We start from the raw sequence: 57,013 nt of genomic DNA, 5'->3' as shown, positions 1-57,013 counted from the left end.
AGCAGGGTCATCACCCGCGCCGACCATGCGGTTACGCGCCACCCACCGCGCCGACCATGGGCACGCCCACATTTTCGAGCCCAGACATGCGTCCAAGCGCATGGTCGGCGGCGCGCGAGTGGACAACGACATGCTCGGCAGGACCAATGCTGGCTACCCGCATGCTCGGCGCCACGACACGGAACATCGGCAGGCTCGACGCGGCAACCCGCTGCACCCACCCGACCACGCGCCGTCGTCGGGCCACGAAGGGCGACCCGGAACGCGGAGGCGGGTGGGGCGGGGATATCGCGCGCGACCGTGGTGGGTCTGGCGGGAGCCGAGCGAGGAACGAGCGAGGCGGATGGTAGGTCGCGCGCGATATCCCCGCCCCACCCGCCGGACCGACCGACGATGCCCTACGCGAACGCGGAGACCCCCGTGATCGCCCGCCCCACGATGAGGGCCTGGACGCTCTCGGTGCCCTCGTAGGTGTGCAGCGCCTCGATGTCGGTGAAGTGCCGGGCGACGCGGTTCTGCAGGAGGATGCCGTTCCCGCCGAGCAGGTCGCGCGCGGTGGAGGCGATCTGCCGGGCGCCGCGGGTGCACGTGTACTTGGCGAGGGACGCCTGCGGGCCGGTGAGCGTCCCGGCGGCCTCCTGCCGGGTCATGGCGGCGGCCACGAGCTGCAGCTGGGTGAGCGTGGACGCCATCTGGGTGAGCCGCTCCTGGACCATCTGGTGCTTGGCGAGGGGCTTGCCGAACTGGACGCGCTGCTGGGAGTAGGCGACGGCGGCCTCGTAGCAGGCGGTGGCCTGTCCGACGGCGCCCCACGCGACCCCGAGCCGGGTCGCCTCGAGCACGCGGGAGGTGTCCTTGAAGGACCGTGCGCCAGGGAGGACATTCTCGGCGGGGACGTAGACGTCGTCGAGCACGATGTGCGCCTGGAAGATGGCGCGCAGGGAGATCTTGCCGGTGATGGTGCGGGCCTCGTAGCCGGGCGAGTCCTGGGGGACGATGAAGCCGTGGACCTGGCCGTCCTCGCCGCGCGCCCACACGACGGACACGTCGCCGACGGACCCGTTCCCGATCCACTTCTTCTCGCCGCGCAGGACGAATCCGCCGTCCTTGGCGCGGGCGGTGGTCTCGAGGGAGACGGAGTCGGAGCCGTGGGTGGGCTCGGTGAGCGCGAAGGCGGCGAGCTTGGTGCCGCGCGAGATGGGCTCGGCCCACTCGGCGATCTGCTCGTCGGAGCCGAGCATCATGATGGAGCGGAGGGCGAGGCCGCCCTGGACGCCGGAGATCGTGGCGACGGAGCCGTCGCCGCGGGACATCTCCATGGCGGCGAGGCCGGCGCCGAGGTTGCTGGTGTCGGGGAAGCCAGGGACGGCGACGCCGTCGCGCAGGAGGTCGAGCTCGCCCATGCGCCGGGCGAGCTCGATCGGGAACTCGGCGCGCTCCCAGTAGCCGTCGATGACGGGGAGGACCTCGTCCTGGACGAACGCGCGGACGCGGAGCTGGTGGGCGCGGTCGGCGTCGGTGGCGTCGTGGAAGGCGTCGCCGAAGTCGGGCGCGAGGGGCTGGGCGAGGTCGTAGTGGGGCTCGGTGACGCCGACGCCCGTGGGGGCCGTGGTGGTGCTGGACATGTGCTGCTCCGTGGTCGCGCCGTTGCTTCTCGCGGGGTCGACACCGGCGCCGGCCCCTTCCTTCAGGATGACTGACCAGAACTGCCGGTATCAGGTACTCGCCGGAGCGCGCCCGTGAACGTGCTCACGCCGTGCAGCTTCGCCCACACGATCTTCCCGGTGCGCGTCGGGCGCCAGCCCCAGTCCGCGAGCCGCTCGACGATCTGCATGCCGTAGCCGCCGCCCCGGTTGACGTGTCCGTCGGTCGGCACGGGCGGGGACGGGTTGGCGTCCTCGACCTCGATCCGGAGCGTGCGCCCGGTGTCGAACAGGCGCAGCGCGACGTGCCCCCAGCCGTGCATCACGGCGTTCGCGACCAGCTCCGACGCGACCAGCTCGGCCTGCGAGGCGCCCTCGACCTGCCACGCCTGGCACGTCCGCACGACGGCGTGCCGCGCGCGGGCGATCGACGTCGGCTCGCTCGGCAGCAACCACCGGCGGCTGCGCGGACCCCCGTCGGTGGGGACGGCGTCGCTCTGCACGTCGGGCACGCGGACCACCACGACCGCGATGTCGTCCTCCGGCGTCGACCCGACCCGCGAGAGGAGCTGCTCGCCCACGCCCGCGGCGTCGACGGCGCTCACGGCCCCTGCCTCGGCGGCGAGCGCCTCGAGCCCGGCCCGCAGGTCGCGGTCACGCCGCTCGATCAACCCGTCGGTGTAGAACACGAGCACGTCACCGGGCAGGAGCCGCAGGCTCGCGGTCGCACGCACGCTCGGCCCGTAGCCGATGAGCGTGCCGGCCGCGCCGTCGAGCAGCCGTGCCGCGCCCGAGCGCACCAGCACCGGCGGGAGGTGACCGGCACGCGAGTACGCCAGCTCCCACAGCGGCTCGCCCTGCGCCGGCTCGACGGGCATCCGCTCCAGCCGCGCGTATACGAGGCTCGACGCGCGCGGCAGCCGCATCCCCGAGGCCAGCTCGTCGACCCGCTCGAGCACGTCGCCCGGGAGCGTCATCTCGAACGCGTACGAGCGCACCACGGACCGCATCTGCCCCATGGTCGCGGCGGCCTCGACGTCGTGCCCGACGACGTCCCCGATCACGACGCCCACGTCGCGCTCGGTGAGCTGCAGGACGTCGTACCAGTCGCCGCCGACCTGCGCGTGGTCCGAGTTGGGGGCGTAGTACGTCCACACGTCGAGGCCCGTGACGTCGGCCTGCTCGGGCAGCATGGCGCGCTGCAGCGTCTCGGCGAGCCGGTGCTCCCGCGCGTAGAGCCGCGCGGTGTCGATGAGCATGCCCGCGCGGCGGGCGATCGAGCGGAGCGTCGTCCCGGGCGTCAGGGACGGCATGAACTCGCGCCCCGGCTCGAGGACGACCACGAGCAGCCCCAGCACCCGACGACGCCCCGGCACCGGGTAGACCGTCACGCCCCCGCCTCGGCGTTGAGGTCCGCCGCCAGACGGGACCGCACGTCGCGCTGCAGGACGTCGCTCGCGCTGCCCGGCGGGTACGCGTCGCCCAGGTCCACCTGCACCGGGCCGAGATCCTCGCCGTCGAGCACGTCCTGCACGACGTCGCGTGCCCACGCCCGGCCGTCGGGCGGCGCGGACTGGGCGGCGTGGCGGGGGTGGTGGCGGGTGCGGATCCGGGAGCTCGGGGGCGTGTTCACGTCGACGCTCTCCGCGTACACGAGGCCCTTGTCGTTCATGTAGAACGCGATCCGGCAGCCGACGGCGCGACCCAGCACGTCCGCGATCTCGCGCAGCACCTGCGGGTGGTCGAGGTCCGTGAGGAGCGACGACACCTGCGTCATGAGGTCGAGCCGCGCCATCCGGCGACGCGACAGCTCGAACGTCGCGAACTCCACGGACGGCTCGGCGATCTGCTCGGAGACGTCGGCCTGGAACCCCAGCCAGTGCTCGATCGACCCGTCGGCCCCCGGCACGGGGCTGAACGAGACCTGGTACCAGCGCAGCTCGCCGTCGCGCGCGGCGTCGTGGATGCTCACCTGGACGGGGCGGCCCGCGTCGAGCGCCGCCCGGACGGGACCGACGTCGGCTCCGTCCGCGAGCTGGCCGCGGAACACCGACATCGGCTGGCCGACCAGCACCTCCGGCGCGGACCCGGCCAGCGCACGGAACGCGCCGTTCATCCACTCGAGCCGCAGCCCCTGAGCGCGCGGGCCGGTGAGGAACATGGGCACCGTGGACGCCTCGAGGGCCGCGAGCAGGGCCCCGGGCAGCGCGCCGACGGAGGGCGCCGGAGCGGCTCCAGGCACGGCGACCGAGGGGTCCGGCGCACCGGCCGGACGCGGGTCTCGTCCCTCCATGACCCCTCCTCCGCGCTGCTCGTGCAGGTCAGCGCATGTGCGGCACGCGTCGAGGGTACTGTCCCCAGACGCCGATCGACCGTAGATTGGGCACGTGCACGAGCAGAACAACCGTACCGATCCCGCCGGGGAACCCGACGGCACGTCCGTCGACGTCGCCGACGAGCTCGCCGACGCCTCGATCGACGAGGTTGCCGGCGCCGAGCGCGACCCCGGTGATGTCGGCGTCATCGTCGGCAGCCAGCGCGTCCGCATCGTCCTGGCGGGTGAAATCGACATCGACCTCGAGCACGACCTGCGCGACGCGATCGGCGACGCCGAGGGCACGGGTCTGCCCATCGAGATCGACGCGCACCACGTGACCTTCATCGACTCGTCGGGCGTGTCGTTCCTGGCCGAGCTGGCGAGCCGCGCCAACCCGCCCGTGCGCGTCCTGCGCGCCCCCGAGCATGAAGTTCCTGCTCACCGTGACCCGCCTCGACGAGCTCGTGGAGCTCGTCGACGTGGACCCCGGCCTCGACTAGCTGTGATGTCCAGGGAGTTGGTCAGCCGGGTGATCGGTGGCTGGTTGCCGATCGCGGAGTGGGGTCTGTGGTGATTGTAGAAGTGGAGCCATCCGGGCAGGGCGGCCCGGCGTTCGGTCTCTGAGGCATAAAAGCGGGCGTAGGCCCAACCGTCGCCGAGCGTGCGGTGGAAGCGTTCGATCTTCCCGTTGGTCTGCGGACGGTAGGGGCGGGTGCGCTTGTGAGTGATCCCGAGCTGGTTGCAGGCATCGCGCCAGGCGTGGGAGCGGTAGGCCGATCCGTTGTCCGAGAGCACTCGCTCGACGTTCACTCCGCGTTCGGCGAACCAGGCCACGGCGCGCTCGAGCACGCCCACCGCGGTCGTGCCCTTCTCATCGGAGCAGATCTCGGCATAGGCCAGACGGGAATGGTCATCGATGACCGTGTGGACGTAGGCGCGCCCGATCAACGGGTTGTGCCAGCGGTTGCGGGGACCACCGGTCCGCTCGGTGGTAGCGATCCGGTTGCGGTCTCCTTGCTGACGCCCGACGTAGCGGTGTCCGCCCCCGTCGGGGATGTTGCCGAACTTCGTGACATCGACGTGGATCAGCGAGCCAGGGTGGTCGTGCTCGTAACGGCGCAGCGGTTCGCCGGTGACCCGGTCGATCCAGGCCAGCCGGTTGATCCGGCACCGCACCAGCACCGCGTGGACCGTGGAGGCAGGCATGCCAAGGCGTCCAGCGATCTGGACCGGGCCCAGGCGGTGACGCCACCGCAACCGCACGACCTGCTTGACCACGTGCTGCGGGGTGCGGGTCGGGCTGCGACGCGGACGCGAGCTGCGGTCGCCCATCCCGCGGCGCCCTCGGCCCGGTACCGATCGGCCCACTTCTTCGCGGTGCGCGCCGAGACCATGAACATCTTCGCCGCGGCCGAGTAGGTCCAGCCGCTGTCCACGACCACGCGTGCGAGTCTCAGCCGCGTCTTCGAGGTCAGCAGGGCGTTAGCGTGGGACATGAAGGCCTCCGGTTGGTGCGAAGTGGTTCCTCGACAGCTCCACTTCACAACCGGAGGCCTTCGTCATCCGGTAACCCGAGCCCGTGTCGCCATCACGAGATCGGAACAACGTCCCTGGACATCACAACTAGCCGCCCCTCGCAGGGCGGACCCGGACAGAGCACGAGGGCCCGGCGGTCGTCCGACCGCCGGGCCCTCGTCACGTCGACGTGACGGTCAGAGCTTGTGACCGGCCGAGCGGAGCTGCTGCGCCGCCTCGACGATGCGCTGGGCCATGCCGGCCTCGGCGAGCTTGCCCCAGGCGCGCGGGTCGTACGCCTTCTTGTTGCCGACCTCGCCGTCGACCTTCAGGACGCCGTCGTAGTTGCTGAACACGTGACCGGCGACCGGACGCGTGAACGCGTACTGGGTGTCCGTGTCGATGTTCATCTTGATGACGCCGTTGTCGACGGCCTCCGAGATCTCCTCGGCCGTCGAGCCCGAGCCGCCGTGGAAGACGAGGTCGAACGGGTTCTCCTTGCCGACCTCCTTGCCGACGACGTCCTGGATCTCCTTGAGGAGGGCCGGGCGGAGCTTGACCGCGCCGGGCTTGTAGACGCCGTGCACGTTGCCGAACGTGAGGGCCGTCAGGTAGCGGCCCTTCTCGCCCAGGCCGAGCGCGCGGACCGTGGCGAGGCCGTCCTCGGGGGTCGTGTAGAGCTTCTCGTTGATCGCGGCCTCGTGGCCGTCCTCCTCGCCGCCGACGACGCCGATCTCGATCTCGAGGATCGTGCGGGCCGCGACGGAGAGCTCGAGGAGCTCCTGCGCGATGACGAGGTTCTCGTCGAGCGGCACGGTCGAGCCGTCCCACATGTGCGACTGGAACGTCGGCAGGCCGCCGTTCTTGACCTGCTCGGCCTCGAGCTGGAGCAGCGGGCGGACCCACGAGTCGATGTTCTGCTTGGCGCAGTGGTCGGTGTGGATCGCGATGTTCACCGGGTAGTTCTTCGCGACCTCGGTCGCGTACGCGGCGAGGGCGAGCGAGCCGGACACCCGGTCCTTGATCGTGGAGCCCGCGGCGTACTCGGCGCCGCCGACGGAGACCTGGATGATGCCGTCCGACTCCGCCTCGGCGAAGCCCTGGAGGGCCGCGGTGATCGTCTGCGAGGAGGTGATGTTGACGGCCGGGTAGGCGAACGAGCCCGCCTTGGCGCGGTCGATCATCTCGGCGTAGATCTCGGGAGTTGCGATGGGCATCTGAGTGGTCTCCTGTGTGATGCGGAGGGTGGGCTTCCCCGATTGTTCCACGGATCCCTCACGAGCCCTGCGGGTGTCACAGATGCTGGACGGCCCACGCCCACATCGCGATCGCGGCGGCCGCCCCGGCGTTGAGCGAGCGCGTCGAGCCGTGCTGCGTCACGTGCACGACGACGTCGCACACGGCCTGCGCCTCCGCGCTCAGCCCGGCGCTCTCCTGGCCGAGGAGCAGCACGCACGACGCCGGGAGCGCCGTCCCCTCGAGCGGCACCGAGCCCGGCACGTTGTCCACGCCGACGACGGGCAGCCGCGTGGGCGCACCGGCGTCGTCGGGCAGGCCGGCCGTCGCCGCCCACGACGCGAGCGCCCCCGCGTCGGGGTGGTGCGCGACGTGGAGGTAGCGGTCCGTGACCATCGCGCCGCGCCGGTTCCAGCGCCGCCGCCCGACGATCCGGACGCTCGCCGCGTTGAACGCGTTGGCGGTGCGGACCACGGACCCGATGTTGAGGTCGTGGGCCCAGTTCTCGACGGCGACGTGGAGCTGCGCGGCGGGACGCTCAGCGCGGCATCGGTCGAGGTCGTTGACGATCGCCTCGACCGTCAGGTAGCGGTAGTCGTCGATGACGTTCCGGGTGTCCCCGCCGGTGAGGAGCTCGGGGTCGTAGCGCGGGTCGGGCTCCCCGGACGACAGGCGCGGCCACGCGTCGGGGCCGCCCGGCCAGGGCCCGACACCGACGACGCGCCCGGCCGCGTCCTCGCTCCGGTCGCGCGGCTCCTGGATCTTCACGGGCTCATCCTCTCGTGTCGACAGGCGACGAGGGCTGTCCGCATAGTGTCCGGCGGCGCCGGACCGTCGCCCAGCAAGCACCTTCCCCACCGAGCAAGCAGCACGGCACCGCTTGGTGGGCGGGAGAGCCGCTTGCTCGACGCACGCCTCAGGGGCACCGCGCCGCCCTCGCTGCGCTCAGGTGTCGCCGCCGGCGAGCGTACGAGCCGCCGGGGCACTCACTTCCGCGCGAGCCACTCGTCGTAGGTGACCGTGCCGTACCGCGCGTCGGGCACGAGGTTGAGGCCCTCCCGGAAGAACGCGCCGATCCCGCCCGGCAGCGGGACGGCGACCACCGGCCGGCGCGAACCGTGGGCGCGTCGCCAGCGCTGCGCCATGTCCCGGGCGTCGAGCACCTCGGGGCCGCCGATCGTCCACGTGCGCGACGGACCTTCCTCGAGGGCCGCGTCGACGAGCGCCCGGGCGACGTCGGTGAGGTCGATGGACTGGAACTGCGTGCCCCGTGGCACGGGAGAAGCCCGAGCCGCGCCCACCGGCCCAGCCGGCCGTCGCGCCCGAAGAAGAGCTCAAGGAAGTCGTGGAACTGGGTCGCCCGCACGACGGTCACCGGTGCGCCCCCGGCGTCCGCCGCGCGACGGTACGCCTGCTCCTGGGCGACGTGCGCCTGGTAGTAGCCGTAGTCGGCGCGGTCGACGTTCGCGATCGAGAGGACCGCGACGCGGTGGACGCGCGCCCGCCAGGCGACCGCACCCACGCGCTCGGCGCCCGTCGTGAAGACCTTCATCGAGGACGGCCCCATGCCGTTGCTCGTGTCGATCACGGCGTGCGCGCCCGCGAGCGCCTCGTCCAGCGCCTCGAGCACAGGGGTCGCCTCGCCCAGGAGGTCGAGCGCGACGTAGCTGGCGCCGTCGACCCGGCGTGCGTCGTCGGGCGCGGGGACGTGCCGGGACAGGACCCGGACCGCGAGCCCGCGGCCCAGCGCCTCGCGGACGACGGCGCGGCCCGCGTTCCCCGTCCCGCCCAGCACCACGACCGTCGTCACGTCCTGTCCCCTCGCCATCCGCCGATCGTAGGGGTGCGCGTCTGCACAGGCCGTCCCCAACCCGCCCGCAGGCCGCTCCGAACCCGGCCACTACGCTGATCCCATGACCGCCCTCGCCCTGTCCGGAGAGCTGGTCGGCCACCTGTCCGCACAGCTCGCCGCGAGCCCCTCGACCTCATCGACCCGAACAACCTGATCGACCGGTTCGGGTCGCTCGCGCTCGCCGGCATCGTGTTCATCGTCTTCATCGAGACCGGGCTCGTGTTCCCGTTCCTGCCCGGCGACTCGCTCCTGTTCACCGCCGGCATGCTCGTCGCCGCGACCGACGGGGCCCGGACCCTCGACATCTCGTTGCCCGTGCTGATCGCGATCCTGTTCGCGGCCGCGTTCTGCGGCAACCAGTGCGGGTACGCCATCGGAAAGTTCGCGGGGCCACGGATCTTCAGCCGCCCGGACTCGAAGATCCTGCGCAAGGACTACGTCGACAAGACGAACGAGTACTTCGACCGGTACGGCGGCCGCACCATCCTGCTCGCGCAGTTCGTCCCCATCGTGCGGACGTTCGCGCCGATCGCGGCGGGCGTCGGGCGGATGCGGTACCGGTCGTTCTGGCCGTACAGCCTGGTCGGGACGTTCGTGTGGACGACCGTCGTGACGACGCTCGGCTACTACCTGGGGCGGATCTCGTTCATCCGCGACAACATCGAGCCGATCTTCATCGGCATCGTCCTGCTGTCCGTCGTCCCGATCGTCATCGAGGCCCGGCGCAAGACCAAGGCGTCGCGTGCGACCGCACCCACGACGCCCGGCCCCCGGCACGGGCGCGCGGCCGGCGTCCCGGCCCCGACGACCCCACGCACCCGCAACGAGCACGAGGAGGCCTGACCGTGACACAGGAAGCGCACCACGAGCCGGCCCGCGAGATCGACTGCTGGCTGACGGACATGGACGGCGTGCTCGTCCACGAGGAGCGTGCGCTGCCCGGCGCACCCGAGTTCATCGCGCGGCTCCGCGCGAAGGAGCGGCCGTTCCTCGTCCTCACGAACAACTCGATCTACACGCCGCGCGACCTGCGGGCCCGGCTCGCGGCCACCGGCATCGAGGTCCCTGAGGAGTCGATCTGGACGTCGGCCCTCGCGACCGCGACGTTCGCGTCGCAGCAGCTCCCCGGCGGCAGCGCGTACGTGATCGGGGAGGCGGGGCTCACGACGGCGCTCTACGAGGCCGGCTACACGCTCACCGACGCGGACCCCGACTACGTGATCCTGGGCGAGACGCGCACGTACTCGTTCGAGGGGATCACGCGCGCCATCCGGCTCGTCCGCGACGGCGCGCGGTTCCTGTGCACCAACCCCGACTCGACCGGCCCGAGCGCCGACGGGCCGGTGCCCGCCACGGGCGCGGTCGCCGCGATGATCACCAAGGCCACGGGCCGGCAGCCCTACTTCGTGGGCAAGCCGAACCCGATGATGTTCCGGTCCGCGCTCAACCGGATCGACGCGCACTCCGAGCGGACCGCGATGATCGGCGACCGCATGGACACCGACGTCGTCGCGGGCATCGAGGCCGGCCTCTACACGTACCTGGTGCTCACCGGGTCGACGCGCCGCGACGAGGTGGAGGGGTGGCCGTTCCGGCCGAACGAGGTCGTCGACGGGATCGCGGACCTGGTCGACCGGGTCTGACCGCCTCGCGCTGTCACGGCAGATCCGCCAGGCCTCTGGCCCACTCCCGCATCCCACGGGGACCCGCGCCGTCGGCGTAGCGGGCGAACAGTTCCTGCGAACGATGCCGCAGGATGCCCCCGCGAAGCTCGGCCGGCTTGGCGAAGAAGGGCTGCTCGACTGGAGGAGTCCACGAACTGACCAGCTCGATCCCACCATCGTTCGGGGACTCCAGGGCGTACCACACCCGACTGATGCCCAGCGTGACCGCAGCACCCAAGCACATCAGGCACGGTTCCAGGTTGACTGCGAGCGTCAGGTCGTCCCGCACCCGCGAGAATCCGAGCGCCTCGTCCGCCTGGAGCAGGGCCAGCAGGTCCGCATGGACGATCCGGCGACCCAGCCGCTGCTCAGCGGTATGGGCCCGCCCGAGGACCTGCCCATCGCCGATGACCACCGCGCCGATGGGCATCTCACCCGCGGCCAGCCCCTCCTCGGCAAGCTCGATAGCCAGCCCGACCGCCGTCTCCGCATTCATGACCACAGTCAACAGCGTCCGTGAGGTGCCTCAGGCTTCCTGCCGCTTCCGTACCCGGTTCGAGGTGCCCGCCTCAGGACCGGGTGTCACGCCAGGTCGAGGTCGGCGAGGTCGAAGAGGTAGTGGTAGGGCACGCCGAGGGCCTCGATCTTCTCGCCGGCGCCCGTGGCCCGGTCGACGATCGTTGCGACGGCCACCACCTCGGCACCCGCCGCGCGGCACGCCTCGACGGCCGTGATGGGCGAGCCGCCCGTCGTCGTCGTGTCCTCGAGGACCACGACGCGGCGGCCCGCGATGTCCGGGCCCTCGATCTGACGCTGCATGCCGTGGGCCTTCGCGGCCTTCCGGACGACGAACGCGTCGAGGTCCTGCCCGCGCGACGCCGCCGCGTGCAGCAGGGCGGTCGCGATCGGGTCCGCACCGAGCGTCAGGCCGCCGACGGCGTCCACCTCCGCCGTCCCGAAGCCCAGCTCCTCGAGCTGGTCCAGGAGGACGTGCCCGATCAGCGGCGCGGCACGGTGGTGCAGCGTCACGCGGCGCAGGTCGACGTAGTAGTCGGCCTCCTTGCCCGACGACAGCGTCACCCGGCCGTGCACGACGGCGAGCTCCTTGATGAGGTCGCGCAGCTGCTCGCGCGGGGTCGGAGAGAACGAGGCGGCGGTCGTGTCGGTCACAAGGCTCAAGCGTAGCGTCGCGGGTCAGTCCTTCTTCCAACGGCTCCGCATGCCCGTGAGCCCCGTCGAGTCGAGCGCGCGCACCGCGGAGCGCGGGATCGCCCGCAGGAACCCGGACGCGACCTGGTAGCGCAGGGACGGCGTCGAGATCACCGCACCCCGGCGGACGTCGGCGAGCGCCGTCGCGACGACCTGGTCGGCCTCGAGCCACGCGATGTCGGGCAGGCCCGACACGTCGATGTCCGCCCGGTCGTGGAACTCGGTGTGCGTGAGGCCCGGGCACAGGGCGGTCGCCGTGACGCCGGTGCCCTTGAGCTGGACGGCGAGGACCTCGGTGAACGTGCGGACCCAGGCCTTGTGCGCGGAGTACGTGCTGCTCGTGGTGAGCGCGGCGACCGACGCGACGTTGAGGATCGCACCGCGTCCCCGCTCGACCATCGCCGGTGCCGCCGCGTGCGAGAGCACGAGGACGGCCTTGACGAGCACGTCGAGGGCACGCAGCTCGACGTCGAGGTCCCCGCCGACGAACGACTGGTTCACGGGGAAGCCCGCGTTGTTGACGAGGAGGAGACCGGGCGCTCCCGGTCCGCGACCCGCGCCGCCACCCGGTCGAGGCCCTCCTGCTCGGAGAGGTCCGCCGCGAGCACCTCCGCCTGCACGCCGGCCGCCACGTGGAGCTGGCCCGCGAGGTCGGTGAGACGCTCCTCGTCCCGGGCGACCAGGACGACGTCGTGCCTGTTGGTGGCCAGCTGCCACGCGAACTCGAGACCCAGACCCGAGCTCGCGCCGGTGATGAGTGCGGTCGCCATGCCCGCCACTGTAGGCGGTGGGTGAGGCGTTGGGGAGGGGTCCGGCGAACCCGCCCGGGCGGCGTCGCCGGCCGCCGGTAGGCTGCGCGCATGCGTCTGGCCACCTGGAACGTCAACTCGATCCGCAGCCGGGCCGACCGGGTCCTCGCGTTCCTCGAGCGGTCGGGCACCGACGTGCTCGCGATCCAGGAGACCAAGTGCCGGGACGACCAGTTCCCGGCGCTGCCGTTCGAGCTCGCCGGGTACGAGGTGGCGCACGTCGGTCTGTCGCAGTGGAACGGGGTCGCGATCCTGTCGCGCGTCGGGATCGAGGACGTCGAGATCGGTTTCACCGACCAGCCCGGTTTCGGGGACCCGAGCGTGCGCGAGGCCCGCGCGATAGGCGCGACGTGCGACGGGGTGCGTGTCTGGTCGCTCTACGTGCCGAACGGGCGCGACCTCGACGACCCGCACTACCGCTACAAGCTCGAGTGGCTCGCCCGGCTGCGCGACGCCGCCGAGGGCTGGCTCGACCACGACGCCGCCGCACAGGTCGCGCTGTTGGGCGACTGGAACATCGCCCCCTCGACACCGACGTCTGGGACCCCGCGCTCTTCGCCGGCAAGACCCACGTCTCCCCGGCCGAGCGAGAGGCGTTCGCCTCGTTCGCGCGCGCGGGCTGGACCGAGGTGACCCGCGAGCACCTGCCCGAGCCCGGGAGATACACGTACTGGGACTACACCCAGCTCCGGTTCCCCCGGAACGAGGGCATGCGCATCGACCTCGCCTACGCCACGCCCGCGCTCGCTGCACGCGTCACCGGCGTCGAGATCGACCGGAACGAGCGCAAGGGCAAGGGCGCCTCCGACCACGTCCCGGTGATCCTCGACCTCGAGTGACGCCCCGCCCTCTCCCCTCCCCGCTGAGTGCGTAACTTTTGTGCGACACACCCGGCGAGTCGCACGAAAGTTACGCACTCAGGGGCTGGCGGGGCGGTGGCGACGGGTAGATTTCGGCCATGACGATCCCACCGTCCGACGGCACATCCTCGGACCCGTACGCCACCCCGACCGGTGGCGGGTCCCCGGACCCTCAGCAGCCCCAGCAGCCGGACCCCGCCTACCCGCCGTACCCGCCGTCGTCGTACGGTCAGGCACCGCCGCCCTACGGACAACAGCCGACGTACCCGCAGCAGCCCTACCAGCAGCCCTCGTACCCCTCACCGTCGTACGGCACCGGGTACCCGCAGCAGCCCTACGGCTACGCGCCCGGATACCCCGGTCCGCAACGCCGCAACGGGCTCGCCGTCGCGTCGATGTGGACGTCGATCGGCGGGATCATCACCTGCGGGGTCGGCGGGCTGGTCGGCCTGATCCTCGGGATCGTCGCGCTCACACAGATCAAGCGCGACGGCACCGCCGGGCGCGGCATGGCCATCGCCGGGATCGTCGTCGGCGGCGTGTTCGTCGCGCTGTTCGTGCTCGGCCTCATCGGCGGGATGGTCGACGGCTTCACCGACTACGACTCGACGAGCGGAACCTCCTGGGGCATCGACACGTAAGCGATCGTCCTCGCACGACGACGGCCCAGAGCTCAGCCCAGCGTCACGACGACGCTCACCGTGGACCCGGCGGACGCGGCCGGGATCGGGGTGCCGGGCTCGTGCGCGACGCCGTCGACGGTCACGGACGCGACCCCGTGCGAGACGTGCTCGGGGTTGCGCACCTCGATCTCGTAGACCGCCTCGCGCCACTCGCGCCGCACCTCGAAGCCGTCCCAGTCCGCGGGGATCGACGGGTCGACGACGAGGCCGTCCAGTGCGAGGCGGACGCCCAGGACGTACTTGGTGACGGCGGTGTACATCCAGCCGGCGGTGCCGGTCAGCCAGGGGTTCTGCGCCTTGCCGAACCACTCGTGGTCCCGGCCGTAGAGGAACTGGACGTAGGCGTACGGCTCGGCGCCGCGAACCTCGATGTTGTCGTTCTGGTGGTACGGCAGGATCGCGTCGTAGAACTGGACGGCCTCGTCGCCACGACCGAGCAGCGCCTCGGCGATGATCGGCCACGCGTTCGGGTGGCTGAAGATCGCGGCGTTCTCCTTGATGCCCGGGTACACGCGGGTCACGAACCCGACGGTGTCGTCGACCTTGGTGAACGCGGGCCAGTTGAGGTGGTTGCCGTACTCGGAGCCGAGCAGCTCGCGGACGGCGTCCATCGCCGTCTCGCCGCGCTCCTGCGACGTGATCCCCGCGATCACGGGCCACGCCTGGTGCTCGAGGAAGATCTTGCCCTCGTCGTTGGCCGCGGAGCCGATCTTCACGCCGTCGCGCGTGTAGCCGCGGATCCACCAGCGGCCGTCCCACAGCTCGCGGTCGGCGACGCCGCGGATCCGGTCGAGCTCGGCGGTCCAGCGCTCGACGTCGTCCGACGCTGACGCGTCTCCGGCGGCTCGCCTGTGCTCACAGATCTCCAGGAACGCCCGGATCGCCCAGGCGTGCAGGAACGTCACGAGCGCGGTCTCGCCGCCGCCGAGGTTGAGGCAGTCGTTCCAGTCGGCCCGCAGGCCGAGCGCGACGCCGTTGGGCCCGACCTGCTCGGCCGAGAACTCGAGCGCCCGACGCAGGTGCTCGTAGACGGTCGCGGGCGTGCCCTGCGCGAACGGGATCTCGAGGTCCAGGAACCCGAGGTCCCCGGTCTCCTTGACGTACTCGACGACGGACGGCACGAGCCACAGGTGGTCGTCCGAGCAGGTGTCCTCGAGGCCGTGGATGAGGTCGGCGACGTTCGGGGTCGGGACGATCGTCGGGGACGGCACGTCGGGGAGCTTCTCGGCGTCGGGGTCGAACGCCTTCGGGTCGAACAGGTGCAGCCCGTAGCCTTGCTCGGTCTGCGCACGCAGCAGCTCGACGATGCGCTGGCGCGTCTTGGTCGGGTTGGAGTGGATGACGCTCATGACGTCCTGCGCGGTGTCGCGGTAGCCCAGGCCGTTGCGTCCGCCGACCTCGACGAACGACGCGAACCGCGACCAGACCACGCACGTCTCCGCCTGGAGCAGGGTCCAGGAGTTGATCATCGTGTTCATGCCCTCGTGGGGCGTGCGGATGCGGAGCTTGTCCTGCTTGGCGTGCCAGTAGTCGCGCAGGCGCTGGAACTCGCGGTCGACCGCCGGCACCTCGGCGGACTCGACGTCGGCGTACTTCGCCTGCATCTCTCTGCCCGCTGCGTCGCGCGACCCGTAGCCCAGCAGGTAGACGAGGCGCTTGGTCTCGCCCGGCTGCAGGACGACCTTGTGCTGGAGCGAACCGCAGTGGTTCTGGGTCGTCGCGCTCTTGTTCGTGCCCTCGCCGCGCTCGATCGCGACCGGGTTCGTCTCGGTGCGGTAGGAGCCGATGAAGTTGTCGCGCAGCGAGTCGTACGACGACGGCGTCTCGCTCGACGCGACGTAGTGGAAGGTCCACGGCTCGTAGTAGAAGTCGTACTCGATGATGCCGTCCTCGTACGAGGAGCCCGACGCGTAGAGCGACATCTGCAGGTTCTGGTTGTCGATCGTGATCGTGTGGAAGCTGAACTCCACGTACGACGCGACGGTCAGCTCGCGGACGCGGTCCGAGGTGTTCGTGACGCGGACGTCCCACAGCTCCACGTCGTCGTCGAGCGGGATGAAGACCGTCTGCTCCGTGTCGATGCCGCGGTACTCGGAGCGGAAGCGCGTGTAGCCCATGCCGTGCCGCGTGGTCCACCGTCCCGCGGCACCCGGGCCGGCCTCGGCGTCGGGCTCGGTCCCCGGCTCGACGAACGGCTTGCCCACCGGCTGCCAGGACGCCGACCAGTAGTCGCCGTCGGCGTCGTCGCGCAGGTACACGTAGTGGCCCGGGCGGTCGAGGGGGACGCCGTTCTGGCGGAACCGCGAGATCCGCCCGTACTGCGAGCTCTTGTAGTACGAGTAGCCGCCCCCGTGGTGGGACAGCACGGTGCACATGTTCTTCGTGCCCAGGTAATTCGTCCACGAGACGGGGACGTCGGGGCGGTCGATCACGTACTCGTCGGCGTCGGTGTCGAAGAATCCGTAGCGCATGGGTGGGGCGTCCTTGCTCGTGCGGGGTCGTGCGGGGGGTGGGGAGGCGATAGGACGGGCTCAGACGCCCGCGGTGACGAAACCCTTGAGCCAGTCGAGCAGCTCCTCGGCCTTCTCGGGCGAGTCGGCCTCGACGAACATCCGGAGCACCGGCTCGGTGCCGGAGAACCGCAGGAGCGCCCAGTTGTCGTTCTCGAGGAGGATCTTCGTGCCGTCGAGGTGGGAGACGCTGACGACGGGGTACGGCCCGACGTGCGTGAGCGGCTCGGCCTCGAGCCGGCGCGGGACGGCGATCCGCATCTCGGGCGTCGACGGGACGCCGGCCTCGAGCGTGTACAGGCGGCCCGTGATCGCGTAGATCATCTCGCGCAGCTCGGAGATCCGCTTGCCCGTGCGAGCCAGCATCTCGACGACGAGCGCGCACGCGAAGATGCCGTCCTTGCCGAGGATCCAGCCGCGGATCGTGAGACCGCCCGACGACTCGCCGCCGAGGACCGCGTCGATCTCCTCCATGCCCGCGGTCACGTGCTTGAAGCCGACCTTGACCTCGCGCGACTCCTCGCCGAAGTGCGCGGCGAGGCGGTCGAGCAGGTGGGTGGTCGCGAGGTTGCGGACGACGCCGCCCTTCTCGCCACGCACCTCGTGCAGGTACCAGTACAGGAGCAGGAGCAGGTCGTTGGTGGTGATGTACTCGCCGGTCTCGTCGACGATCCCGATGCGGTCGGAGTCGCCGTCGGTCGCCATGCCGAGCGCGTACCGGCCGCCGCCCGAGCGGATCATCTCGATGAGCGCGGACAGGCGCTGCAGGTCGGGCGCGGGCGCGATGCCGCCGAACAACGGGTTGTGCTGCGCGTGGATGAACTCGGCACGCACGCGCATGTCGCCGAGGATCGTGCCGAGCGTGAGCTGGCTCGTCCCGTACATGGGGTCGACGACGACCTGCAGCTCGGAGCCGCGCACGGCGTCGACGTCGACGATCTTCTCGATCGCGTCGATGTAGGGGTCGGTGAGCGTCCGGTCGACGACGACACCGGCCGCGCGCGCGAGGTCGAGGTCGAGCGTGATGACGTCGTCCACGGACATGGCGTTGGCCTCGTCCTGGTAGCGGTCGGTCTCGTCGTCCAGCGGCAGCGACCCGTCCGCGCGGAACACTTTGATGCCGTTCCACTCGGGCGGGTTGTGGCTCGAGGTCACGATGATCCCGTACGCGGCCCCGAGGTAGGGGGCGGCGAACGTGACCAGGGGGTGGGGACGTCGTCGAGCAGGAGGGTGACGGGGATGTTGTTGCCGGCGAAGACCTCGGCGGCGGCGATCTTCGACTCCTCGGAGAGGAAGCGGCGGTCCCCGCCGATGACGACGCCGCGGGACTCGAGCCCGCGACGAGCGGTCTCGTTCGCGATCGCCTGGGACAGGCGGCGCACGTTGGCGAGGGTGTAGCCCTCGCCGATCACCGCGCGCCAGCCGCCGGTGCCGAAGTGGATGGTCGTGTCGGTGTTCTTCTTCGGCATGAAGAGCCGCTTGAGCAGGATGTCGGCGGCGTCCTGCAGCTCGGCCGGCGAGTTGATGCCGTGGACCTCGTCGGTGTCGTAGATCTGGTACGTCTCGACCCGGCGACCGTCGGCGATCGCGCGGTGGGCCAGGTCCGTGAGCCGGTCCGCGCCCGCGGCGACGAGCTCCTCGAGCACCCCGAACAGCAGCGTGGGCGCCGCGACGTAGGCGCCCACGTTGATCTCGTGCCCGTCGGTGGTCTCCCCGCGGCGGGCTCGGTCCCGGCGCTGACGATCGCAGTGACCCTGCCGTCGACGCGGACCACCCGGTCGTACGCCGGGCGCGGCTCCGCGAGGACGGCCGTGAGGAACGTGAGGTCGGCGTCCTTGAGGGCGTGCCGGGTGAGCAGGCCGAGGAGCGACTCGCTGCGCAGCAGCGGCGTGTCCGCGTAGGCGGTCAGCACGACGTCGGCGCCGGCCGGGAGCGCGGCGCGCGCGGCGAGCGCGGCCGGGCCGGTGCCCGCCGGGCCCGACTGCTCGACGTACGTGAGGTCCGGTCCGAGGAGCTCGCGGACCCGCGTGTCGCCGGCTGCGACGACGACCACGGTGCGGTCACGGTCGACGACCTGGTTCAGCGTCTCGAGCGCGCGCTGGACGACGGTCGAGTCGCCGAGGGGCTGGGTGAGGACGTCGTGGGAGGCGGCGTCGTGCCCGGCTGCGAGCAGGACGGCGGCGCGCCGGGAGAGCTGCTGGCGGGCGGGTGCGGCCTGGGCGCTGGGCATGACCTGGTCCTCCGGTCGGCTGGTGCGCCGGTGGCTCCGGCGACGCGGGTGCCGTTTTGAACGGCTCCCTTCCTTATTCCGCAGCCTACACGGGTCACCGGGGGCGGGCGAGCCTCGCCACACATCCGAGAAACCCGACATCTCGGGCGCCGACACGCCCGTGGGGCGCGACCGGATGTGAAGGTTTGCGGCACGGGCGTACCGACGATCCGGGGGTCATCCGGACGGTTAACGCCCGTTCTGTCATAGCCGCATCCGAGTGTCACCGACCCGGGCCCACTGGGCCCTAGCAGGTCAACTCGGACACGCACAAGCCCTCGTTACATATTTGTGACCCGCCGGGTCTGTTGCCTAGCCTCGATCAGCCGACGGACGCACGACCTGCCGTCTGCCCCGACCCGGAACGCCGAGCGCTGCCACCGGGAAGGGCCCATGACCCGTGGCAGCGACGGGGGACCCACCTTCGGGGGCCCGGGCCATGTCGGACCGGACCTCCTCGGGGTGAAGCCGCGCAAGCGGCCGGGCACGTACCTCCCGCCCGAACCCGACAGCTCACCTCGCAGGCGTGAGAGGTACAACACCATGCTCCGAACCCGTGAGCAGGGCGCAGTGCGCCCTGAGGGTGGTCGTCCGCGCCGATTCGGCCGAGTCGCGACCACCGCCGGCCTCCTCGTGGGCCTCGTCGGCGGCGGTCTCGTGACCACCGCCGCAGCCACCCCCGCCGCTGCCGCCACGACCGCCACCAAGACCGCGACGGCCGCGAAGCCCAAGACCGTCAAGGCGACGGTCTCGCTCAAGATCAGCGACAAGTCGTACTACAAGAACAAGCCGCCCCTCGTCTCCGTGTCGTCGAAGGCCGGCGGCAAGGCCACGACCGGCAAGGTCTGGTTCTGGGTCGCCGGCAAGCACGTCAAGACCGTGACCCTCAAGCACGGCAAGGCGACGTACCGCCTGTCGAAGGGCCTCAAGCCGGGTCACCACCGCGTCCGCGCGACGATCCACCCCTCGAGCAAGTACGTCAAGGGCACCACGAGGTACACGACCGTCCTGACGCACAAGTACTCGTCGCGCGTCGTCGAGAAGGCCGTCAAGTACACCGGCACCCGCTACGTGTACGGCGGCTCGAGCCCCCGCGGCTTCGACTGCTCGGGCTTCACCAAGTACGTGTACTCGCACACCAAGGTGAAGTCCCTCCCCGCACGTCGTCGGGCCAGCGCCACGCGGGCAAGGTCGTGTCCAAGAAGCACGCCAAGCCCGGTGACCTCGTCTACACGCCCGGGCACGTCGGGATCTACGTCGGCGGCAACAAGATCATCGACGCCCCGCGCCCCGGCAAGTCCATCCACGTGCGCAGCATGTGGAAGGCGAGCTGGACCTTCATCCACGTGAAGGCGAAGGCCAACACGATCTGACGCACCGGGCCACGGCCCGCAGCGTCCCGAGAGCGCCGAGGCAGGACGGGTCTCCGTCCTACCTCGGCGCTCTCGCCGTCTCCAGAGACTCCAGGTAGTCGCTGGGTGCCTGCACGAGGTCCCGCAGGACGGCGCGCGCACCCCGGTGAGCGCCGCGTACCCGGACACGGGCGCCGGGCGCACCGCGATCCGCTCCCACGGTGAGGCCAGGACCCGCGTGCGCAGCTCGGCCTCGAGCGTCGGGCGCAGGTCGTCGGCGAGGGTCGCGTAGACGCCGCCGAGGAAGACCGTGTCGAGGTCGAGCAGGTTGACGAGCGTCGAGAGCGCCGTGCCGAGGGCCTTCCCGGCGCGCCCGACGACGGCGCGCGCCCGCTCCCCGCCTCGCCTCCCGCGGCCAGCGCGTCGAGGACCGGGGCGAGGCCGTCGGAGGCTGCGCCGTCGGGCCGGGTGGTGCCGGGCGCGTCGAGGCCGAGGCCGCGCAGGATCGCGTCCTTGCCCGCGAGCTGCTCGAGGCAGCCCGTCGCGCCGCACCGGCAGCGGGGGCCCGACGGGTCGACGACGACGTGGCCGATCTCGCCGGCCCACCCGTGCCGGCCGAGGTAGAGCTGGCCGTCGAGCACGATCGCGGCGCCGATGCCCACGTCGCCGGAGACGTGCACGAACGTGGTGCCGTCGTGGCCGGAGGCCGCGAACTGGCCGAACGGGAGCTGGGCGAGGCCGGCGAGGTTGGCCTCGTTGGCGATCTCGACGCCCGCGGGCAGCGGTCCGAGCAGCGGCACGGGCGCGAGCGACTCCCAGCCGAGGTTCGGGGCGACCTGGAGGAAGCCGGCGCGCGCGTCGACGAGGCCGGGCAGCGCGAGCCGGGTGCCCGCGACCCGCATGCCCTCCGCCTCGATCTCGGCGACGACGTCGCGCGCGAGGTCGCCCACGCGGGCGAGCACGCGGACGGGGTCGCTGCCCGAGAAGTCGGCAGGTGCGCCGCCCGGCGCACCCTCGATGCGCTCGGCCACGGTCGCGCCGGACAGGTCGAGCGCGCGCACGCCGACGTAGTCGACGTTGACCTCGAGACCGAGCCCGACGACGGTCCGCGGGGCGGGCACGAGCGGCACGGCGGGGCGTCCGACCTGGCCGGGCGCGGGCGCGAGCTCGGCGACGACGCGCCCGGCGACGAGCTGGTCGACGAGCGAGCCGACGGTCGCGCGGGTGAGCCCGGTGGCGACGGCGACGGCCGCGCGCGACGGTGGCTCGGCCGCGCCGAACACGCTGCGGGCGACGAGCGCGAGGTTGTGCTCGCGCAGCGAGGCCTGCCGGGCCTTGGGGGTGCCGACGCCGGGGAGCTCCATGAGCCTTGACCCTACCCGCGTCGCGCGTTAAGTTCATCCATACAACAAAGGGCTCGACCATCGCTGCGGCGCGGGCGACCCACCCACCGACGCGGCCCCTGACCCCCAGGGACCACCCACTCGACGAGGAGCACCCCGGATGAGCACCCCCGCGGCCACCCCTGACTTCAAGTTCTCGTTCGGTCTCTGGACCGTGGGCTGGCAGGCCCAGGACCCGTTCGGCGACCCGACGCGCGCCGCGCTCGACCCGGCCGAGTCCGTCCGCAAGCTCGCCGACATCGGCGCATGGGGCTTCACGTTCCACGACAACGACGTCTTCCCGTTCGACGCCGACGACGCCGACCGCCGTGCCCGCGTCGACGCCGTCAAGAAGGCCGCCGACGAGACCGGCCTCGTGATCGAGATGGTCACGACCAACACGTTCACGCACCCCGTCTTCAAGGACGGCGCGTTCACGTCGAACGACCGCGGCGTCCGCCGCTTCGGCCTGCGCAAGATCCTCCGCAACGTGGACCTCGCCGCCGAGCTCGGTGCTCAGACGTTCGTCATGTGGGGCGGCCGCGAGGGCGTCGAGTACGACAACTCCAAGGACCTGCACGCCGCGCACGCCCGCTACGCCGAGGGCATCGACACCGTCGCCGCGTACATCAAGGACCGCGGCTACGACCTGCGCATCGGCCTCGAGCCCAAGCCGAACGAGCCCCGCGGCGACATCTTCCTGCCGTCCATCGGCCACGCGCTCGCCCTGATCGCGACGCTCGACAACGGCGACATCGTCGGCCTCAACCCCGAGACCGGCCACGAGCAGATGGCCACGCTCAACTACACGCACGGCCTCGCGCTCGCCCTCTACGCGGGCAAGCTCTTCCACATCGACCTCAACGGCCAGCACGGCCCGAAGTTCGACCAGGACCTCGTCTTCGGCCACGGCGACCTGCTGTCCGCGTTCTTCACCGTCGACCTGCTCGAGAACGGCTTCCCCAACGGCGGCCCCCGCTACGAGGGCGCTCGCCACTTCGACTACAAGCCGTCGCGCACCGAGGGCCCCGACGGCGTGTGGGACTCCGCGCGCGCCAACATCGAGACGTACACGCTCCTCGCCGCGAAGGCCAAGCAGTACCGCGAGGACCCCGAGGTCCAGAAGGCGTTCGAGCACGCCGGCATCTTCGAGCTCGGCCAGTCCACGCTGGCCGAGGGCGAGACCTTCGACCAGTTCCTCGCCGACCCGACGACGCGCGAGACGTTCGACCTCGACGCCGCCGCCGAGCGCGAGTACGGGCTCGTCGCGCTGCACCAGCTCGCGCTCAAGCACCTCGTCGGCTGATGAGCGGCACCCTTGTCGCCGGCGTCGACTCCTCGACGCAGTCGTGCAAGGTCGTCGTCCGGGACGCGGAGACCGGAGCGCTCGTGCGCTCCGGCTCCGCGTCGCACCCGGACGGCACCGAGGTCCACCCCGACGCCTGGTGGGACGCGTTCCGTTCGGCGGCCGAGGCCGCCGGCGGCCTCGCTGACGTCGCCGCGATCGCCGTCGGTGGGCAGCAGCACGGCATGGTCCTGCTCGACGCCGAGGGCGAGGTCCTGCGGCCGGCGCTCCTGTGGAACGACACCCGCTCGGCGCCGTCCGCCGCCGACCTGGTCGACGAGCTCGGCGCGGCCGCGTGGGCCGAGGCCGTCGGGTCGGTGCCCGTCGCGTCGCTCACCGTGACCAAGCTGCGGTGGGTCGCCGACCACGAGCCCGACCTCGTCGGCCGGATCGCCGCCGTCGCGCTCCCCCACGACTGGCTGACCTGGCGCATCGCCGGGTACGGGCCGCGGTCGCAGGGGCTCGAGCCCGACCTCACGGCTCTCACGACGGACCGGTCCGACGCGTCCGGCACCGGCTACTGGGGGCTCGACGCGTACCGGCGCGACCTGCTCGCGCGGGCGCTCCGCCTCGACGAGGCGGCGGCCGAGGGATCGCCCTGCCGCGCGTCGTCGGGCCGGGCGAAGCCGCCGGCACCACGCGCGGTTCGGAGACCGTGCCCGCAGGCCTCGGGCTCGGGGCCGGGGCCGGTGACAACGCCGGCGCCGCGCTCGGGCTCGGCATGAGCGCGGGCGACGTGGCGATCTCGATCGGGACGTCCGGCGTCGTGTCCGCGGTCGCGGACCGGCCCAGCGCCGACGCGTCCGGGCTCGTCAACGGCTTCGCCGACGCCACCGGGCAATACCTGCTGCTCGGCGTCACCCTCAACGCGAGCCGCGTCCTCGACGCCGCCCGCAGCATCCTCGGCGTCGATCACGTCGGGCTGTCCAAGCTCGCACTGGCGGCGCCCCCGGGGCCGACGGCCTCGTCCTCGTGCCCTACCTCGAGGGCGAGCGCACGCCCAACCGGCCCGACGCGACCGGCTCGTTCCACGGCCTGCGCCTCGTGACCGCGACCCCGCAGCACGTGGCGCGGGCCGCCGTCGAAGGCATGCTGTGCGGGCTCGCCGACGGGCTCGACGCGCTCGTCGCGCAGGGCGCCGAGGTCGGGCGCCTGCTGCTCATCGGCGGCGGGGCACGCTCGGAGGCCGTGCGGCAGCTCGCGCCGACCGTCTTCGGACGGCCGGTCGAGGTCCCGCCGCCGGGTGAGTACGTGGCCGACGGCGCCGCCCGCCAGGCCGCGTGGGCGCTCGCCGGGAGCACCGAGCCGCCCGCATGGACCGGAGGCGACGGCGGGGAGACGCTCACCGTCGACGGCGCGCCCGCGCCCGTGGTGCGCGAGCAGTACGCCGCGGTCCGCGACCTCGGCTGACGCCCACCGCCGACGGTGACGTTGTCCGGGGTAACGTCACCGTCGGCGCCGCGGCCATCACCGTCGGCGAACTCGAACGAGAACGAGAGAGCGATGCCCCTGACCGACCTGCCCCTCGAGGCCCTCCGCGAGTTCCGCCCGGACGTGCGCGAGCCCGCCGACTTCGACGCCTTCTGGGAGAAGACGCTCGCCGAGTCCCGCGCGGCCGGGGCGGGAGCCGCCGTGCTGCGCGAGCCCGCGGACACCCCGATCACCGGCCTCGTCATCGAGGACCTCACGTTCCCCGGCTTCGACGGCGAGCCCGTCAAGGCGTGGCTCACCCGGCCCGTCGGCCGCGAGGGCGAGCATCTCCCGACCGTCGTCGAGTACAACGGCTACAACGGCGGCCGCGGCCTGCCCGGCGAGCGCGTCGGCTGGGCGCTTGCCGGCTTCGTGCACGTCTTCATGGACACGCGCGGACAGGGCAGCGGCTGGGGTTCCGGCGGCGACACCCCCGACCCCTACGGCTCCGGGCCCGCGCAGGCCGGCTGGATGACCCGCGGCGTCGACGACCCCGCCCACCACTACTACCGCCGCGTCTACACCGACGCCGTCCGCCTGCTCGACGCCGTCCGCGCGCTGCCCGAGGTCGACCCCGCCCGGGTCGCGGTCACCGGCGGCAGCCAGGGCGGCGGCATCGCCATCGCCGCGGCGGGCCTCGTGCCCGACGTGTGGGCCGCCCTGCCCGACGTCGCGTTCCTGTGCGCGTGGGAGCGCGGCCTCCAGGTGGCGATGAGCGACCCCTTCCAGGAGCTCGCCCGCTACCTCGCCGTCCACCGCGACCAGCGCGAGACCCTCCTGACCACCGCGTCCTATCTCGACGGCGTGAACTTCGCCAAGCGCATCACCGCGCCCGCGCTGTTCTCGGTCGCGCTCATGGACGCCGTCGTGCCGCCGTCGACGACGTTCGCGGCGTTCAACGCCCTCGGGTCCGCCGACAAGCACATCGAGGTGTACCCGGAGAACGGGCACGAGGGCGGGCAGACCTACCAGTGGTTGAAGCAGGTCGAGTTCCTCAAGGCGCGCGGCGCCTAAGGTGCGCCGCCCTGTGGGCATCGAGGCCGGTAGCGCGGCGCTGTGCACGCCTGACGCAGCCACGGACCCTCCCGTGCCAAGATGACGCCATGGCGGTGTCCCTTCTCGATCGCGCGATCTACTCCTACACGGACGTCGATCGGCTCGTCGGTCTCCACTCCGGCACTGCGCGCCGTTGGCTGGAGGGTTACGTCCGCTCCGGGCGGTTCTATGAGCCCGTACTGCGACCGGAACCTACCGGCACTGACGTCGTGACGTGGGGCGAGATGGTCGAGGCGCGGCTGCTCGCAGAGTTCCGGAGCCGACAGGTTCCCGTCCAGCGCCTTCGGCCCGCGATCGTTCGCCTCCGTGAGGAGTTCGGACGTCATCCGCTCGCGCGTGCTCGGCCGTTCCTCGACGTCGAGGGCCGCGAGCTCGTCCGTGTCGTTCAGGAAGAGGTCGGGCTTGAGCGCCCACTTCAGCTGGTCGTCGTGCGCAATGACCAGCTGGTCCTCGTCGACACCGCGGAACGGTTCCGGGACGCTGTCGAGTACGAGGACGACGTCGTAGGACGCCTGAGACCGGATGCCCGGACCCCGAGCGTGCTCATGGATCCGCTCCGTGCCTTCGGCCAACCGGCCGTACGTAATGTCCGCACGGAGTCACTCGCGGAGGAGTTCCGCGCGGGCACGAGCCGGGAGGAGCTGGCGGATCTCTACGACCTCACGCCCGGCCAAGTCGATGACGCTCTCCGCTTCGAGCTCATCGCCGGAAGCGCGCGCGCTGCCTGACGGCACAGGTGACCAGCGTGTACTTCGCGGACGAGAACGCGCTCGGCCTCGGCAAGTTGCTGCGACGAGAAGGCCGGGACGACGTCGTCTACCCCGGTCATGAGGATCTCCCGGACGTGCCGCTGGGTACGCCCGACCTCGAATGGATGCCGATCGTCGCTCTGCGGGGCCTCGTGGTGATCACCCGCGACAGGCGCATCCGCACCGGACCCGCCGAGCTGCGTGCGTACGTCGAGCACGGTGTGCGATCGGTGTGGATCGGTGCCAAGAAGGATCTCACCGCCCGTGACCAACTTGCCTTGTTGCTGCAGCACGAGGCCCGGCTCGAACGCGAGATCATCAAGCGTGGGCGAGGACCATGGGCTCTGGCGTTGAGCCCGAGTGGCATCCGTCCGATCCACGTACCAGAGACCGCCTAGCGGGAACACGCCCCACCAGGCGCGTCCCAGATCGGCTCCGTCTTGGCTGTGCGAGACGCGGGGAGGTGGCGAAGAACGAAAGTCCCAGCCACCTCGCCGCGCCCGCACGCGAACCCGAAGGCGAATCGTCAGCGGGTGAAGCGGAGCGTGACGATCTCGAACGGGCGGAGAGCCAGCGGCTCCGACAGGTCGAGCTCGGTCCCGTCCTCCTCGAGCGGGCGCTCGAGGAGGTCCGTGCGCGTGGCGCCCGAGGTCTCGAAGCCCGGGGTCACCGTCGCCCGCGCGTGGCCGCCGAGCGACTCGTAGAGCCGCACGACGACGTCGCCGCTGCGGTCCTCCGCCAGCTTCACCGACTCGACGATCACGGCGCCCGCCGGGTCGTCGACCGTGACCAGTGGCTCGACCGGAGCGGCGCCCTGGACGACGCGCGGCGCCAGGTTGGCGGCGTAGCCGTCGCGGACCGCGTCCCCGAGGTCCGCGCCGACGTGCAGCACGGTGAGAAAGCGGTGCTCGCCCTGGTCGGCGTCGGGGTCCGGGAACAGCGGCGCGCGCAGCAGGGACTCGCGGACCGTCGTGACGGTGGCACCGTCGTCGGTGACGGTGCGCTGGACGTCGTGGCCGTACGTCGCGCTGTTGGCGACGGCGACGCCGTAGCCCGGCTCGGCCACGTGCACCCAGCGGTGCGCGCAGATCTCGAACTTGGCCGCGTCCCAGGGCGTGTTCGCGTGCGTCGGACGGAACACGTGCCCGAACTGCGTCTCGGACGCGCTGCGGTCCGCGTGCACCGCGAGCGGGAAGGCGAGCTTGAGGAGCTTCTGCCGCTCGTGCCAGTCGACGACCGTCTCGACGCTCAACGCGGCCGAGCCGCGCGCGAGCGCGAGGCGCTGCCGCACCGTCGACGCCCCGAACGCGCGCCGCACCTCCACGACGACCTCGTCCGCCGACGACGCCACGACCTCGACGCCGAGCGCCTCGACCAGGTCGGTCCGCTCGTCGAGGTACTCGACGTCGATGTCCCACGCGTCCCACTGTCGCGGGGTGTCGCGGTGGAGCTGGAGCAGGTTCCCCGCGAGCCCGGCCGGGACGAGCTCGCGGTCCGCGCGGAGGTCGCGCACCGAGTCGACCAGCCCCCGGGCGTCGACGTGCACCGCGACCAGCCCATTGGCCAGGAGCAGGCCAGCGACGGCGCCGGCGGTTTCTTCGATGGCCACGGTGACGTCGTCGCCCTCGGACCCGGACGCCGGGGCCGCCCCGAGCGCGGGCACGCCGTCCCGCGCGTGCGGGGTCGCGTTGAAGACCAGCGGCGTGTCGCCCGAGCCGGCGAGCGCCGCGAGCGACGCCCCGATCACGCCCTCCGCGACCTCGGCCACCTCGGCGTACCCGGCCTCGGCGTCGCGGTAGACCCAGGCGATCGAGCTGCCGGGCAGGATGTCATGGAACTGGTTCAGCAGGACGGTCTTCCACGCCTGGTCCAGCGCCTCGTGCGGATAGGCCACCCCGTGCCGGACGGCGGCCGTCGCTGCCCAGAGCTCAGCCTCGCGCAGCAGGTGCTCGCTGCGGCGGTTGCCCTGCTTGGTGCGCGCCTGCGAGGTGTACGTGCCGCGGTGGAACTCGAGGTACATCTCGCCGCTCCACACGGCGGGGCGCCCGAGCTCGGCCTCGGCGGCCTCGAAGAAGTCGTAGGGGCTCGCGACCCGGACCTCGGCGACGCCCTCGGTCGACGCGTAGCGCCGCGCGCGGGCGAGCATCTCGGCCGTGGGGCCGCCGCCGCCGTCCCCGTACCCGAAGGGCACGATCGACGCGTCGAGCTCGCCCTTCTCGCGGTTGTTGCGCGCGGCGTGGTCGAGCTCGCGGGCGGCGAGCTCGGCGTTGTAGGAGTCGACGGGCGGGAAGTGCGTGAGCAGGCGCGTGCCGTCGATGCCCTCCCAGAGGAACGTGTGGTGCGGCATCGCGTTGGTCTCGTTCCACGAGAGCTTCTGCGTGAGCATCCACCGGTTGCCCGCGAGCTTCGCGATCTGGGGCAGCGCGCCCGAGTAGCCGAAGGAGTCGGGAAGCCAGACGTCGCGCGTCTCGACGCCCAGCTCGTCCTGGAAGAACGACTTGCCCGTGAGGAACTGCCGGACCATCGCCTCGCCGCCGGGCATGTTGGTGTCCGACTCGACCCACATCCCGCCGACGGGGACCCAGCGCCCCTCGGCGACCTTCGCCTTGATCCGCTCGAACAGGTCCGGGTAGGACTCCTTGATCCACGCGTACTGCTGCGCGGACGAGCACGCGAACACGAGGTCCGGATCCTCGTCCATGAGCGTGACCACGCTCGAGAACGTCCGCGCCGCCTTGCGCACGGTCTCGCGCACGGGCCACAGCCAGGCGGAGTCGATGTGTGCGTGCCCGACGGCGTAGGCCTGGTGCGCGCTCGCGTTCGCCGGGGCCTCGAGCACCGGGGCGAGGAGCTTGCGCCCCTCGGCGGCGGTCCCGGGGACGTCGTCGGGGTCGACGACGGCGACCAGACGGTCGAGCGCACGCAGCACGCGGGCGTAGCGGGCGCCGTCGTCGGGGAGGACGCGGAGCAGGTCGCGCAGGGCCTGCGCGTCGTGCCAGAGCTCCTCGACGCCCGCGTCGACGGTGACGAGATCGGCGCGCCGCAGGACGTAGAGCGGGTCGGTCCCGGCGGTCGCGCGCTCGCCGAGCGTCGTCGGCTGGAACTCGGGCTGGTGACCCATCACCGTCGGGTTGCCGGCCGCCTCGACCCAGAGGTCGACGGGCTCCCCCGCGGGCCACGCGATAGCCCGGTTGCGCGGGTTGAGGCCCTTGAGCGGGCGGCCGTCGGCCGACCAGAACTGCCCCTCGGCCTGGAAGCCCGGGTTGACGTCCGTGAAGCCGAGGTCGACGACGACCTGCGCCGCTCCGCTCTCGGACGCAGCCGGCGCGGGGCCGGTCAGGTGCAGCCAGGTCGTGCTCCACGGCGCACCCCAGGCGTGGCCGGGCGCGACCCGGACGCCCTCGTGCGCGGCCGCCTCCGCGAACGGCACGGGCTCGCCCGGCGCCTCCCACGCCGTGACCTCGAGCGGGACGGCACCCGCCTCACGGTGCGGCGCGAGGCGCTCGAGGAGGAAGCGGTCGACCCGCATGAGCGTGAGGTCGGCGGCGGTGGGCATGACTTCGGGCATGGTGGAGCACCCTTCGGGGTCGGGAGGTGGGACGTCAGCGGGCGACGCGAGGGGCTGCGTCAGCCCTTCATGCCTCCGGCGAGCGCGTTCGCGCCCCCGGACAGCCGCTGCGTGAGGAGGTACAGGACCAGGACGGGCACCGAGTAGAGGATCGAGAACGCCGCGAGCTTGCCGTACGCGATCGATCCGTAGGTGCCGAAGAACTGGTAGATGGCGACGGCCGCGGGCTGCTTCTCGGCCGACGTCGTGAGGATGAAGGGGACGAAGAAGTTCCCCCACGCCTGCGTGAACACGAGCATCAGCACGACGGCGAGACCGGGCCGCATGAGCGGCAGGACGATCCGCCCGAGGGCTCGCATGGAGCTCGCGCCGTCGACCCAGGCCGCCTCCTCGAGCGAGACCGGCACCGAGTCCATGAAGTTCTTCAGCATCCAGATCGCCATGGGCAGCGACGACGCGGACAGGAAGAGGATGACGCCGGGCGTCGAGTCGAGCAGGCTGAGCTTTACGAACAGGCTGTAGACCGGCACCATGATCGCGGTGATCGGCAGGCAGGTCGCGAACAGGATCGTGTAGAGGAACCCGCGCTGGAACCGCATCCGGTACCGGGACAGCGGGTACGCGGCGAGCACGCCCACGACGACCGTGATGAGGGCCGTGCCGAGCGAGATGACCAGCGAGTTCCACAGCGGGAGGAACGTCTGGTCCTTGGTGAAGACGGCCTTGAAGTTGTCGGCCGTCACGCTGGACGGCACCCCGACGGAGACCGTCGCGGCCGGGTCCACCGAGGACAGCAGGATCCAGGCGAGCGGCACCAGGAAGCTCAGGCCCACGAGCACGAGCGCGAGCGAGGCGAGGAACCGGCCGGTCGAGCGGCGCGGGCTCGCCACGGTCGGCATCCCGGCCCCACGGTGCCGCGCCCGACTGCCCGCGCCCGACGACGGCGATGCGGCGGGGGTGACGGAGGTCGTGTCGAGCGTCGTCATCAGTCCACCTCCGGCTTGAGCACCTTGATGTAGATCACCGAGAAGACGGCACCCACGAGGATCGTCACGGTCGCGATGGCGGTGCCGTACCCGACCTGGGAGAACTTGAACGCCTCCTGGTAGGCCAGCACCGGCAGCGTCGAGCTCGCCGTGCCGGGGCCGCCGCCCGTCATGACCCAGATGAGCGTGAAGACCGCGAGGGTCTGCAGGGTCGTGAGCATGAGGTTGGTCGAGATCGACCGGCGGATCATCGGCAGCGTGATGCGGGAGAAGCGCTGCCAGCCGGTCGCGCCGTCGATCTGCGCGGCCTCGTCGACCTCGGCCGGCACCTCGGAGAGTGCGGCGCGGTAGACCATCATCGAGAACGCCGTCCCCCGCCAGATGTTCGCCAGGATGACGCTGAGCAGCGGGAACGTGATGAGCCACGTCGTCTTGTCGAGGCCGAAACAGCCGAGGAACGCGTTGAGCGTCCCGTCCGTCGAGAAGAACGCGTAGAGCGCGAAGGCCGCCACGATCTCCGGCATCACCCAGGCGACGACGACGAGCGTGCTGACCACCGAGGCCAGCGTCTTCGGCGCGATCCGCAGCAGGACGGCGAGCGCCATCCCGAGGACGTTCTGCCCGACCACCGCGGACGCGAACACGAAGACCACGGTGAGCCAGGCGGACTTCCAGAAGTCGCCGTCGGACAGGAGGGCCGTGTAGTTGTCGAGCCCCACGAACTCGGGCTTCGCGGCCCGGTAGCCGGTGAGCCCGGTGTTCGTCATCGAGCCGTAGAGCGCCCAGAGGATCGGCCCGAGGAGGAACACCGCGAGCAGGACGACCGCGGGGACGAGCGGGGTGGAACGGGTGAGCGCGCGCAGGCGCCGGGACCCGGGCCGGGGGCGCCGCCCCCGGCCCGTCGGCGCGACGAAGATCTCGGTCGCCATGTCAGCCCGCCGCGGAGACGGCGTCCTTCCCGACGATCTTCTCGAGCTCCTCGTCGTACTTCTTCGCGGCGTCCTCGGGCGACGCCTGGCCGGTCGCCACCGACTCGACGGCGACCTGGATGTTCGAGGAGATCTGCGAGTAGTCCGGCGTCGCGGGGCGGAAGTGGGTCGTGGCGACGAGGCCGGAGAAGAACTTGAACGACGGGTTGTAGCTCAGGTACGCCGGGTCGGCGGCGACGTCCTTGCGAACGGCGATCTGGCTGTTCGTCGTGTCGTAGGTGAGCGAGTTGTCCTTGTTCAGGGCCGTCGAGACGAAGTCGAACGCGGTCTGCGGGTGCTTGGTGTGCGCGCCGACCGAGAGCAGCCATCCGCCGGACATCGAGGTCGTGCCCGGCGCCTGACCGGTCTGCGTGGGCATCGCCGCGTAGCCCATGGCCTTCTCCCAGCCTGGCCACTTGTTGTCGCCGGAGATCCAGCCGCCCGGCTGCCACGAGCCGTCGATGCCGATCGCGAGCTTGCCCTTCGGGAAGAGCTCGGTGGCGACCTTGGAGCCGACGCTCGCGTCGAGCGCGACGTCGAGCGACGGCCCGAGCTTCTCGCTGTAGACCGTCTTGTAGAAGCTCAGCGAGTCGACGAAGCCCTGCGAGCCGGTGAGCCACTTGTCGCCGTCGTGCAGGCCCTTGCCGTCCCCCGTGCCGTAGTCGAGCATCTCGAAGCCCTGCATCGTGGTCTGCTCGCCGCCGGCCTTGCCGGCGTAGATGTTGAGCGGCGTGACGCCGGGGACCTTCGCCTTGACGGTGCGGGCGGCGGCGAGGATGTCGTCCCAGGTCTTCGGCTGCCAGTCCGTGGGGAGCCCGGCCTTGGTGAAGATGTCCTTGTTGAAATAGATGCCGCGCGTGTCGGTGCCCATCGAGACGCCGTACGTCTTGCCGTCGACGCCGAGGCCCGCCTGCTTGGCGGCGTCCTGGAACTGGTCCCAGTCGGACCACTTCTTCACGTAGTCGTCGATCGGCAGGAGGTAGCCGGCCGCCGCGTCGGACATGACCTGGAAGGTGTCCTCGTAGATGACGTCGGGCGCGGTCGACTTCGAGCCGTTCATCAGGGCCAGCTTGGTGTAGTACTGGTCCTCCTCCGCCTCGATCGGCTCGAGCTTGACGGTCACGCCGGGGTTCGCCTTCTCGAACTCGGGCTTGACCTTCTGCAGGAGGTCGTCGAGCTGGTGGAACGACGCTGTCTTCTGGTACGCGACCGTGATGGTGCGGGTACCGGTGTCCTGGGCGTCCTTGCTGCCGTCGTCCGACGAGCACGCCGCCAGCGTGGCGACGAGGGCCCCGACCGTGCCGAGGGCCAGTCCTGTCCGTACGCGCATCCGAAGCTCCTTTGCTCTCGCGGGGCTGCACCGCCCCGGCCGCGAATATTTCATCATTTCGCGTTAGTAATAGCAAGACAACGCTGTCTCTCATCTCGACGGGGCCGCGCTCGGGGAGCGGACGCGCAGGTCAGACGCGCAGGAGCAGGCCCGTCGGCCGAGGCGTGAGGGCGTCGTCGAGCATCAGGCACGCCGCGCCGACGGCAGCGACCGGCCCGTCGCCGGCCGCCCCGAGGACCCGGAGCGGGTGATGACCCGGCATCGCATACGTGTCGAGCACGGACCGCAGCCCCGGCTCGAGCCACGGGCCGAGCCGGTCCCAGACCGGCCCCGACGGTACGACCGTGTCGAGGTCCAGCAGCTCGCAGACCGTCGCCAGCGCCGACCCGAGGGCCGAGCCGGTCTCGTGGAGGAACGGCACGACCGCGAGGTCGCCGGCCTCGGCCAGCGCGCGGAGGCCGTCGACGGCACGGTCCGCGCGCACGGTCTCCGACGCGCGCACGTCCGTCGCCCCGGCACCCAGGCCGATGCCCCGCTCGACGGCGTTCGCCAGGATCGCGTTCGCGCTGAAGACCCCGCCCAGGCAGCCCTCCCGACCGCACACGCACCGCCCGAAGGCCCGGCCCACGCTGACGTGGCCCGCCTCCCCCGCGTTGCCGGACACCCCGCGGACGATCTCGCCGCCGCTGATGATCCCGATCGCGACACCCGTCCCCGCGTAGACGACGGCGGCGTCCGTGGGCCGCCCCGACGCGGGGAACCACAGGATCGCGGCCGCGACCGCCAGGACGTCCTTGTCGAGCAGCGTCGGGAGCCCGGTGCGGCGCGCGACCTCGTCCCGGAGCGGGACGTCGTGCCACGTCGTCAGGTGCGGCGGGTCCAGCACGAGGCCGCGCGCGTGGTCGATCGGGCCCGGGGTCGCGAGCCCGACGCCGAGCACCCGGTCCCGCTCGACGGCGCCCTCCTCGAGCACGGCGTCGATCTCCCGGACGACCACGTCGAGCGCGGCGCCCGGCTCCCCGACTCCGGTGTGGCCGCCGTCCGGGTCGCGACCACCTGCCCCGCCAGGTCCAGCAGCACGACCACGACGGCCGCCGGGTCCAGGTGCACCCCGACCGCGAACCGGCTGTCCGGGACGATGTCGAGCGTCGTCCCCGGCCGCCCCGCCCCCGGCTGCCGCTTGACGTCCTCCTCGGTGACCAGCCCCGCGTCGAGGAGCCGGCGCACCGCGTTGGTGACCGTCTGGGCGGAGAGGCCGGTCTTCCGGGCCAGGTCGGCGCGGGTGCAGGACCCGGCCCCCAGCCGGATCGCCTCCAGCAGGGCAGCCTGGTTGAACCCGCCCATGCGCGGCAGGTTCGTCCCTCGGGTGCTCACGGTCGTCATCGGACGTCACCGTAGCCCCCAATCCCCGGGAAGGGCGCCGCGAGCCACCCAGAGGACCGCGCCGTCGCCGCGACGACAGTGAGCAACGGCATGCTCGACGTCGCCGTCGGTGAACGGGACGTCGCCGTCAGCGAAGGCGGGACGACGGCGAAGCGCGCGGGCGCGGGGAGGTGGTGAAGGACGTCAAGGAGTCCGCACGGCCCCCAGGGCCGCAGGACGACAGTCCGAACCACCTCGCCGCGCCCGCGCGCGAACCCGACCGAGGAACGAACCCGACCGAGGAACGATCAGCCCACGGAGAGAGCCAGCCCTTCCGCGTCGGCCGGCCGGTCGACGACGACCCGGTCGCCGTCGGACACCTCGCCCGACAGCAGCTTCCGCGCGAGCCGGTCGCCGATCTCCCGCTGCACGAGCCTGCGCAGCGGCCGGGCCCCGTAAGCGGGGTCGAACCCTTCGAGCGCCAACCACTCACGCGCGGCGTCGGTGACGTCGAGCGTGAGACGCCGATCGGCGAGGCGGGCGGCGAGGGCGTCGACCTGGAGGTCGACGATCCGGCCGAGCTGGTCGAGGTTCAGCGGGTCGAACATGACGACGTCGTCGAGCCGGTTGAGGAACTCGGGCTTGAACGACGCGCGCACGGCGCCCATGACGGCTTCGTGCTTCTGCTCGTCGGACAGGAGCGGGTCGACGAGGAACTGCGAGCCCAGGTTCGACGTGAGCACGAGGATGACGTTCCGGAAGTCGACGGTGCGGCCCTGGCCGTCGGTGAGACGGCCGTCGTCGAGCACCTGGAGGAGGATGTCGAAGACCTCGGGGTGGGCCTTCTCGACCTCGTCGAGGAGCACGACGGAGTAGGGCCGACGGCGCACGGCCTCGGTGAGCTGCCCGCCCTCCTCGTACCCGACGTACCCGGGGGTGCACCGACGAGCCGCGAGACGGAGTGCTTCTCGGAGTACTCGGACATGTCGATGCGCACCATGGCGCGCTCGTCGTCGAAGAGGAAGTCCGCGAGCGCCTTGGCGAGCTCGGTCTTGCCGACGCCGGTGGGTCCGAGGAACAGGAACGAGCCGGTGGGCCGGTTGGGGTCGGAGACCCCGGCGCGGGCGCGGCGGACGGCGTCGGACACGGCGGCGACAGCGGCCGACTGGCCGACGAGGCGTTCGCCGATGACGTCCTCCATGTGGAGGAGCTTCTCGGACTCGCCCTGGAGCAGCCGGCCGGCGGGGATGCCGGTCCATGCGGAGACGACCTCGGCGATCTCGTCGGCGGAGACCTTCTCGGGGACGAGCGGGGTCTCGTGCGCGACCTCCTCGGCGCCGGCCTCGGCGTCCTCGGCTGCTTCGGCCGCCGCAAGCTCCTGCTCGACGGCGGGGATCTCGCCGTAGAGGATGCGCGCGGCCTTCTCGAGGTCGCCCTCGCGCTGGAGGCGCTCGGCGTCGGAGCGGAGCTGGTCGAGCCTGACCTTGAGGTCGCCGACGCGGTTGTGGCCGGCCTTCTCGGCCTCCCACCGGGTCGTGAGCGCGGAGAGCTGCTCGCGGCGGTCGGCGAGGTCCTTGCGGAGGCGCTCGAGGCGCTCGCGCGAGGCGGCGTCGTCGGCCTCGGACAGGACGACCTCCTCCATCTCGAGGCGCGTGACGGCGCGCTGGAGCTCGTCGATCTCGGTCGGGGACGAGTCGAGCTCCATGCGGAGGCGGGACGCGGCCTCGTCGACGAGGTCGATGGCCTTGTCGGGGAGCTGGCGGCCGGTGATGTACCGGTCGGACAGCGCGGCGGCGGCGACGAGCGCGTCGTCGGCGATGGTCACCTTGTGGTGCGCCTCGTACCGCTCCTTGAGCCCACGCAGGATCGCGACGGTGTCCTCGACGGACGGCTCGCCGACGAATACCTGCTGGAACCGGCGCTCGAGCGCGGGGTCCTTCTCGATGTGCTCGCGGTACTCGTCGAGGGTGGTGGCGCCGACCATGCGGAGCTCGCCGCGGGCGAGCATGGGCTTGAGCATGTTGCCCGCGTCCATGGCGCCCTCTCCCCGGCGCCCGCGCCGACGACGGTGTGCAGCTCGTCGATGAACGTGACGACCTGCCCGTCGGACTGCTGGATCTCCTCGAGGACGGCCTTGAGGCGCTCCTCGAACTCGCCGCGGTACTTGGCGCCCGCGACCATCGACGCGAGGTCGAGCGCAACGAGCTTCTTGCCCTTGAGGGACTCGGGGACGTCGCCCGCGACGATGCGCTGCGCGAGGCCCTCGACGACGGCGGTCTTGCCGACGCCGGGCTCGCCGATGAGCACGGGGTTGTTCTTGGTGCGGCGCGAGAGCACCTGGATGACGCGACGGATCTCCGAGTCGCGGCCGATCACGGGATCGAGCTTGCCGTCGGCCGCCTGGGCCGTGAGGTCGTTGCCGTACTGCTCGAGGGCCTTGTAGGTGCCCTCGGGGTTGGGGCTGGTGACCTTGGCGTTGCCGCGGACGGACGGCAGGGCAGCACGCAGCGCGTCGACGGTCGCGCCGGCGGCGCGCAGGATGTCGGCGGCGGACGATGCGGCGCCGGCGAGCCCGATGAGCAGGTGCTCGGTCGAGACGTACTGGTCGCCGAGCGACTGCGCCTCCTTGCCGGCGAGGTCGAGCACGGCGCTCGTGGCTCGGCTCGCGGTGGGCTGCGCGACGGCGGATCCACTCGCCGTCGGGAGTGCGACGAGCGCGCCGCGGGCCTTCTGGCCGACGGCCTGGGTGTCGGCGCCGACGGCGTCGAGCAGCCCGCCCGCGACGCCGCCCCGCTGCTGGAGCAGCGCGTAGAGCAGGTGGACGGGCTCGAGCTGGGGGTTGCCGGCGGCCGACGCGCTCTGGATGGCGTCGCCGATCGCCTGCTGCGACATGGTCGTGAACTGGGTGTCCATAGGGTCTCCGGGGTCCTCCGGTCATCGGGGATGCTTCTGCTCAGAGCAACCTCTGCAGAGTTGAGCCTATTCCGCTCAAGTCTGGTTGTCAGCACACGGGACTACCCTCCCAAGCATGCTCCGCACGCCCCTCGCTCGACGACCGCTCCACACCCTCGCAACCCTGGCCACTCTGCTCGTGCTCACCACCGTGGGCGGGCTCGGCGCGAGCACCGCGCAGGCCGCCCCGAACGACCCGGCACCCACCGGCACCTCGACCGTCCAGCCGGGCGACCGCCCCGATTCGAACGAGGGGTCGAGCTTCCCGTGGGTGAGGCTCGTCATCATCGTGGCCGCGGCCGGCCTCGTCACCGTAGCGGTCGTCGGCGCCCGAACCCGCCGCTCGCTCGACCGGCCCGACGACGTCGGGCGGCCGCCCGCCGACCGATGACGTCCGACCTCTTCCGCCAGCCCCCGGTGGTCCGCGTCACCGCGAGGGGCGACCACTCGCTGCGCGCCGGGGCCTGGCCGAGGACGGTCCCCGCCGTCGACCAGCTCCTCCGCGAGGGCCTGACGCTCACGGAGGGCGTGACGTTCCTCGTCGGCGAGAACGGCTCGGGCAAGTCCACGATCGTCGAGGCGCTCGCCGTCGCCTACGGCCTGTCCCCGGAGGGCGGCACGGCGCACGGGCAGCACGCGACCCGCGCGACCGAGTCTCCGTTCAGCGACGCCATCAGCCTCCAGCGCGGCGTCGGGGCCGGCCGGTGGGGGTTCTTCCTGCGGGCCGAGACCATGCATGGCTGGTACACGTTCGTCGAGCAGACGGGCGGCAACCCGCGGAACCCGGACCCGCGGTTCCACGAGATGAGCCACGGCGAGTCGTTCCTCGCGGTGCTCGACAGGCGGTTCGACTCGCCCGGGTTCTACTGCCTCGACGAGCCCGAGGCGGCGCTGTCGTTCTCGTCGACGCTGACCCTGATGCGCACGCTCGACGACCTCGCCCGGTCGGGTGGCCAGATCCTCTGCGCGACCCACTCCCCCGTGCTCGCCGCGCTGCCCGGCGCGACGATCCTCGAGGTGGGGCCCTGGGGGCTGCGCCCTGCGTCCTGGGAGGACCTCGAGCTCGTCGAGCACTGGCGGTCGTACCTCACCGACCCGGCGCGCTACCTCCGCCACCTGCTCGGAGACTGACCCGGTCTGCGGCGGCGGCGTGCACCCCGCCGTCCTACCCTGAGGGCAACGGTCACGGACCGCTCACAGGCCAGGCGCGAGCCAGGGGACGACGATGACGACGAGCACGCGCACACTCCGTCCCCCGACCGGGAGGAGCAGGCGGCGCTCCACGGCGCTCGCCGCGCTCGGGGCGGTGTGCGCCGTCGTCCTCGCCGGGTGCGTGAAGCTCGACATGGCGTTCACGCTGCACAGCGACGACACGGCGTCCGGCACCGTGGTCTACGCCATCCAGGACTCCGCCGCCGAGGCGCTCGGGCAGGACCCCGAGGACCTCCTCACCGAGGGCACCGACGGCGAGGACCCGGCCACCGACTTCGGCGAGGGCGCGACGAGCGAGCCGTACCACGAGGGCGGATACACCGGCACGCGGATCACCCTGAAGAACACCAGCATCGACGACCTCGACCAGGGCAGCGGCGACGAGGACGCCCTCAGCATCAAGCGCGACGGCGACGAGTTCGTCGTGTCCGGCAAGCTCGACCTGGCCGAGCTCGCCGACGACTCGGGCGACCTCGGCGACGCCGGCTCGCTCGTGTCCCCGGACCAGATCGCGTCGCTCTTCGACGTGACGATCGCCATCACGTTCCCCGGCGAGGTCGTCTCGGCCGACAAGAGCGCGAAGGTCGACGGGAACACGGTCACGTGGACGTCCGACGCCGGCACCGTCCTCAACCTCGACGCACGCGGCAAGGCGACCGGCGACGGGGACGGCGGCGGGGGCGGCGGCGGGGTGCCCGTGTGGGTGTGGATCCTCGTCGGCGTGGTCGTGCTCGCGGTCGCGGCGGCGGTCGTCCTCGCCCTCACCCGGCACGGGCGGACGGACGGCGCCGCACCCGAGGCTGAGACTGCGTCGTCGGGCACGCCCCCGACGGCCGAGCCCACACCCCCGACGGTCGAGCCCACGCCCCCGACGCAGCCTCTGCCGCCCGCCGCGCCGCCTCAGCCCCCGGCCGACGGGCAGGCCCCTCCCCCTCCGCCAGCGTGACCGCGCCGCTCACACCGTGAGCGACGGCTCCTCGGGAGTCGACAGCGTGAGCACGACGCCGGCCACCCGCGGCGTCTCGGCGACCGTCCGTTCGAGCCTGTTCAGGCGGCGCGCGGCGACGTGCTCCACGTCGTCCCCGACGAGGTCGACGCTCGCCACCAGATACAGCGAGCGCGGACCGACGTACTCGAGCCGCAGGTAGGTGACGCGCGCGACGTCGGGCAGAGCGAGGAGCCGCGAGAGGGCGGCGCGGCGCGTGCGCTCGTCCACGCCCGCTCCCACGAGGAACTCGCGGTTGCGCTGGATGAGCACGATCGCGATCACGCCCAGCACGAGCCCGACGACGATCGACCCGATCGCGTCAGGGACCGGCGACCCGGTGAGCTGGTGGGCGAGGATCCCGACGAACGCCACGACGAGGCCCACGAGGGCGGCGGCGTCCTCGGCGAACACGGCCCGCAAGGTCGGGTCCGACGTCGCGATGACATGCTCGACGACGTCACGCTCGGCCTCCCGCGCCTCCACCCGCGCCTGCCGGACCGACCGCAGGAACGACGTCCCCTCGAGGACGAACGACAGCGCGAGCACCGCGTACGCGACCCCGAAGTCCGTGGCGGGCTCGGCGTGGAAGAGCTCCTGGATGCCGTGCGTCACGGACACGCCCGCCCCGACGGCGAACAACCCGATCGCCGCGAACATCGACCACACGTACGCCTCGCGCCCGTAGCCGAGCGGGTGGACGACGTCGGCCTTCCGCCGCGACGACCGGTCCGCGACCAGCAGGAACACCTCGTTGCCGGTGTCGGCCCACGAGTGCACAGCCTCCGCGACCATCGACGCGGACCCCGTGAGCACCGCGGCCACCGACTTCGCGACCGCCACCGCGAGGTTCGCGGCGAACGCGATCACGACGGTGAGCGTCGAGTCGCTCTTCTCGTCGGACGGCGCGGCGACACGGGGCGTGCCGGGCACGGCCGCCCGCGCGTCGGGCGCTGTCGCGGGCGGGGTGTCGGCCATGCCGTTCGGTCTAGCACGCCGACGTACCGCCGGCCCGTCGAGCCGTCCACCGCCGTCGAGGCGGCGCGCTCTCCTCGAGTCTTCGCGAGCTCGCCACTGTCTCGGCGGGGAAGCGCTACCTCGGCGCGTCCGACGACGGCTCCCGGCCCTCGTCCTCTTCGGCGGCTTCGGCCGCGTCCTCCTCGGCGAGCGCGGCCTCCTGGTCGGCGGTGAGATCGTCGACGACGAGGTCCTCGTGCACGACCTTCCCGGTCCGGAACCCGGCCCGCCCCACCATGTGCGCCCCGACCGGCGCGGTGAGGAGCTGGAACACGACGACGAGCACGAGCATCCCGACGACGGACCACACGTGCACCCGCAGCCCGACCCCCACGAGCATGAGGATCAGCCCCAGCACCTGGGGCTTGGTCGCCGCGTGCATGCGGGCGAGCAGGTCGGGGAACCGGACGATCCCGATGCCGGCCGCGAACGCGAGGAACGCGCCGAGCAGCATGCAGATCGCGGCGACGACGTCCGCGACGCCGATCCAGTCGACGGTCATCGCTCGGCCTCCTCGGTCCGGTCGTCCACCGGGGGCGGCAGCTCGATGAGGCCCTCTTCCTCGCGCTCGGCGGCCGCGAACCGCGCGACCGTCACCGACCCGACGAACGCGACCATCGACATGACGACGAGGATCGGGATGGTCGTGGCGCGCCGCGAGTACGCGGCCTCGAGCGCGATCGCGCCGACGATCGTCGTCGTGAACACGTCGAGCGCGACGGTGCGGTCGAGCATCGACGGCCCGCGCTCGGCCCGGTAGATGGCGCACCCGGCGGCCACCGTGAGCAGCGCGATCGTGATGACGAAGACGACGGTCATGCGGGCACCCCTCTCCGGGTCGCGAGGCCCGCGGCCTCGAGCTCGGCGTCGGACGCGAGCGCCCGCAGCACGCGCGCCTCGAGCGCGAGCACGTCGGCACGCACCTTGTCGACGCCGCCGTACGCCTCGAGGTCGAGCACGTGGAGGTACAGCATCCCGGTGAGCCGGTGCACCTCGACGACGAGCGAGCCCGGCACGAGCGAGCTGAGCTCGGCGGTCACGGTGAGGTAGATGTCGCTGGGGTTCCGCAGCCGCACGCCGACCACGGCGCCGCGCGGCTGCCGTCCGGGCCGCAGCGCCTGCCACGCGACCTGGAAGGAAGCGAGGAACAGGTCGAGGCCGAACCGCACGAACAGGGCCAGCAGGCGCAGCGGACGGACGTGCCCGTGGAACGGGAGCTGCGGGAGGGGCAGCAGCACGACGACGAGCAGCCCGAGCAGGAGCCCCGCGAGCACGTTGCCCCACGTGACCGACCCCCACAGGAGCACCCAGACGAGCGCGAGCCAGAGGATCGCCGACCACTGGTGGCGCAGCCGCTCGCGCCAGGTCGTCCGACGGCGGACGTGCAGGCTCATGGCGTGCCCTCCCCGGTGTCGACGGCGCTCGCCGGCCCCGCGGGGGCGCCCGCCTTGGGGATGGTCTCGTTCGACTCGCCGACGCCGCGGTCGTGCCCGTCCGGGAACACGGCCTCGACGTACGAGCCGTCACGCAGCGCGGCGGCGGCGCGGTCCGCGTAGGAGTACAGCGGCCCGGCGAACACGGTGAGCGCGAGCCCGAACGCGACGAGCGCGCCGGTCGGGACGACCATCCCGCGCGGCACCCGTGCGTCGGTCTCGATCTCCTGGGGCGCCTCCTGCCAGAACGCCTTGTTCCACGCCTTGACGATCGCGTAGAGCGTCAGCAGCGACGTCACGACCGAGCCCACGACCAGCGTGTACGCGAGGAACCCGCCTGTGCGGACGCCATCCTCGACGAGCCCGACCTTGCCGAGGAACCCGGACAGCGGCGGGATCCCCGCGAGGTTCATCGCAGGGATGAAGAACAGGATCGCGAGCCCGGGGGCGAGCTTCGCCAGGCCGCCGAGCCGGTCGAGCGACGTCGACCCGCCGCGGAGCTCGACGAGCCCGACGACGAGGAACAGCGCCGTCTGCACCGTGATGTGGTGCACCACGTAGAAGATCGCCGCGGCCGTCCCGGGCTGGGTCGCGAGCGCGATGCCGAACAGCATGTAGCCGATGTGGCTGACCAGCGTGAAGGACAGGAGACGTTTGATGTCGTCCTGCGCGACGGCGCCGAGGATCCCCACGAGCATCGTCAGCAGCGCGACCCACATGAGCCCCTGGTCGATCCGCGGGTCCGTGGGGAACAGGAGGGTCTGGGTGCGCAGGATCGCGTAGACGCCGACCTTGGTCAGCAATCCCGCGAACACGGCCGTGACCGGGGCGGGGGCCGTCGGGTACGAGTCCGGCAGCCAGGCCGACACCGGGAACATCGCCGCCTTGATCCCGAACGCGAGCAGGAGCAGGAGCTGGATCGCGAGCCTGGTCCCGGGTTCGACGTCGGGCAGGCGCTCCGAGAGCTGCGCCAGGTTCACGGTGCCCGTGGCCGCGTAGGTGAGCGCGATCGCGATCAGGAAGACGATCGAGGACAGCAGCGCGACGACGACGTAGATCGAGCCCGCGCGGATGCGCTCGCCCGTGCCGCCGAGCGTCAGGAGCACGTAGCTCGCCGCGAGCAGGATCTCGAAGCCGACGTACAGGTTGAACAGGTCGCCCGCGAGGAACGCGTTGCAGACCCCCGCCGCGAGGACGAGGTACGTCGGGTGGTAGATCGAGACCGGGATGCTCTCGGTCTCCTCCTCGGCCTCCTCGCTCACGCCCTGGGCCAGCGAGTAGAGGAGGACGCAGAGGAGCACGAACGACGACACCGTCACCATGAGCGCGCTCAGGCGGTCCGCGACCAGGTCGATCCCGATGGGCGCTGCCCAGTTCCCGACGTCGACGACGAGCGTCCGGTCGTCCGTCAGGACCAGCAGCGCGATGCCGACGGCGAGCACGCCCGCGAGCGCCACGACGCTCACGACGCGCTGGACGCGTGGCCGGCGCGCGAACACGAGCGCGAGGCCCGCTGCGAGCAGCGGCAGGACGACGGGCAGCGGCACGAGGTCGGTGGCCGTCAGGTCGGTCCAGCTCATGTCGCCTCCCCTCCCGTGCGGGTCACGGGTCCGGGGCCGCTGATGTCGTCGTCCGTCTCGTCGCGCGTCCGGGCGGCCTCCTCGTCGAGCGTCTCGCCCGACTCGACGGCGTCGGCGTCCTCGAAGCTCGGTTCGTTCTTGGCGGCGAGCCGCGCGATGCGGCGGTCCTCGACGTCGTCCTGGACCTCGTCGTGGCCGTGGAGCTGCCACGACCGGTAGGCCATGGCGAGGACGAACGCCGTGAGGCCGAGCGTGATGACGATCGCGGTGAGGATCATGGCCTGCACGAGCGGGTCGCTCATGTGCCACAGGGGCGTGGTCCCGAGGATCGGGGCGCCCCCGGCACGCCCGCCGGCGACGAGCAGCAGCAGGTTGATGCCGTTGCCCAGCAGGATGAAGCCGATGAGCACGCGCGTGAGGCTGCGCTCGAGCAGCAGGTAGACGCCGGTCGTCACGAGCACGCCGATGGCGAGCACGAGGACGGCGGCGGGGGTGGTGTCGATGACGTTCACCGGTTCGCCTCCTCAGCTCGATGTCCGCGTGCCGGTCGATCTCGGCGCCGAGCGACCGGAGGATGTCGAGCACGAGCCCGACGACGACGAGGAACACCCCGACGTCGAAGAACAGCGACGTCACGAGGTGCACCTCCCCGACGAGCGGCACGTGCAGGTCGAAGATCGTCGACTGCAGCACCTCCCCGCCCGCGAGCATCGCGACGAGGCCGACGCCGACGGACAGGAACAGGCCCGTGCCCAGCAGCACGCCGGGCTGGACGGGCGCGGCCTCCCCAGCTCGTACCGGCCGCCCGCGAGGTAGCGCACGACGAGCGCGATGCCGACGACGAGCCCCGCCGCGAACCCGCCGCCCGGGTTGTTGTGCCCGGAGAACAGCAGGAAGACGGCGTAGACGATCATCGAGTGGAACAGCAGGCGCGCGACGACCTCGAAGATGACGGACCGGCGGCGCGGGGCGAGGGTCGCGCTCGCCCGCAGCCACACCTGCATCCGGTTCCACGCCTCGGGCGCGGTCCCCCGACGGCGCAGCGCCGCCCCGCGGTCGTCCTCGTCGGTGCCCGCGGACCACACCCCGGGCGCCTCGTCGCCGACGCGCGCCCGCTCGGAGTCCTCGGCGCGCAGGATCGCGCCGCCGCGGCGCCTCAGGAACACGAGCGACGCGACGCCCGTGGCCGCGACGAGCAGCACGGAGATCTCGCCCATGGTGTCCCAGGCTCGGATGTCCACGAGGGTCACGTTGACGATGTTCTTGCCGCCGCCGTACGAGTACGCCTCGTCGGGGAACTGCGCGGAGACCGGCGTGGCCGTCCGGGCGTTCGGCGCGACGACGGCGAACGCCATGACCGTGACCCCCGCGACCAGGCCGATCGCGAGCCGCGTCCAGCGGCTGCGGGCCAGGGGCCGGTTCGAGAAGTACGGGGGCAGCCGGCGCAGCACGAGCACCATGACGACGAGCGTCACGGTCTCCACGAGCACCTGGGTCAGCGCGAGGTCAGGGGCGCCGTGCAGCAGGAACAGCACGGCGTTGCCGTAGCCCGCGATGCCCGCGAGGAACACGGCCTTGAGCCGGCGACGCGACCGGGCGGCCAGCACCGCGGCGACCCCGATCGCCGCGACGACCACGATCTGGGCGGGCGTGTCCCAGCCCCGCAGGTCCTGCGGCCACGTGGTGTTCGTGACCAGGACGACCCCGGGAACGCCGCCATGACGATGACGATCACGCCCAGGTAGAAGGGCAGCGACCCGCGCTGGGTGAAGGACGTGACGTCGGCAGCGGCGTCGTCGAGCCGGCGCATCGAGCGGCGGTAGACGACGTCCGCCTCGGGCAGGTGCCAGCGTGTCCACCACGCGCCGACGCGGGCCTGAAACCCCTCGACCCGGATGCGCCACCACCACGCGAGCGCTCCGACGCCGAGGATGAGGACGGTCAGCCCGAGCGCCGGCCCGAGCCCGCCCCACAGCGCGAGGTGGCCCGGCTCGCCGACGGGCAGCGTGTCCGCGTAGGGCGAGAGCAGGTGCTCGCCCAGGTGCGGCACGAGCGCCGCGGCGAGCCCGAGGACCGCGAGGACCAGCGGCGGCACCGTGAGGTACGGCGACTGGACGTGCAGCGTGGACGGGTCGATCGGAGGCTCGGGCGCGGTCCCGTCGGCGTCCGGGCGCACCGCGACCGCGGCGTGCTTGGTGGCGAACGCACCCCAGAAGAACCGCAGCCCGTAGGCGACCGTGAGCATCGAACCCACGACGACGGCCGCCAGCACCAGCCCGTCGACCCACCCGGGCAGCGTGCCGGCCGGGTGGAGCAGCGCCTCGAGGCCGGCCTCCTTCGCGACGTACCCGGCGAACGGGGGCAGGCCGATCATCGACGCGGTCGCGAGGCCTCCCGCGACCGCGGTGACCGGCATCCTCCGGCCCACCCCGGTGAGGCGGCGCAGGTCGCGCGTCCCGGTCGCGGCGTCGACCACGCCGGTCACGAGGAACAGCGACGCCTTGAACATGGCGTGCGCGCCGAGCATCGCGATGCCCGCGAGCGCCGTCGCACGGCTCCCGAGCCCGACGAGGAGCGTGATGAGCCCGAGCTGGCTGACCGTCCCGAACGCGAGGACGAGCTTGAGGTCCTGCTGGCGCAGCGCGCGGTAACCCCCGAGGAGGAGGGTGCCGCACCCGAGCACGATCACGATCGTCTGCCACACGGTGAGCTGGGCGTACGCGGGCGCGAACCGCGCGACCAGGTAGACGCCCGCCTTCACCATCGCCGCGGCGTGGAGGTAGGCGCTCACGGGCGTCGGCGCGGCCATGGCGGCGGGGAGCCAGAAGTGCAGCGGGATCAGGGCCGACTTGGTCGCTGCACCGGCGAGCAGGCACACCACCGCGGCCGTCACGGCCGTGCCCGACGGCGGGTGGGCGATCACCTGCGAGAGCGAGTACGTCCCCGCGGCCTCGCCCAGGATGACGACGCCGACGAGCATGGCGAGCCCGCCCGCCGTCGTGATGACGATGGCCTGCATGGCCGCGCGCCGGGACGCCTTGCGCTCCGCGTAGTGGCCGATGAGCAGGTACGACGCGACGGTCGTGAGCTCCCAGAACACGAACAGCAGGAGCATGTCGTCTGCGGTGACGAGGCCCACCATGACGCCGGCGAACCCCACGAGCGTGGCCCCGAAGCGGTGCAGCCCGTGGGCCGACGGCGCGAAGTACGCCGAGCAGTAGACGAGGACGAGCGCCCCCACGCCGCCGACGAGCAGCAGCATGAGCCAGGACAGCGTGTCGAGCCGGAACGTCAGCGTGAGCCCGAGCTGCGGGACCCACTGCCAGTGCTGGACCGGCACGTCGCCGTGCATGACCCGGGTGGTGCACGCGAGCGCGTAGACGGCCGCGGAGGCCGGGGCGAGGGCCAGCACGAGGAAGCCTCGGCGGCCGAGCCAGGAGATGATCGCAGGCGCCAGCAGCACCATCAGCAGATGGGCTACGAGCAGCTGCAGCACGTCCGCTCCGTCCTGTCGGGGGCGGGGGTCGCGAACGACCGGGGGACCGCAAGGATCGTACCAAGCAGAGACCTATCGGACGTCATCGTCCGGCTGCCGCGGTCCCGGCCGGACGGAGGCTACTCGGCTTCCTGTTCCAGGTCCGCGACGCCCACGAGGAAGCCGTCCTCGTCCGCCACCTCGCCGCCGACGGCGTGCTGCAGCGCCGCCGCGATCTCCCCCACCACGCCGAGGGCGCGGGTCCGGGAGAGCACGTGGGCCAGCGGCGGCTCCTCGCGCTGCGAGGCCTCGAGGTCGGGCGCCTCCCACCGCACGTGGTACGCGAGCGCGCCGCCCGCCGTCCACGGCAGCCCCTCGAGCGCGAGCGGCACGATCGGCTCCGCGCCGACCTCGACCGCGACCACGCCGTCGGGCCCCAGGTCGACGAGGACCGCGTAGCCCTCGAGCGTCATGGGCTGCGAGAGGAACGCCATGTCGACCTCGTCGGCCGCGTGCTGGACGGCGCGCACCTGGTCCTCGGAGAGCTCGCCGATGCCGAGCGCCGCCGGGTCGTAGGCGATCTGCGGCGGACCCGCCCACTCGACGCCGGTCGTCGCGAGGTGTGCCGACGGCTCCACCTGCCGGAGCAGCGTCTGGGCGGCCTCTGGCTCGAGCCACACGTCCGTGAACAGCGTCAGGTCGACGTTCGCGTCGGGGTCCGGGACGAGCGTGACGTCCGGGCTGACGGCTCCGCCCAGGTCGACCCGGATCGCGCCCGCGAGGCGCCGGGCGGCCGCCACGAGCCAGTCGACGACGATGCCCTCCTCCCCCGTCGGCAGCCCGACCGGGAACGCACGGCCCAGACCGTCACGGTCCCCGCTGCCCGGGTACGGGGGCTCCCCACGGTCCCGCGCGCACGTCACGTCGAACACGTAGGCCGTCCGGTCGGGCAGGCCCGTGCCGAAGCCGTCGGTGAACTGCGGCGCGTACGGCCCCACCAGCACCGTGCTCGCCGTGAGCCGCAGCACGCCCGGCTCGCCCGGCCGCGCCCACCGGCCCGGCGCCGAGATCAGGTCGATCCCCTCGGGCGCGACGTCCCAGTGCGCGCCCGGGAACCGGCTGACAGCGAGCGCCTCGACCTCGTCGGGCAGCACCTCGGACGCGAAGCCCAGCAGGTGTCGGGAGCGGTCGAGCGGGGCTGCAGCCGTGACGGCCGGCAGGAGCGGGAGCGGTGAGGCAGGCACGTAGTCTCTCGGGTCCTCGGGTTCGGTGGGAAGGTCTTCCGGAAGGCCGGTCACGCTAGACCTCCGTGCGGTGGAAGCTCTGCCACGACCGCGACGCCGTCGGGCCGCGCTGACCCTGGTACCGCGAGCCGTACTTCTCGCTGCCGTACGGGTGCTCGGCGGGCGACGAGAGCCGGAAGAAGCACATCTGGCCGATCTTCATGCCCGGCCACAGGGTGATGGGGAGCGTCGCGACGTTGCTCAGCTCGAGCGTCACGTGCCCCGAGAACCCCGGGTCGATGAAGCCCGCCGTCGAGTGCGTGAGCAGACCCAGGCGCCCCAGGCTGGACTTGCCCTCGAGCCGCGCCGCGACGTCGTCGGGCAGGGTGACCGCCTCGAACGTGGAGCCCAGGACGAACTCCCCCGGGTGCAGGACGAGCGGCTCGTCGCCCTTCGCCTCCACCAGCCGGGTCAGCTCCGGCTGCTCCTGCGACGGGTCGATGAACGGGTACCGGTGGTTGTCGAACAGGCGGAAGAACTTGTCGAGCCGGACGTCGATGCTCGACGGCTGCAGCATCGACGGCTCGTACGGGTCGAGGACCACGCGCCCGGCGTCGAGCTCGGCACGGATGTCACGATCGGAGAGCAGCACGCCCACACGGTAGCCCGAAGTCCTGGGCGCGTGGTGACGTGGGTCATACCCGTCAGGCGCGGAGCGGGCGCCCTTGTGCGTCGACCGTGTACGAGCCCTTCGAGGCGGCGAGGTACACGATGCCCTCGATGAAGCCCCACAGCCCGCCCAGGCCGAGCGTCACGAAGGTGACGACGATCTGCAGGATCCCGATGCCCGTGTAGCCGAGGTAGAAGCGGTGGACCCCGAGCGAGCCGAGGAAGATCCCGAGGAGGCCTGCGACCAGCTTGGACTTCGCGTACGGGTCGACGGGCGCGTAGCCGTAGGGCACCTGGCCCGGGTACGGCTGCTGCCCCGGGTACGGGGCCTGGCCGGGGTACGGAGCCTGGGCGCCGTAGGGCTGCTGGCCGGGGTAGGGCTGCTGGCCGGGATACGGCTGCCCGGCATAGGGCTGCTCCTGGCCCGGGTAGGGCTGCTGACCGGGGTACGGCTGGCCGGAGGGCTGGCCCTGCGGAGGCTGCTGCCCGGCGTACGGGTCCTGGGGCTGGCCGCTGGGCGGGCCGTAAGGGGGCTGTGACATGAGGCGGTCCTCCGGGCAGGTATGATCGACGTCGCACGCTGGCGTTCGAGGATGGTCCCACACGCGGGAGCACCCACGGATCCGCGTCTCGCGGGTGTAGTTCAATGGTAGAACTTCAGCTTCCCAAGCTGACAGCGCGGGTTCGATTCCCGTCACCCGCTCTACACGCGACGAAGGGCCGGCCCTCCCTGAGGACCGGCCCTTCGTGCGTCCACCGCGCCTGCGCGCCGGAGCTACCCTCGGCCGCCGAGGCGCCGGTAGACGACGTCGATCCGGTGGGCGAGGCGCGCGACGCCCACGAGCCCGACGACGAGGCCCGCGCCGGCCAGGACGAGCCCGAGCGCCACCCGTCCGTCGGACGTGCCGCTGCTGTCGACGGCGGCGGCGCCGAGCTCTCCCGCGAGGAAGAAGAGCAGCCCGACGACGAACAGGACCGTCCCGAGCACGAGGGGCACGGCCGTCTCCCGTCCGCCGGCGGGAGGGAGCTCGAGCGCGTCGGGCCGGCCTGCGTCGTCGTCCGCCGTAGGTTCCGTGGTCATGGCCGGAACGGTAGCGCCGAGCACGGTGCCGGGGTCAGGGGGCCGGGCGTGTCCGGGGCTTGAGGTGCACGTCGGGGAGGACCGGCGCGGGCAGCGGCCCGCCCGCGTACCCGACGACCTCGCCGAAGCGTCCCGACGCCACGCCCGCCGCGTACGCGGTGCCGCCGTGGTTCGGCCCCTCCCCCGACGTCATGACCAGCCCGGTCTGCCAGTCGGCGCGGGCGCGGGCGACGTCGTCGTGCGTGCGGCCGACGAAGTTCCACCACATCACGACGTCCTCGCCGAACGGCTCGCCGCCGAGCAGCATCACCCGGGCGCCGACGGTGCCGGCGTCGTCGGTCACGGCGTCGGGACCGGCCTCCAGCACGAGTTCCGACGCCCCCGGCGCGACGTACGCGAGGTGATCGCGCTCGACGTCCACACCCTCCACGCTCACGGCCCCGGCGTCGAGCAGGACGGCGTGCTCGAACCCGGGCTCGGTCCGCACGACGACGCGCGCCCCGGGTGCGAGGTCGAGCTGCGCCCCGACGAGGGGCGTGAAGGCAGTCGCGGGGGACGTCGCGGCGACGACCTCGTCGGGCCCGTCGGCGAGCGCGAGAGTCCCGAGCAGCACGTGCGCCACCGCGCCCTCGACCCGGAGGACGGGCAGGTCGGCGTGGTGCTCGAAGAAGGGTGCGCCGTCGAGCGCCCCGGACGGCAGCGCGGTCCAGAGCTGGACGCCGTGGAGCGTGCGGGTCACCGTGCCGGCGGGGGTCTCCTCGGAGTGCGAGATCCCGCGCCCGGCGGTCATGAGGTTGAGCTCGCCGGGCCGGACGGTCTCGAGCGAACCCACCGAGTCGCGGTGCAGCACCTCGCCCGCGAACAGCCACGTGACCGTCTGCAGGCCCGTGTGCGGGTGCGGGGGAACCTGCATGCCGGGGCCGGTGGTGACGTCGTCGGGCCCGTAGTGGTCCGCGAAGCACCAGGCGCCGACGAGCGAGCGCGCCCGCTGCGGGAGGGTCCGGCGCACGGTCATCGCGCGAGCCCCGCCCAGGGGGACGGTGCGCGGCGTGAGGAGCTGGACGCCGTCGGCGGCACCGGAGCGGCAGAGCTGTTCGGCCGGCCGCGTCTCGAGGTTGCTCACCCGCCCACGCTAGCCCCGACGCGGCACCGGCGTTCGGGACGGGCGGGGCGGGCGGGGCCGGTGGCTACCGCGGGAGCGGGCCGTCGTAGGAGCTGCGCGCGAGCTCGACGGCGGGCAGGTGGTCGTCGGTCCAGTCGGCGAGAGCGGCGAAGACGGGCGACAGGCTCCGGCCGAGCTCGGTGATCTCGTACTCGACGCGCGGCGGCACCTCCGCGAAGTACTGCCGCCGCACCAGGCCGTCGCGCTCGAGCTGGCGGAGTCGCTCGGTCAGGACCTTCGGCGTGATGGTGCCGAGCTGCCGCTCGAGCTCACCGAACCGCAGCCGTCCGGACCGGTGGAGCGTCCACAGGATCGGGGTCGTCCAGCGGCTGAAGAGCAGGTCCACGGTCGGGCTGATCCGGCACGCCACCGGGGCGTCGACGGTGATCGGGTCGGTGCTGGTCATCCCGCTCCAATGCTTTCCAGGGGGAACGTGCTGTCCGGGGGCTCCTACGTTCCTCGGGTCGCCGCCGCCCGGCCGCGACCCGATGGGCCTCGTTCATCGGAAGCATCTCACCGAGGAGCAACCCTTGATCGTCGTCACAGGCGCCACCGGCAACGTCGGCCGCCCCCTCGTCGAGTCCCTCGTGCGCTCCGGCCACGCCGTGACCGCCGTCTCCCGCGGGGTCACGTCCCCGCCTCCGTCCCTCCCCGGCGTCACCGCGAGGACCGCGGACCTCGCCGACGCGGCGAGCCTGACGCTCGCACTCGCCGGGGCGAAGGCGCTCTATCTCCTGGTGTCCGGTGCGGGCGCGCACGTGGACGGCGCGGCCGTGCTGCGCCGTGCGGCCGACGCCGGGGTCGAGCGCGTCGTGCTCCAGTCCTCCCAGGCGGCCGGCACCCGGCCCGACGCCGTCTCGCACGCTACCCTGGCCGCGCTCGAGGAGCAGGTCCGGTCCTCCGGCATGGCCTGGACGATCCTGCGCCCCGGAGGGTTCGCCACCAACGCGTTCGCCTGGGCGCCCTCGATCCGCGGGCAGCGCACCGTCTTCGCCCCCTTCGCCGACGTCGCGCTCCCCGCCGTGGATCCCCTCGACATCGCCGGTGTCGCGGCCGCCGCCCTCACCGGCGACGTCCACACGGGCCGCACCTACACGCTCACCGGCCCCGAGGCGACCAGTCCGCGACGGCGGACGGAGATCCTCGCGGACGTGCTCGGCGACGAGCTCGCTCTCGTCGAACTCGGCCCCGACGAGGCCCGGGAGCGTCTGCTGCAGGTGATGCCCGAACCGGTCGCCGACGGCACGCTCGCCGTCCTCGGCCGTCCGACGCCCGACGAGCTCCGCGTCAGCCCCGACGTCGAGGACGTCCTCGGGCGACCCGCCACCTCGTTCGCCACCTGGGCCCGCCGCAACGTCGACGTCTTCCGCTGAGGCTCCCAGGCGCGTGTCAGGGGCGGCTGGAACGATCGGTGACAGCGAAGGCCCCTCGGAGTACGAGTCCGAGGGGCCTTCTCTGGGCCGCTAGTCCCAACACCGACACCGTGTGACGTCACGGCTCGGCACGGACACTCGCGCCCACCTTCCATGCGCGCGCAGGCCGTGCCTCTCGCGGCCGGTCTCCCGGGCCCGTGCGCACCCTGCGCCGTCCTGCAGCTTCTCGTGCCTGCCGGCCCTGTGCCGGACCAGCGGCGTGCGAGGGGTGGTGCACCGTTCTCCGTTCGACCGTCCGGCCGGCTACCAGGGCGACGCTCCTCCGCGTGGCGGTTCTCCGAAGCGTCGTCGCAGCGGCAGGCCGTAGCACTGTTGTAGACCCGGTTCGGGCGGCCGACAACCCCTGCTCCGGGTCAATCTCGTCGCGCTGCGAACGCACAGGGTCGTCCACAGCGGCTTCGGCGGAACGGCGTCGTCGCGCACACCCCTGTGGAGGAAATCTGTGGACGGCGGTCAGCCCGCGTGGGCCGCGAGGATCGCCCTCAGGTCTGTCCCGGACGGCAGGACGCCGTAGCCCAGGCCGCGGTCCTCGCCCAGTCGCGCGGCGACGAAGGCGTCCGCCGAGCCCTCCGGCGCGAACCGCACCATGAGCGAGGCCTGCAGCGCGAGCGCGAGGGCCTCGACGAGCCGGCGCGCCTGGGCGGGGGCCGCGCCCGGGTCGCGCGACACCCCCGCCACGAGCCGGCGCGTGCGCACGACGTGCCGGTCGAGGATCGCGCTCGCGCCCGTCGCACGCGACACCTCGGCGTCGAACGCCTCGAAGCTCTCCGGGTCGCGGGCGAGCGCGCGCAGGACGTCGAGCGCGATCACGTTGCCCGACCCCTCCCAGATCGCCATGACGGGCTGCTCGCGGTAGCGCCGCGCGAGCGGGAACGCCTCGGTGTAGCCGTTGCCGCCCAGGCACTCCATCGCCTCGTACGCGTGCGCCGGCCCGCGCTTGCACACCCAGTACTTCGCGACGGCGGTCGCGAGGCGCGAGAACGCGCGGGCCTGGGCGCCGTCGTCGTCCCGCGCGGTGGCTGCGTCGAACGCGGCGGCGAGCCGCAGCGACGTGAGCGTCGCGGCCTCCGACTCGAGCGCGAGGTCCGCGAGCACCGCGGTCATGGCGGGCTGGTCGACGAGCCGCGCGCCGAACGCCGTGCGGTGCCGCGCGTGCCACAGCGCCTCGGCGACGCCCTGCCGCATCCCCGCGGCCGTCCCGTGGACGCAGTCCTCGCGGGTCCGCGCGACCATCTCGATGATCGTCCGCACGCCCAGCCCGGGCTCCCCGACCAGGTACCCGACGGTCCCGTCGAGCTCGATCTCGCCCGACGCGTTCGACCGGTTGCCCAGCTTGTCCTTGAGCCGCTGGATCCGGAACACGTTGCGCGTGCCGTCGTCGAGCACGCGGGGCACGAGGAAGCACGAGACGTCGTCGTCGGGCCGCTCCTCGCCCGACGGCGCCCGCCGGGTCGCGCGGGCGAGCACGAGGAACGCGTCGGACATCGGAGCGGAGCAGAACCACTTGTGCCCGGTGAGCAGGTGCGGGGCGCCGGGCTCGGTCGCGGAGCCGTCCCCGTCGCCCGCCGCGGGGCGGGCGAGCGTCGTGCCGGCCCGCACGTCGGACCCGCCCTGCTTCTCGGTCATCGCCATGCCGAACAGCGCGCCGCGCTTGCGGTCCTCGCCCTCGCCGAAGGGCGCGAGACGGCCGTCGTACTCGCGGCCCAGGAGCCGCGGGACCCAGACCTCGGCGACCGACGGCGCGTGCGCGAGCGAGGGCACGGCCGCGTGCGACATCGAGACCGGGCACGCGTGACCCGGCTCGACCTGGGCGAACAGGCTGAAGACGGCGGCCCGGACGACGTTCGCGCCCGGCCGCGGCTCCGCCCACGCTGACGTGTGGGCGCCGTGCGCGACCGCCGCACCGAGCACCCGGTGGTAGGCGGGGTCGTAGTCGACCTCGTCGACCCGGCGGCCCCAGCGGTCGAACGTCCGCAGCTCGGGGGTGAAGCGGTTCGCACGCTCGGCGTCGGCCTGGAAGCCGGCCGAGCCGACGAGGCGCCCGACGTCGTGCAGGCGGTCGTCGCCCCAGGCGCCCCCGAACGCGTGGACGGCGCGGCGGAGCGCCGGGAAGTCCGCGTACTCGTCGACGCCCTCGCGGGGCGGCGCCTGGTTGGTGACCTCGTGCGTGACGTGCGGCTGCGGGCGCGTCACGCCGTCGCCCCGAGGACGCCCTGCAGGCAGAACCCGAGGATCGTCGCGACGAGCACGTCCGGGTCGACGCCGTCGACGAGCGGCGCGAGCGGGCTCGTGAGCGCGCCCGCGACCGCCCCCACCAGGGCCGCACCCACGATGCGAGTGTCCTGGGCGGGCAGCTCGCCGGACGCGACGCCGTCGGACGCGATGGCGCCGAACAGGTCCGCGTACTCACGCGCGAACAGGGTGCGCTCCGCCTCGACCGCGGGGTCCGCGGGCTCGAGCAGGAGCGCCCGCGCCAACCTCCGACGACGCAGCGCGCGCCGGGCGAACGTGTTCACCACACGCGCCAGGCGAGCCTGGGCGGCGGTGGCGGGTGCGTCGTCGGTCCGGGGCTCGGCCGCCTCGCCGACACGGGCGAGCTCGGCCGACGCGATCGCGCGGAACACCGCCGTGAGGAGGTCGGCGCGGGCCGGGAAGTAGGTGTACACGCTGCTCGGGCCGAGGCCGGCGCGCGTGGCGACGGCCTGCACGGTGGCGCCCGCGAAGCCGCGCTCGGCGACGACCTCGACGCCGGCTTCGATCAGGGCGGCGCGACGACGGTCGCGCGCGGCTCGGGTGGCGTCGGTCTCGCGGTACGGCACGCAGTCCTCCTCGGCGTCCCCGAGTCCGGACGCTCGGGAACGCGAGAGGGAGACGCCGTTGTCCCCTCTCGCTCGAAGCATCGAAGCACGGTTCGGAGCTTCCGGGGAGGTCTGAGTGGGACAGGTGACCCAATCGTTATCCGACACTCAGCCTCTCCGCGAAGCAGTACGGCCGCCGGTATACCTCGCGAGGCATACCGGCGGCCGTCCTACTTCGGCGTCGAGATCGGCGTCAGGGTCAGCGGTGGCCGTGGCCCCCTCTGTTCCCGTGACCGCCGTGGCCTCCGCGGGGCTCGGCGAGGGTGAGCACCGCGACCGTGCGCGCGGGGACGGAGACGGTGCCGGTGCGCGCGTCCCACGTGGTCCGCTTGACGACCGGGTCGTCCCCCTGGCGCTGGAGGGTCGAGAGCACGTAGCCCTTGCCCTTCAGCGCGGAGAGCGTCTCGGTGGCCGTCGTCGTGCCGGCGTTGAACACGACGAGGACGCCGTCGAGGTTTCGGTCGACGTCCTTGCCGCGCGTGTCGTCGACGTTCATCGCGATCACGCCGGGCGTGGCCGTCGCCGGGAACGTGAGCTTCTGCTCGACGATCTTCGCCGAGCCGAGCGAGAACAGCGGCGTCGACCTCTTGAGCCGCAGGAGCTGCTGCGCCTGGTCGGTCGCCGTCGCGATGTCCTTCGCGGTCGGATTCAGGGCCTTGTCGGCGAGCAGCGGCTTCATGATCGACCACTGCGAGCCGTTGTCCCCGGACAGCGGCAGGCCCTTGCCGAACCCGTTCGTCTTCCCGGACCAGTCGATCGCGTTGAACCAGTCGCCCGAGTTGTAGCTGTTGTTGTCGAGCGACTTGCTGCGCAGCAGGTCGGACCCGGCGAGCCACAGGGACGGCGACTGCGACAACGTGGCCGTGGCGAGCGAGAGCGTCTGCATGCGCACCCGGTCCGCCATCGACGTCACCTGGGGCAGCTTGAGCGTCAGCGCGTCGAACAGCGTCTGGTTGTCGTGCGCGTCGACGTAGCTGATCGACTCGTCCGGCTCGCTCGCGTAGCCCGCGGGCTGGCCGTTGTAGTCGACCTCGGAGCCCTTCTTCGTCGTCCCGTCGGACGTCACGAACGTGAAGTCCTTGAGGTTGCCCGACAGGCCCAGCTTCACGAGGTCCTCGTCGTGGCCGAGCAGCGCCTTCGACGCGTCGTCGGCGGTCCCGTACGACGGGTTGCCGTTCGGGTCGGTGAACAGGCCCGAGCCGTAGCCCTGCTGCTGCACCGTCGACGAGTCGACGGGCGAGCCGCCGCGGACGCCGTCGCGCAGCCGGTCGTTGAACGTCCCGATCCCGGTGCCGTCGAGCTGGCCCTGGGTAGCCTGCGTGAAGTACGCGTTGTTCGCGACCGCGCCGAAGTTCCAGCCCTCGCCGTACAGGTAGATGGTCTTCCCGTCGACCCCGTCCTTGCGCAGCGTCAGCTTGTCGAGCGCCGCCCGCACGGCCTTCATGTTGTCGACCGAGTGGAAGCCCATGAGGTCGAACCGGAAGCCGTCGACCTTGTACTCCTTGGCCCACAGGACCACCGAGTCGACCATGAGCTTCTGGGCCATGGTGTGCTCGGTCGCGACGTCCTGGCAGCACGTCGAGGTCTCGACCGCGCCGGTCGCGTCGAGCCGCTGGTAGTAGCCGGGAACCACCTTGTCGAGCACCGAGTTCTTGTCCTGGCCCGACGCCGAGGTGTGGTTGAAGACCTCGTCGACGACGACGCGCAGCCCGTCCGCGTGCAGCGCGCCGACCATGGTGCGGAACTCCGCGACGCGCGAGCCGCCGTCGGGGTGGACCGCGTACGAGCCCTCGGGGGC

General features: G+C 72.4%; 47 protein-coding genes, 1 tRNA gene, 7 pseudogenes and 1 riboswitch (1 of these 56 only partly in view). Of the genes and pseudogenes, 16 read left to right on the top strand and 39 right to left on the bottom strand.

Annotated features, from left to right (window positions below; translation table 11 throughout):
• Positions 1-398: 398 nt before the first annotated feature.
• The 3 genes from QQK45_RS10270 to QQK45_RS10260 form a co-directional block, all read right to left on the bottom strand.
• Positions 399-1,625, bottom strand: a complete 1,227-nt coding sequence (locus tag QQK45_RS10270; RefSeq protein WP_284293183.1) for an acyl-CoA dehydrogenase family protein — start codon at positions 1,623-1,625, stop codon at positions 399-401.
• Positions 1,626-1,687: 62 nt separating this feature from the next.
• Positions 1,688-3,034, bottom strand: a complete 1,347-nt coding sequence (locus QQK45_RS10265) for an ATP-binding SpoIIE family protein phosphatase (RefSeq protein ID WP_284293182.1) — start codon at positions 3,032-3,034, stop codon at positions 1,688-1,690.
• Positions 3,031-3,936, bottom strand: coding sequence for a PAS domain-containing protein (locus tag QQK45_RS10260; protein WP_284293180.1), 906 nt, complete (start codon positions 3,934-3,936; stop codon positions 3,031-3,033). Before QQK45_RS10260 ends, QQK45_RS10265 begins: the two co-directional genes overlap by 4 nt.
• A gap of 94 nt (positions 3,937-4,030) precedes the next feature.
• On the opposite strand from QQK45_RS10260, the gene QQK45_RS10255 reads away from it, so the two are divergent.
• Positions 4,031-4,534 carry an STAS domain-containing protein gene (locus QQK45_RS10255; RefSeq protein WP_284293179.1) on the top strand — a complete coding sequence of 168 codons (504 nt, stop codon included), beginning with the start codon at positions 4,031-4,033 and terminating at the stop codon, positions 4,532-4,534.
• Here QQK45_RS10255 and QQK45_RS10250 read toward each other — a convergent pair.
• The 4 genes and pseudogenes from QQK45_RS10250 to QQK45_RS10235 form a co-directional block, all read right to left on the bottom strand.
• Positions 4,477-5,456 (bottom strand): annotated as a pseudogene (locus QQK45_RS10250) (IS481 family transposase); the annotation flags it as partial. The gene QQK45_RS10255 and the pseudogene QQK45_RS10250 sit on opposite strands and share 58 nt — an antisense overlap.
• A gap of 216 nt (positions 5,457-5,672) precedes the next feature.
• Positions 5,673-6,692, bottom strand: a complete 1,020-nt coding sequence (gene fbaA, locus QQK45_RS10245) for a class II fructose-bisphosphate aldolase (RefSeq protein ID WP_284293178.1) — start codon at positions 6,690-6,692, stop codon at positions 5,673-5,675.
• Between the two features lie 76 nt (positions 6,693-6,768).
• A complete protein-coding gene (locus QQK45_RS10240; RefSeq protein ID WP_284293176.1) occupies positions 6,769-7,479 on the bottom strand; it encodes a TrmH family RNA methyltransferase in 711 nt (236 codons plus the stop codon).
• 148 nt (positions 7,480-7,627) lie between these two features.
• Entirely contained in the window at positions 7,628-8,539 is a 912-nt protein-coding gene (locus QQK45_RS10235) for an SDR family oxidoreductase (protein ID WP_284293175.1), read from the bottom strand.
• Positions 8,540-8,752: 213 nt separating this feature from the next.
• Between QQK45_RS10235 and QQK45_RS10230 the strand changes: the two genes are divergently transcribed.
• Complete coding sequence (locus QQK45_RS10230) at positions 8,753-9,406, top strand: VTT domain-containing protein (protein WP_284293173.1); 654 nt, start codon at positions 8,753-8,755, stop codon at positions 9,404-9,406.
• Positions 9,407-9,408: 2 nt separating this feature from the next.
• Complete coding sequence (locus tag QQK45_RS10225; protein WP_284293172.1) at positions 9,409-10,206, top strand: HAD-IIA family hydrolase; 798 nt, start codon at positions 9,409-9,411, stop codon at positions 10,204-10,206.
• Positions 10,207-10,219: 13 nt separating this feature from the next.
• On the opposite strand, the gene QQK45_RS10220 is transcribed toward QQK45_RS10225, so the two are convergent.
• The 4 genes from QQK45_RS10220 to QQK45_RS23155 all read right to left on the bottom strand — a co-directional run bounded on the left by QQK45_RS10220 (position 10,220) and on the right by QQK45_RS23155 (position 12,206).
• Positions 10,220-10,723, bottom strand: coding sequence for a nucleoside deaminase (locus tag QQK45_RS10220; protein ID WP_284293171.1), 504 nt, complete (start codon positions 10,721-10,723; stop codon positions 10,220-10,222).
• Between the two features lie 86 nt (positions 10,724-10,809).
• Complete coding sequence (pyrE, locus tag QQK45_RS10215; RefSeq protein ID WP_284293170.1) at positions 10,810-11,397, bottom strand: orotate phosphoribosyltransferase; 588 nt, start codon at positions 11,395-11,397, stop codon at positions 10,810-10,812.
• A gap of 24 nt (positions 11,398-11,421) precedes the next feature.
• Complete coding sequence (locus QQK45_RS10210) at positions 11,422-11,937, bottom strand: SDR family NAD(P)-dependent oxidoreductase (protein WP_431310256.1); 516 nt, start codon at positions 11,935-11,937, stop codon at positions 11,422-11,424.
• Positions 11,934-12,206, bottom strand: coding sequence for an SDR family NAD(P)-dependent oxidoreductase (locus tag QQK45_RS23155; RefSeq protein ID WP_431310255.1), 273 nt, complete (start codon positions 12,204-12,206; stop codon positions 11,934-11,936). The genes QQK45_RS10210 and QQK45_RS23155 overlap by 4 nt, the downstream gene beginning before the upstream one ends.
• Positions 12,207-12,296: 90 nt before the next feature.
• Here QQK45_RS23155 and QQK45_RS10205 point away from each other — a divergent pair.
• Both QQK45_RS10205 and QQK45_RS10200 read left to right on the top strand, forming a co-directional pair.
• Positions 12,297-13,084, top strand: a pseudogene (locus tag QQK45_RS10205) (exodeoxyribonuclease III).
• Between the two features lie 119 nt (positions 13,085-13,203).
• Positions 13,204-13,746, top strand: a complete 543-nt coding sequence (locus QQK45_RS10200) for a DUF4190 domain-containing protein (RefSeq protein ID WP_284293169.1) — start codon at positions 13,204-13,206, stop codon at positions 13,744-13,746.
• A gap of 32 nt (positions 13,747-13,778) precedes the next feature.
• Here the strand turns inward: QQK45_RS10200 and QQK45_RS10195 are convergent, their stop codons facing one another.
• The 4 genes and pseudogenes from QQK45_RS10195 to QQK45_RS10180 all read right to left on the bottom strand — a co-directional run bounded on the left by QQK45_RS10195 (position 13,779) and on the right by QQK45_RS10180 (position 18,528).
• Positions 13,779-16,259: a glycoside hydrolase family 94 protein gene (locus QQK45_RS10195; protein WP_284293168.1), complete on the bottom strand. Its 2,481-nt coding sequence runs from the start codon at positions 16,257-16,259 to the stop codon at positions 13,779-13,781.
• A 60-nt stretch (positions 16,260-16,319) separates the two neighbouring features.
• On the bottom strand, positions 16,320-16,559 hold the full coding sequence (locus tag QQK45_RS10190) for a hypothetical protein (protein WP_284295008.1): 240 nt from the start codon (positions 16,557-16,559) through the stop codon (positions 16,320-16,322).
• A 123-nt stretch (positions 16,560-16,682) separates the two neighbouring features.
• A pseudogene (locus QQK45_RS10185) lies at positions 16,683-17,767 on the bottom strand (phosphohexomutase domain-containing protein); the annotation flags it as partial.
• Entirely contained in the window at positions 17,707-18,528 is an 822-nt protein-coding gene (locus QQK45_RS10180; RefSeq protein WP_284293167.1) for an NTP transferase domain-containing protein, read from the bottom strand. The pseudogene QQK45_RS10185 and the gene QQK45_RS10180, both read right to left, overlap by 61 nt.
• 417 nt (positions 18,529-18,945) lie before the next feature.
• Positions 18,946-19,109, top strand: a riboswitch (cyclic di-AMP (ydaO/yuaA leader).
• 1 nt (position 19,110) lies between these two features.
• Between QQK45_RS10180 and QQK45_RS10175 the strand changes: the two are divergent.
• Positions 19,111-19,844, top strand: a pseudogene (locus QQK45_RS10175) (C40 family peptidase); the annotation flags it as partial.
• On the opposite strand, the gene QQK45_RS10170 reads toward QQK45_RS10175, so the two are convergent.
• Complete coding sequence (locus QQK45_RS10170) at positions 19,820-21,283, bottom strand: ROK family protein (RefSeq protein WP_284293165.1); 1,464 nt, start codon at positions 21,281-21,283, stop codon at positions 19,820-19,822. The pseudogene QQK45_RS10175 and the gene QQK45_RS10170 overlap by 25 nt on opposite strands.
• Positions 21,284-21,422: 139 nt before the next feature.
• Here QQK45_RS10170 and xylA point away from each other — a divergent pair, with 139 nt between their 5' ends.
• The 5 genes and pseudogenes from xylA (at position 21,423) to QQK45_RS10145 (ending at position 26,319) form a co-directional block, all read left to right on the top strand.
• The gene (gene xylA / locus QQK45_RS10165; protein ID WP_284293164.1) at positions 21,423-22,607 is read left to right on the top strand and encodes a xylose isomerase; all 1,185 of its coding nucleotides are present in this window, start codon (positions 21,423-21,425) and stop codon (positions 22,605-22,607) included.
• A pseudogene (xylB, locus tag QQK45_RS10160) lies at positions 22,607-24,056 on the top strand (xylulokinase). The gene xylA and the pseudogene xylB overlap by 1 nt, the downstream one beginning before the upstream one ends.
• Positions 24,057-24,149: 93 nt before the next feature.
• Complete coding sequence (locus tag QQK45_RS10155; protein ID WP_284293163.1) at positions 24,150-25,130, top strand: acetylxylan esterase; 981 nt, start codon at positions 24,150-24,152, stop codon at positions 25,128-25,130.
• An 89-nt stretch (positions 25,131-25,219) separates the two neighbouring features.
• Entirely contained in the window at positions 25,220-25,900 is a 681-nt protein-coding gene (locus QQK45_RS10150; protein WP_284293162.1) for a DUF433 domain-containing protein, read from the top strand.
• Positions 25,901-25,917: 17 nt separating this feature from the next.
• A complete protein-coding gene (locus QQK45_RS10145; protein ID WP_284293161.1) occupies positions 25,918-26,319 on the top strand; it encodes a PIN-like domain-containing protein in 402 nt (133 codons plus the stop codon).
• A gap of 128 nt (positions 26,320-26,447) precedes the next feature.
• Here the strand turns inward: QQK45_RS10145 and QQK45_RS10140 are convergent, their stop codons facing one another.
• From QQK45_RS10140 to clpB, 7 genes and pseudogenes are all read right to left on the bottom strand, one after another.
• Positions 26,448-29,477, bottom strand: a complete 3,030-nt coding sequence (locus QQK45_RS10140; protein ID WP_284293160.1) for an alpha-mannosidase — start codon at positions 29,475-29,477, stop codon at positions 26,448-26,450.
• A 71-nt stretch (positions 29,478-29,548) separates the two neighbouring features.
• A complete protein-coding gene (locus QQK45_RS10135; protein WP_431310254.1) occupies positions 29,549-30,475 on the bottom strand; it encodes a carbohydrate ABC transporter permease in 927 nt (308 codons plus the stop codon).
• Positions 30,475-31,404, bottom strand: a complete 930-nt coding sequence (locus QQK45_RS10130) for a carbohydrate ABC transporter permease (RefSeq protein ID WP_284293159.1) — start codon at positions 31,402-31,404, stop codon at positions 30,475-30,477. The genes QQK45_RS10135 and QQK45_RS10130 overlap by 1 nt, the downstream gene beginning before the upstream one ends.
• 1 nt (position 31,405) lies before the next feature.
• Complete coding sequence (locus QQK45_RS10125; RefSeq protein WP_284293158.1) at positions 31,406-32,773, bottom strand: extracellular solute-binding protein; 1,368 nt, start codon at positions 32,771-32,773, stop codon at positions 31,406-31,408.
• 130 nt (positions 32,774-32,903) lie between these two features.
• Complete coding sequence (locus tag QQK45_RS10120) at positions 32,904-33,746, bottom strand: ROK family protein (protein WP_284293157.1); 843 nt, start codon at positions 33,744-33,746, stop codon at positions 32,904-32,906.
• Entirely contained in the window at positions 33,638-34,147 is a 510-nt protein-coding gene (locus QQK45_RS10115) for a MarR family transcriptional regulator (protein WP_284293156.1), read from the bottom strand. The genes QQK45_RS10120 and QQK45_RS10115 overlap by 109 nt, the downstream gene beginning before the upstream one ends.
• A 296-nt stretch (positions 34,148-34,443) precedes the next feature.
• Positions 34,444-37,048 (bottom strand): annotated as a pseudogene (clpB, locus tag QQK45_RS10110) (ATP-dependent chaperone ClpB).
• A 115-nt stretch (positions 37,049-37,163) separates the two neighbouring features.
• On the opposite strand from clpB, the gene QQK45_RS10105 reads away from it, so the two are divergent.
• The 3 genes from QQK45_RS10105 to QQK45_RS10095 all read left to right on the top strand — a co-directional run bounded on the left by QQK45_RS10105 (position 37,164) and on the right by QQK45_RS10095 (position 39,245).
• Entirely contained in the window at positions 37,164-37,478 is a 315-nt protein-coding gene (locus tag QQK45_RS10105; protein WP_284293155.1) for a hypothetical protein, read from the top strand.
• Positions 37,475-38,218, top strand: a complete 744-nt coding sequence (locus tag QQK45_RS10100) for an AAA family ATPase (RefSeq protein ID WP_284293154.1) — start codon at positions 37,475-37,477, stop codon at positions 38,216-38,218. Before QQK45_RS10105 ends, QQK45_RS10100 begins: the two co-directional genes overlap by 4 nt.
• Positions 38,219-38,312: 94 nt before the next feature.
• On the top strand, positions 38,313-39,245 hold the full coding sequence (locus QQK45_RS10095) for an LppM family (lipo)protein (RefSeq protein WP_284293152.1): 933 nt from the start codon (positions 38,313-38,315) through the stop codon (positions 39,243-39,245).
• Between the two features lie 9 nt (positions 39,246-39,254).
• Here QQK45_RS10095 and QQK45_RS10090 read toward each other — a convergent pair whose 3' ends face one another.
• From QQK45_RS10090 to QQK45_RS10045, 10 genes and pseudogenes are all read right to left on the bottom strand, one after another.
• Positions 39,255-40,262, bottom strand: coding sequence for a cation diffusion facilitator family transporter (locus tag QQK45_RS10090; RefSeq protein ID WP_284293151.1), 1,008 nt, complete (start codon positions 40,260-40,262; stop codon positions 39,255-39,257).
• Positions 40,263-40,377: 115 nt separating this feature from the next.
• Positions 40,378-40,803 (bottom strand): monovalent cation/H(+) antiporter subunit G, encoded by a 426-nt coding sequence (gene mnhG / locus QQK45_RS10085; protein WP_284293150.1) that lies wholly within the window; start codon positions 40,801-40,803, stop codon positions 40,378-40,380.
• Entirely contained in the window at positions 40,800-41,120 is a 321-nt protein-coding gene (locus QQK45_RS10080) for an MrpF/PhaF family protein (protein WP_284293149.1), read from the bottom strand. Before QQK45_RS10080 ends, mnhG begins: the two co-directional genes overlap by 4 nt.
• Entirely contained in the window at positions 41,117-41,695 is a 579-nt protein-coding gene (locus tag QQK45_RS10075) for a Na+/H+ antiporter subunit E (RefSeq protein WP_284293148.1), read from the bottom strand. Before QQK45_RS10075 ends, QQK45_RS10080 begins: the two co-directional genes overlap by 4 nt.
• Positions 41,692-43,314, bottom strand: a complete 1,623-nt coding sequence (locus QQK45_RS10070) for a Na+/H+ antiporter subunit D (protein WP_284295006.1) — start codon at positions 43,312-43,314, stop codon at positions 41,692-41,694. The genes QQK45_RS10075 and QQK45_RS10070 overlap by 4 nt, the downstream gene beginning before the upstream one ends.
• Positions 43,311-43,826: a Na(+)/H(+) antiporter subunit C gene (locus QQK45_RS10065; protein ID WP_284295005.1), complete on the bottom strand. Its 516-nt coding sequence runs from the start codon at positions 43,824-43,826 to the stop codon at positions 43,311-43,313. The genes QQK45_RS10070 and QQK45_RS10065 overlap by 4 nt, the downstream gene beginning before the upstream one ends.
• Positions 43,827-43,842: 16 nt before the next feature.
• A pseudogene (locus QQK45_RS10060) lies at positions 43,843-46,810 on the bottom strand (Na+/H+ antiporter subunit A); the annotation flags it as partial.
• Between the two features lie 119 nt (positions 46,811-46,929).
• Positions 46,930-48,033, bottom strand: a complete 1,104-nt coding sequence (locus tag QQK45_RS10055; protein ID WP_284293147.1) for a hypothetical protein — start codon at positions 48,031-48,033, stop codon at positions 46,930-46,932.
• 55 nt (positions 48,034-48,088) lie between these two features.
• Entirely contained in the window at positions 48,089-48,664 is a 576-nt protein-coding gene (gene dcd / locus QQK45_RS10050) for a dCTP deaminase (protein WP_284293146.1), read from the bottom strand.
• A gap of 52 nt (positions 48,665-48,716) precedes the next feature.
• Positions 48,717-49,223: a TM2 domain-containing protein gene (locus tag QQK45_RS10045; protein WP_284293145.1), complete on the bottom strand. Its 507-nt coding sequence runs from the start codon at positions 49,221-49,223 to the stop codon at positions 48,717-48,719.
• A 90-nt stretch (positions 49,224-49,313) separates the two neighbouring features.
• Here QQK45_RS10045 and QQK45_RS10040 point away from each other — a divergent pair.
• Positions 49,314-49,384, top strand: a tRNA-Gly gene (locus QQK45_RS10040).
• Positions 49,385-49,456: 72 nt separating this feature from the next.
• On the opposite strand, the gene QQK45_RS10035 is transcribed toward QQK45_RS10040, so the two are convergent.
• From QQK45_RS10035 to QQK45_RS10025, 3 genes are all read right to left on the bottom strand, one after another.
• Positions 49,457-49,762, bottom strand: a complete 306-nt coding sequence (locus QQK45_RS10035; RefSeq protein WP_284293144.1) for a hypothetical protein — start codon at positions 49,760-49,762, stop codon at positions 49,457-49,459.
• Between the two features lie 34 nt (positions 49,763-49,796).
• Complete coding sequence (locus QQK45_RS10030; protein ID WP_284293143.1) at positions 49,797-50,885, bottom strand: pirin family protein; 1,089 nt, start codon at positions 50,883-50,885, stop codon at positions 49,797-49,799.
• Between the two features lie 64 nt (positions 50,886-50,949).
• Positions 50,950-51,330 carry a winged helix-turn-helix transcriptional regulator gene (locus tag QQK45_RS10025; protein ID WP_284293142.1) on the bottom strand — a complete coding sequence of 127 codons (381 nt, stop codon included), beginning with the start codon at positions 51,328-51,330 and terminating at the stop codon, positions 50,950-50,952.
• Positions 51,331-51,454: 124 nt separating this feature from the next.
• Here QQK45_RS10025 and QQK45_RS10020 point away from each other — a divergent pair, with 124 nt between their 5' ends.
• Positions 51,455-52,297 carry an NAD(P)H-binding protein gene (locus tag QQK45_RS10020; RefSeq protein ID WP_284293141.1) on the top strand — a complete coding sequence of 281 codons (843 nt, stop codon included), beginning with the start codon at positions 51,455-51,457 and terminating at the stop codon, positions 52,295-52,297.
• A 513-nt stretch (positions 52,298-52,810) separates the two neighbouring features.
• Here QQK45_RS10020 and QQK45_RS10015 read toward each other — a convergent pair.
• From QQK45_RS10015 to pulA, 3 genes are all read right to left on the bottom strand, one after another.
• Complete coding sequence (locus tag QQK45_RS10015) at positions 52,811-54,550, bottom strand: acyl-CoA dehydrogenase family protein (RefSeq protein ID WP_284293140.1); 1,740 nt, start codon at positions 54,548-54,550, stop codon at positions 52,811-52,813.
• On the bottom strand, positions 54,547-55,176 hold the full coding sequence (locus QQK45_RS10010) for a TetR family transcriptional regulator (protein WP_284293139.1): 630 nt from the start codon (positions 55,174-55,176) through the stop codon (positions 54,547-54,549). Before QQK45_RS10010 ends, QQK45_RS10015 begins: the two co-directional genes overlap by 4 nt.
• A 238-nt stretch (positions 55,177-55,414) precedes the next feature.
• Positions 55,415-57,013: the 3' end of a pullulanase-type alpha-1,6-glucosidase gene (gene pulA / locus QQK45_RS10005; RefSeq protein WP_284293138.1), read on the bottom strand. 1,722 nt of this gene lie beyond the right edge of the window; only the last 1,599 of its 3,321 coding nucleotides appear in the window; the start codon falls outside the window, past its right edge — the gene reads right to left on this strand; its stop codon occupies positions 55,415-55,417.

The organism is Luteimicrobium album (assembly GCF_030161555.1).
Lineage (GTDB): Bacteria > Actinomycetota > Actinomycetes > Actinomycetales > Cellulomonadaceae > Luteimicrobium > Luteimicrobium album.
Note: the sequence above shows the minus strand (reverse complement) of the source record. Positions and strands in the feature narration are given on the sequence as shown.

Coding starts and splice junctions, on each gene's coding strand:
- QQK45_RS10220 (WP_284293171.1), bottom strand. CDS start 10,723: ATGAATGCGGAGACGGCGGTCGGGCTGGCTATCGAGCTTGCCGAGGAG.
- QQK45_RS10045 (WP_284293145.1), bottom strand. CDS start 49,223: ATGTCACAGCCCCCTTACGGCCCGCCCAGCGGCCAGCCCCAGGACCCG.
- QQK45_RS10180 (WP_284293167.1), bottom strand. CDS start 18,528: ATGCCCAGCGCCCAGGCCGCACCCGCCCGCCAGCAGCTCTCCCGGCGC.
- QQK45_RS10090 (WP_284293151.1), bottom strand. CDS start 40,262: ATGGCCGACACCCCGCCCGCGACAGCGCCCGACGCGCGGGCGGCCGTG.
- QQK45_RS10260 (WP_284293180.1), bottom strand. CDS start 3,936: ATGGAGGGACGAGACCCGCGTCCGGCCGGTGCGCCGGACCCCTCGGTC.
- QQK45_RS10155 (WP_284293163.1), top strand. CDS start 24,150: ATGCCCCTGACCGACCTGCCCCTCGAGGCCCTCCGCGAGTTCCGCCCG.
- QQK45_RS10125 (WP_284293158.1), bottom strand. CDS start 32,773: ATGCGCGTACGGACAGGACTGGCCCTCGGCACGGTCGGGGCCCTCGTC.
- QQK45_RS10070 (WP_284295006.1), bottom strand. CDS start 43,314: ATGAGCTGGACCGACCTGACGGCCACCGACCTCGTGCCGCTGCCCGTC.
- mnhG (WP_284293150.1), bottom strand. CDS start 40,803: ATGACCGTCGACTGGATCGGCGTCGCGGACGTCGTCGCCGCGATCTGC.
- QQK45_RS10075 (WP_284293148.1), bottom strand. CDS start 41,695: ATGAGCCTGCACGTCCGCCGTCGGACGACCTGGCGCGAGCGGCTGCGC.
- QQK45_RS10135 (WP_431310254.1), bottom strand. CDS start 30,475: ATGACGACGCTCGACACGACCTCCGTCACCCCCGCCGCATCGCCGTCG.
- QQK45_RS10235 (WP_284293175.1), bottom strand. CDS start 8,539: ATGGCGAGGGGACAGGACGTGACGACGGTCGTGGTGCTGGGCGGGACG.
- QQK45_RS10035 (WP_284293144.1), bottom strand. CDS start 49,762: ATGACCACGGAACCTACGGCGGACGACGACGCAGGCCGGCCCGACGCG.
- QQK45_RS10195 (WP_284293168.1), bottom strand. CDS start 16,259: ATGCGCTACGGATTCTTCGACACCGACGCCGACGAGTACGTGATCGAC.
- QQK45_RS10150 (WP_284293162.1), top strand. CDS start 25,220: ATGGCGGTGTCCCTTCTCGATCGCGCGATCTACTCCTACACGGACGTC.
- QQK45_RS23155 (WP_431310255.1), bottom strand. CDS start 12,206: ATGGCGACCGCACTCATCACCGGCGCGAGCTCGGGTCTGGGTCTCGAG.
- QQK45_RS10170 (WP_284293165.1), bottom strand. CDS start 21,283: ATGGAGCTCCCCGGCGTCGGCACCCCCAAGGCCCGGCAGGCCTCGCTG.
- QQK45_RS10100 (WP_284293154.1), top strand. CDS start 37,475: ATGACGTCCGACCTCTTCCGCCAGCCCCCGGTGGTCCGCGTCACCGCG.
- fbaA (WP_284293178.1), bottom strand. CDS start 6,692: ATGCCCATCGCAACTCCCGAGATCTACGCCGAGATGATCGACCGCGCC.
- QQK45_RS10190 (WP_284295008.1), bottom strand. CDS start 16,559: ATGCGGATCGCCGTCCCGCGCCGGCTCGAGGCCGAGCCGCTCACGCAC.
- QQK45_RS10200 (WP_284293169.1), top strand. CDS start 13,204: ATGACGATCCCACCGTCCGACGGCACATCCTCGGACCCGTACGCCACC.
- QQK45_RS10270 (WP_284293183.1), bottom strand. CDS start 1,625: ATGTCCAGCACCACCACGGCCCCCACGGGCGTCGGCGTCACCGAGCCC.
- QQK45_RS10130 (WP_284293159.1), bottom strand. CDS start 31,404: ATGGCGACCGAGATCTTCGTCGCGCCGACGGGCCGGGGGCGGCGCCCC.
- QQK45_RS10080 (WP_284293149.1), bottom strand. CDS start 41,120: ATGACCGTCGTCTTCGTCATCACGATCGCGCTGCTCACGGTGGCCGCC.
- xylA (WP_284293164.1), top strand. CDS start 21,423: ATGAGCACCCCCGCGGCCACCCCTGACTTCAAGTTCTCGTTCGGTCTC.
- QQK45_RS10105 (WP_284293155.1), top strand. CDS start 37,164: ATGCTCCGCACGCCCCTCGCTCGACGACCGCTCCACACCCTCGCAACC.
- QQK45_RS10140 (WP_284293160.1), bottom strand. CDS start 29,477: ATGCCCACCGCCGCCGACCTCACGCTCATGCGGGTCGACCGCTTCCTC.
- QQK45_RS10025 (WP_284293142.1), bottom strand. CDS start 51,330: ATGACCAGCACCGACCCGATCACCGTCGACGCCCCGGTGGCGTGCCGG.
- QQK45_RS10095 (WP_284293152.1), top strand. CDS start 38,313: ATGACGACGAGCACGCGCACACTCCGTCCCCCGACCGGGAGGAGCAGG.